This window comes from Streptomyces sp. NPDC002817 (genome assembly GCF_053592055.1).
In genome coordinates, this window is sequence record NZ_JBSFUY010000017.1 from 111,921 (window position 1) to 169,591 (window position 57,671).

General features: G+C 71.1%; 41 protein-coding genes and 1 pseudogene (2 of these 42 cut by a window edge). 30 read left to right on the forward strand and 12 right to left on the reverse strand.

Annotation, left to right across the window (positions count from 1 at the left end; all coding sequences use genetic code 11):
* Window positions 1-1,127 carry the 3' portion of an RNA polymerase sigma factor gene (locus ACWD3I_RS28530; protein ID WP_365405556.1) on the forward strand. 535 nt of this gene lie to the left of the window's left edge, so the window shows 1,127 of its 1,662 coding nt (coding positions 536-1,662); its start codon lies off the left edge, out of view; it ends in the stop codon at window positions 1,125-1,127.
* On the opposite strand, the gene ACWD3I_RS28535 is transcribed toward ACWD3I_RS28530, so the two are convergent.
* On the reverse strand, window positions 1,109-1,492 hold the full coding sequence (locus ACWD3I_RS28535; protein WP_365405559.1) for a winged helix-turn-helix transcriptional regulator: 384 nt from the start codon (window positions 1,490-1,492) through the stop codon (window positions 1,109-1,111). The two genes, ACWD3I_RS28530 and ACWD3I_RS28535, sit on opposite strands and share 19 nt — an antisense overlap.
* Between ACWD3I_RS28535 and ACWD3I_RS28540 the strand changes: the two genes are divergently transcribed.
* A complete protein-coding gene (locus ACWD3I_RS28540) occupies window positions 1,491-2,084 on the forward strand; it encodes an NADPH-dependent F420 reductase (protein ID WP_365405562.1) in 594 nt (197 codons plus the stop codon). The two genes, ACWD3I_RS28535 and ACWD3I_RS28540, sit on opposite strands and share 2 nt — an antisense overlap.
* Here the strand turns inward: ACWD3I_RS28540 and ACWD3I_RS28545 are convergent.
* Complete coding sequence (locus ACWD3I_RS28545; RefSeq protein WP_365405565.1) at window positions 2,081-2,767, reverse strand: glycerophosphodiester phosphodiesterase; 687 nt, start codon at window positions 2,765-2,767, stop codon at window positions 2,081-2,083. The two genes, ACWD3I_RS28540 and ACWD3I_RS28545, sit on opposite strands and share 4 nt — an antisense overlap.
* 40 nt (window positions 2,768-2,807) lie before the next feature.
* On the reverse strand, window positions 2,808-3,869 hold the full coding sequence (locus tag ACWD3I_RS28550; RefSeq protein WP_365405568.1) for an adenosine deaminase: 1,062 nt from the start codon (window positions 3,867-3,869) through the stop codon (window positions 2,808-2,810).
* A gap of 1,275 nt (window positions 3,870-5,144) precedes the next feature.
* On the opposite strand from ACWD3I_RS28550, the gene ACWD3I_RS28555 reads away from it, so the two are divergent.
* Window positions 5,145-5,654: a DUF4190 domain-containing protein gene (locus ACWD3I_RS28555; RefSeq protein ID WP_365397958.1), complete on the forward strand. Its 510-nt coding sequence runs from the start codon at window positions 5,145-5,147 to the stop codon at window positions 5,652-5,654.
* A 43-nt stretch (window positions 5,655-5,697) separates the two neighbouring features.
* Here the strand turns inward: ACWD3I_RS28555 and ACWD3I_RS28560 are convergent.
* Together ACWD3I_RS28560 and ACWD3I_RS28565 are read right to left on the reverse strand one after the other, a co-directional pair.
* Window positions 5,698-5,830 (reverse strand): annotated as a pseudogene (locus ACWD3I_RS28560) (DUF1768 domain-containing protein); the annotation flags it as partial.
* Window positions 5,831-6,681: 851 nt separating this feature from the next.
* Window positions 6,682-7,248: an NADAR family protein gene (locus tag ACWD3I_RS28565; RefSeq protein WP_365397961.1), complete on the reverse strand. Its 567-nt coding sequence runs from the start codon at window positions 7,246-7,248 to the stop codon at window positions 6,682-6,684.
* 208 nt (window positions 7,249-7,456) lie between these two features.
* Here ACWD3I_RS28565 and ACWD3I_RS28570 point away from each other — a divergent pair, with 208 nt between their 5' ends.
* The 6 genes from ACWD3I_RS28570 to ACWD3I_RS28595 are packed head-to-tail and all read left to right on the forward strand — an operon-like array spanning window position 7,457 to window position 14,647.
* Window positions 7,457-8,992 (forward strand): gamma-aminobutyraldehyde dehydrogenase, encoded by a 1,536-nt coding sequence (locus tag ACWD3I_RS28570; RefSeq protein ID WP_365397964.1) that lies wholly within the window; start codon window positions 7,457-7,459, stop codon window positions 8,990-8,992.
* A 54-nt stretch (window positions 8,993-9,046) separates the two neighbouring features.
* Entirely contained in the window at window positions 9,047-10,294 is a 1,248-nt protein-coding gene (locus tag ACWD3I_RS28575; protein ID WP_365397967.1) for a polyamine ABC transporter substrate-binding protein, read from the forward strand.
* Window positions 10,291-11,454 (forward strand): ABC transporter ATP-binding protein, encoded by a 1,164-nt coding sequence (locus ACWD3I_RS28580; protein WP_365397970.1) that lies wholly within the window; start codon window positions 10,291-10,293, stop codon window positions 11,452-11,454. Before ACWD3I_RS28575 ends, ACWD3I_RS28580 begins: the two co-directional genes overlap by 4 nt.
* Window positions 11,454-12,383: an ABC transporter permease gene (locus tag ACWD3I_RS28585; protein ID WP_365397973.1), complete on the forward strand. Its 930-nt coding sequence runs from the start codon at window positions 11,454-11,456 to the stop codon at window positions 12,381-12,383. Before ACWD3I_RS28580 ends, ACWD3I_RS28585 begins: the two co-directional genes overlap by 1 nt.
* Complete coding sequence (locus tag ACWD3I_RS28590; RefSeq protein ID WP_365397975.1) at window positions 12,384-13,184, forward strand: ABC transporter permease; 801 nt, start codon at window positions 12,384-12,386, stop codon at window positions 13,182-13,184.
* A 35-nt stretch (window positions 13,185-13,219) separates the two neighbouring features.
* Window positions 13,220-14,647 (forward strand): NAD(P)/FAD-dependent oxidoreductase, encoded by a 1,428-nt coding sequence (locus ACWD3I_RS28595; RefSeq protein ID WP_365397978.1) that lies wholly within the window; start codon window positions 13,220-13,222, stop codon window positions 14,645-14,647.
* Here ACWD3I_RS28595 and ACWD3I_RS28600 read toward each other — a convergent pair whose 3' ends face one another.
* Complete coding sequence (locus ACWD3I_RS28600) at window positions 14,648-14,872, reverse strand: hypothetical protein (protein WP_365397980.1); 225 nt, start codon at window positions 14,870-14,872, stop codon at window positions 14,648-14,650.
* A 144-nt stretch (window positions 14,873-15,016) separates the two neighbouring features.
* Between ACWD3I_RS28600 and dnaA the strand changes: the two genes are divergently transcribed.
* The 3 genes from dnaA (at window position 15,017) to ACWD3I_RS28615 (ending at window position 19,271) form a co-directional block, all read left to right on the forward strand.
* On the forward strand, window positions 15,017-16,828 hold the full coding sequence (dnaA, locus tag ACWD3I_RS28605) for a chromosomal replication initiator protein DnaA (RefSeq protein WP_365397983.1): 1,812 nt from the start codon (window positions 15,017-15,019) through the stop codon (window positions 16,826-16,828).
* A 107-nt stretch (window positions 16,829-16,935) separates the two neighbouring features.
* Window positions 16,936-17,388, forward strand: coding sequence for a hypothetical protein (locus tag ACWD3I_RS28610; protein ID WP_266887404.1), 453 nt, complete (start codon window positions 16,936-16,938; stop codon window positions 17,386-17,388).
* Between the two features lie 89 nt (window positions 17,389-17,477).
* The gene (locus ACWD3I_RS28615) at window positions 17,478-19,271 is read left to right on the forward strand and encodes a chitinase (protein ID WP_365397986.1); all 1,794 of its coding nucleotides are present in this window, start codon (window positions 17,478-17,480) and stop codon (window positions 19,269-19,271) included.
* On the opposite strand, the gene ACWD3I_RS28620 is transcribed toward ACWD3I_RS28615, so the two are convergent.
* Window positions 19,210-20,079: a phosphatase PAP2 family protein gene (locus ACWD3I_RS28620; protein WP_365397989.1), complete on the reverse strand. Its 870-nt coding sequence runs from the start codon at window positions 20,077-20,079 to the stop codon at window positions 19,210-19,212. The two genes, ACWD3I_RS28615 and ACWD3I_RS28620, sit on opposite strands and share 62 nt — an antisense overlap.
* Before the next feature lie 191 nt (window positions 20,080-20,270).
* Window positions 20,271-21,605 carry a 4-aminobutyrate--2-oxoglutarate transaminase gene (gene gabT / locus ACWD3I_RS28625; RefSeq protein WP_365397992.1) on the reverse strand — a complete coding sequence of 445 codons (1,335 nt, stop codon included), beginning with the start codon at window positions 21,603-21,605 and terminating at the stop codon, window positions 20,271-20,273.
* A gap of 298 nt (window positions 21,606-21,903) precedes the next feature.
* On the opposite strand from gabT, the gene ACWD3I_RS28630 reads away from it, so the two are divergent.
* From ACWD3I_RS28630 to ACWD3I_RS28640, 3 genes are all read left to right on the forward strand, one after another.
* The gene (locus ACWD3I_RS28630; protein WP_365397995.1) at window positions 21,904-24,318 is read left to right on the forward strand and encodes a type IV secretory system conjugative DNA transfer family protein; all 2,415 of its coding nucleotides are present in this window, start codon (window positions 21,904-21,906) and stop codon (window positions 24,316-24,318) included.
* Window positions 24,319-24,450: 132 nt separating this feature from the next.
* Entirely contained in the window at window positions 24,451-26,037 is a 1,587-nt protein-coding gene (locus ACWD3I_RS28635; RefSeq protein WP_365397998.1) for a PucR family transcriptional regulator, read from the forward strand.
* 321 nt (window positions 26,038-26,358) lie between these two features.
* The gene (locus ACWD3I_RS28640; RefSeq protein ID WP_365398001.1) at window positions 26,359-27,804 is read left to right on the forward strand and encodes an aldehyde dehydrogenase family protein; all 1,446 of its coding nucleotides are present in this window, start codon (window positions 26,359-26,361) and stop codon (window positions 27,802-27,804) included.
* A gap of 200 nt (window positions 27,805-28,004) precedes the next feature.
* On the opposite strand, the gene ACWD3I_RS28645 is transcribed toward ACWD3I_RS28640, so the two are convergent.
* Window positions 28,005-30,857, reverse strand: coding sequence for a glycoside hydrolase family 3 C-terminal domain-containing protein (locus tag ACWD3I_RS28645; protein WP_365398004.1), 2,853 nt, complete (start codon window positions 30,855-30,857; stop codon window positions 28,005-28,007).
* Window positions 30,858-31,183: 326 nt separating this feature from the next.
* On the opposite strand from ACWD3I_RS28645, the gene ACWD3I_RS28650 reads away from it, so the two are divergent.
* From ACWD3I_RS28650 to ACWD3I_RS28685, 8 genes are all read left to right on the forward strand, one after another.
* Entirely contained in the window at window positions 31,184-32,884 is a 1,701-nt protein-coding gene (locus tag ACWD3I_RS28650) for an extracellular solute-binding protein (RefSeq protein ID WP_365398007.1), read from the forward strand.
* 27 nt (window positions 32,885-32,911) lie between these two features.
* The gene (locus tag ACWD3I_RS28655; protein ID WP_365398010.1) at window positions 32,912-33,952 is read left to right on the forward strand and encodes an ABC transporter permease; all 1,041 of its coding nucleotides are present in this window, start codon (window positions 32,912-32,914) and stop codon (window positions 33,950-33,952) included.
* The gene (locus tag ACWD3I_RS28660) at window positions 33,949-34,884 is read left to right on the forward strand and encodes a carbohydrate ABC transporter permease (RefSeq protein ID WP_365398013.1); all 936 of its coding nucleotides are present in this window, start codon (window positions 33,949-33,951) and stop codon (window positions 34,882-34,884) included. The genes ACWD3I_RS28655 and ACWD3I_RS28660 overlap by 4 nt, the downstream gene beginning before the upstream one ends.
* 127 nt (window positions 34,885-35,011) lie before the next feature.
* Complete coding sequence (locus ACWD3I_RS28665) at window positions 35,012-37,222, forward strand: 1,4-beta-glucanase (protein WP_365398015.1); 2,211 nt, start codon at window positions 35,012-35,014, stop codon at window positions 37,220-37,222.
* Window positions 37,222-39,189, forward strand: coding sequence for a beta-galactosidase (locus ACWD3I_RS28670; RefSeq protein WP_365398018.1), 1,968 nt, complete (start codon window positions 37,222-37,224; stop codon window positions 39,187-39,189). The genes ACWD3I_RS28665 and ACWD3I_RS28670 overlap by 1 nt, the downstream gene beginning before the upstream one ends.
* Entirely contained in the window at window positions 39,186-41,390 is a 2,205-nt protein-coding gene (locus ACWD3I_RS28675; protein ID WP_365398020.1) for a glycosyl hydrolase family 95 catalytic domain-containing protein, read from the forward strand. Before ACWD3I_RS28670 ends, ACWD3I_RS28675 begins: the two co-directional genes overlap by 4 nt.
* A 39-nt stretch (window positions 41,391-41,429) precedes the next feature.
* On the forward strand, window positions 41,430-42,143 hold the full coding sequence (locus ACWD3I_RS28680) for a glycoside hydrolase family 12 protein (RefSeq protein ID WP_365398023.1): 714 nt from the start codon (window positions 41,430-41,432) through the stop codon (window positions 42,141-42,143).
* Window positions 42,144-42,171: 28 nt separating this feature from the next.
* Window positions 42,172-42,315 carry a hypothetical protein gene (locus tag ACWD3I_RS28685; RefSeq protein ID WP_365398029.1) on the forward strand — a complete coding sequence of 48 codons (144 nt, stop codon included), beginning with the start codon at window positions 42,172-42,174 and terminating at the stop codon, window positions 42,313-42,315.
* Here ACWD3I_RS28685 and ACWD3I_RS28690 read toward each other — a convergent pair.
* The 3 genes from ACWD3I_RS28690 to ACWD3I_RS28700 all read right to left on the reverse strand — a co-directional run bounded on the left by ACWD3I_RS28690 (window position 42,312) and on the right by ACWD3I_RS28700 (window position 45,754).
* Complete coding sequence (locus tag ACWD3I_RS28690) at window positions 42,312-42,554, reverse strand: hypothetical protein (RefSeq protein WP_365398032.1); 243 nt, start codon at window positions 42,552-42,554, stop codon at window positions 42,312-42,314. The genes ACWD3I_RS28685 and ACWD3I_RS28690 overlap by 4 nt on opposite strands.
* A gap of 49 nt (window positions 42,555-42,603) precedes the next feature.
* Window positions 42,604-44,652 (reverse strand): glycoside hydrolase family 31 protein, encoded by a 2,049-nt coding sequence (locus ACWD3I_RS28695; RefSeq protein ID WP_365398036.1) that lies wholly within the window; start codon window positions 44,650-44,652, stop codon window positions 42,604-42,606.
* A gap of 88 nt (window positions 44,653-44,740) precedes the next feature.
* Window positions 44,741-45,754 (reverse strand): LacI family DNA-binding transcriptional regulator, encoded by a 1,014-nt coding sequence (locus tag ACWD3I_RS28700; RefSeq protein ID WP_365398039.1) that lies wholly within the window; start codon window positions 45,752-45,754, stop codon window positions 44,741-44,743.
* 199 nt (window positions 45,755-45,953) lie between these two features.
* On the opposite strand from ACWD3I_RS28700, the gene ACWD3I_RS28705 reads away from it, so the two are divergent.
* The 7 genes from ACWD3I_RS28705 to ACWD3I_RS28735 all read left to right on the forward strand — a co-directional run.
* Complete coding sequence (locus ACWD3I_RS28705; protein WP_365398042.1) at window positions 45,954-48,488, forward strand: serine/threonine-protein kinase; 2,535 nt, start codon at window positions 45,954-45,956, stop codon at window positions 48,486-48,488.
* Window positions 48,489-48,590: 102 nt separating this feature from the next.
* On the forward strand, window positions 48,591-50,741 hold the full coding sequence (locus tag ACWD3I_RS28710; RefSeq protein ID WP_365398045.1) for an outer membrane protein assembly factor BamB family protein: 2,151 nt from the start codon (window positions 48,591-48,593) through the stop codon (window positions 50,739-50,741).
* Window positions 50,742-50,746: 5 nt separating this feature from the next.
* On the forward strand, window positions 50,747-52,918 hold the full coding sequence (locus tag ACWD3I_RS28715) for a protein kinase domain-containing protein (protein WP_365398048.1): 2,172 nt from the start codon (window positions 50,747-50,749) through the stop codon (window positions 52,916-52,918).
* Between the two features lie 74 nt (window positions 52,919-52,992).
* Entirely contained in the window at window positions 52,993-53,802 is an 810-nt protein-coding gene (locus ACWD3I_RS28720) for a GH12 family glycosyl hydrolase domain-containing protein (RefSeq protein WP_365398050.1), read from the forward strand.
* A gap of 103 nt (window positions 53,803-53,905) precedes the next feature.
* A complete protein-coding gene (locus ACWD3I_RS28725; RefSeq protein WP_365398052.1) occupies window positions 53,906-55,837 on the forward strand; it encodes an acyl-CoA dehydrogenase family protein in 1,932 nt (643 codons plus the stop codon).
* Window positions 55,838-55,923: 86 nt separating this feature from the next.
* A complete protein-coding gene (gene dxr / locus ACWD3I_RS28730; protein WP_365398054.1) occupies window positions 55,924-57,180 on the forward strand; it encodes a 1-deoxy-D-xylulose-5-phosphate reductoisomerase in 1,257 nt (418 codons plus the stop codon).
* Window positions 57,181-57,188: 8 nt separating this feature from the next.
* Window positions 57,189-57,671: the beginning of a M50 family metallopeptidase gene (locus ACWD3I_RS28735; RefSeq protein WP_365398128.1), read on the forward strand. The gene runs 810 nt beyond the window's last position; only the first 483 of its 1,293 coding nucleotides appear in the window; its start codon is at window positions 57,189-57,191; its stop codon lies beyond the right edge, outside the window.

Here is a 57,671-nt window from a genome sequence, read left to right on the forward strand (position 1 = left end):
CGCGCGGCATCGTGCGGGCCCTCGACGGCGCCTGCCCGGACCTGCGCGAACTGACCGGCCGCTGGAACGGGCGGCCCGACTCCGTCTGGCGCAAGCGGCTGGCCCGGCACATCCGGGGCTGCGGCTACTGCGGGGACACTCACGAGGCCGTCGTACCGGCGGAACGCCTTCTCGTCGGTATCGCCCTCGTCCCGCTCCCCGTCGGCTTCACCCTCTCCCTGGCCCTCGGCGGCAAGACGGCGGCCGCCGCCACCGCCGCGGCCACGTCCGTCGGCTGGTCCGCCAAGGCGATGGCCGCCCTCACCCAGCCCGTCGTCGCGGTGACGGCGGGGGCGACGCTCGTGGCGGGCGGCGCGTACGTCGTCACGCAGCCCTCGGACAGTCCGCCGCCGCGCGTCATCGCCGGCCCCACGGCGGCGAGCACGGCCCGCCCACCGGTGACGATCTCCCCGTCGGCGACCCCGTCTCTCTCACCGTCGCCGTCCCCCACACCGAAGAAGGTCGATCTCTACGGCACGGTCGTCGACGCCGTCGACCAGGCCCCCGACCCCGACGCCCGGCCCGCCGCCCTGCCGCACCGCCCCGAGTCCGGCATCACCAGCACCTGGGGCGCCAAGGCCGTCATGCAGCACCGCGGCGAGAAGGTGACGCTCAGCGGGCAGGGCTATGTCCTGGTCCGCTGGCAGATCGCCCCGCAGTCACGCGCCGGCGGGCTGGTCATGCCGACCTGGACAGGCCTGAAGGGCGAGCTCTTCCACGTCGCGTCCGGCGGCGGCCGCCGTATGGACGACGTCTACACCGGCACCGACACGACGGGCATGGGCAGTCCTTCCATCGGCTGGACGGTGCTGCCCGACGGCACCCAGCAGATGTGGCAGAACGAGTACTTCTACCTCGACGGCACCGTCACCCTCAACCAGAACGAACGCGGCGCCGACTACGGCCTCATCGTCTTCCCCTCCACCTGGCAGGCGGCCCAAGAGGACGTCCGGTACGGCCCACCGCAGGGCGCGGTCCGCTACGGTCTGGTCCGCGACAACGGCAAGGACACGGCGCCGGTACCGCAGTACGTCACCCGCGAGAGCCCCGCCGATCCGGCGACGGTGTCTCAGCGCTCCCGCGTGTAGCGGTCCTGCGCCTCCATCACCGCGTCACCGTGCTCGAAGGCCCAGGCGCCGAAAGCGTCGATCGGGGCGAGCAAGGTCCTTCCCAGGCCGGTGAGTTCGTACGCGAAACGGCTTCCCTCGGACGCGCGGCGGTGGACCAGCCCGTTGAACTCCAGCCGCCGCAGCGTCTCGGTGAGCACCTTCTGGCTGATGCCGCCGATGCGGTCCTTCAGCTCCCCGTGGCGCACGGGACCGTCCCGCAGCGCCCAGAGCACCACGGCGTTCCAGGTGTTGGAGAGGAGGTCGAAGGCGAGGCGGGCGCGGCAGTCGGCGAGGTGCGTCACGTACCGAATGGTGCCCGAGCGGCTCTCTACAGTCCTGCCCATGCGAATAGGGATTCTCGGTACGGGCGCGATGGCGGACGCGCTGGGCACGCAGTGGCGGCGCGCGGGACACGAGGTGGTGGCCGGGAGCCGGTCACAGGGAGGGGTGCGGGACGCGGCCGCGTCCGGGACGGACGCGGTGCTGCTCGCGGTGCCCTACGAGGCGGTGGTGGAGGTGGTCGCGGGACTCGAAGAGGTGCTGCGCGGACGGGTGTTGATCGACTGCACCAACCCGGTGGGCCATCCCGGCTTCCGGCTGCTCACAGCGGGCGGCCCGTCGGCCGCCGAACGGATCGCGGCCACCGCACCGGCCTCTCGGGTGGTCAAGGCCTTCAACCTCTGCCACGAGGACGTCTGGCGCCTGACCCCGCCGGTCTTCGACGGCCGCCCGCTGGCCGTGCCGCTGTGCGGGGACGACGAGGAGGCCCTGGATGTCGTACGACGACTCGTGCGCGACCTCGGTTGTGAGCCGCTGAACGCCGGCGGGCTGGAACGGGCCGGGCTGGTGGAGGCGACGGCGGCGCTGCTGATCGGGCTGTGGGTGGGGGAGAGGGCGGACGCGCAGGCCATCGCGCCCCCGCTCCAGTGGGCCTAGTCCTCGTCGCGCAGGGCGCAGAGGGCATCGACGCGGTTCGTGGTGATCGAGTCGACGCCCGCCGCGATGAGACGGCGCATCGAGCGGACCGTGTCGGGGGTCCAGACGGAGACGAGGCAGCCGTCGCGGTGGACGCGTTCGGCGAGGGCCTTGTCGACCAGCCCGAACCGGTAGTTGAGCCAGCGCGGGCGGACCGCCTCCAGCAGGGCGGGGCGCGGCGGGGCCAGTGACGTCCAGGTCAGGGCGATCTCGGCGGCGGGGTCGGCGGCGCGTACGGCCAGCATGGCGGCGGCGCCCGCGCAGTAGTACACGCGGTCCTCGGCCCCGTGCTCCCGTACGACGTCGACGACCCGGCGGGCCGCCTGCACGTCCGGAGTACCCGGCAGGTCGAGCATCAGCCGGGCCCCTTCGGCCACGGCGAGGGCCTCGGCGAGCGTCGGCACCCCGCCGTCCGTCAGTCCCCGCACCTCGTCCGACGACAGGGACTTGAGCGGCCGGTCGTGCTTCCACAGCCGCTTCAGCGTGTGGTCGTGCAGCAGCACGGGGACGCCGTCCCGGGTGAGGCGTACGTCGATCTCGACGGCGTCCGCGCCCAGTTCGAGCGCGGAACGCAGGGAGTCGAGCGTGTTCTCACGGACGCGGTAGGGGTCGCCGCGATGGGCCACTACGGTCAGCTTCTGCATGGGCCCATTGTGCTGGTGGTCGGGGCCGGTTGTGGCGGGGTCAGGGCGCGAGCCACGCGGTGGTGTACGCGTCGATCTCGTCCTTGACACGGGCCTTGCCGGGCTCGTCGAGGAAGGACGCCTCGACCGCGTTCCCGGCGAGGTCGGCCAGGCCGCGCTCGTCGAGGTCGAGGAGGCGGGCGGCGACGGCGTACTCGTTGTTCAGGTCGGTGCCGAACATGGGCGGGTCGTCGGAGTTGATGGTGACGAGGACGCCGGCCTTCGCGAACTCCTTGATCGGGTGCTCGTCGAGGTGGCGCACCGCGCGCGTGGCGATGTTGGAGGTCGGGCACACCTCCAGGGCGATCCGCTCCTGGGCGAGGTGCGCGAGCAGCTTCTCGTCCTGCGCCGAGCTGGTGCCGTGTCCGATGCGCTCGGCGCGCAGGTGGGTCAGCGCGTCCCAGACCGTCTCCGGGCCGGTCGTCTCACCGGCGTGCGGCACCGAGTGCAGGCCGGCCGCGATCGCGCGGTCGAAGTACGGCTTGAACTGCGGCCGCGGTACGCCGATCTCGGGCCCGCCGAGCCCGAAGGAGACGAGGCCCTCGGGGCGCAGACGGTCGTCGGTGGCGAGCCGTACAGTCTCCTCGGCGGCCTCCAGGCCCGCCTCGCCGGGGATGTCGAAGCACCAGCGCAGCACGGTCCCGAACTCGGCCTCCGCCGCCTTGCGGGCGTCCTCGATCGCGTCCATGAAGGCGCGTTCGTCGATACCGCGACGGGTCGAGGAGAACGGGGTGATGGTCAGCTCGGCGTAGCGCACCTGCTGCCGGGCCAGGTCGCGGGCCACCTCGTACGTCAGCAGACGTACGTCCTCCGGCGTGCGGATCAGGTCGACGACGGACAGGTACACGTCGACGAAGTGGGCGAAGTCCGTGAAGGTGAAGTAGTCGGCCAGCGCCTCGGGGTCGGTGGGGACCTTGGAGTCGGCGTGGCGGGCGGCCAGTTCGGAGACGATCCGGGGGGAGGCGGATCCTACGTGGTGGACGTGCAGTTCGGCCTTGGGCAGCGAGGCGATGAAGGCGTGCAGGTCGCGCGGGACGCTGGGGTCGATGAGGTGCTCGGTCAAGGTTCCTCCCCGGAACGGCGCCCTCGGCCGGCGTGCGGCGGGCGCGGGTGATCGGCTGATCGATGACTCGGGGATCATCGTAGGCCGACCGGGCGGGGGGAGGGGCGCTGGTCGTAGCATGACGGGCATACGACGGAGGGGGTCCCGAGCATGTCCGACGAGGCGCGGCAGCCGGCAGGCGAGGCGCACGGGTCGACTCCGTCGGCTTCCGGGGGGCAGCGGGGTGAGGCGGTCGCTTCCGGGGGGCAGCGGGGTGAGGCGGTCGCTTCCGGGGGGCAGCGGGGTGAGGCGGTCGCTTCCGAGGGGGAGCGGGATGGGCTGACGGCTCCGTGGGTGGGGTTGGACAAGGGGATGTCTTCCGGGGCGGGGGCGGGCAGCTCGGACGAGGCGGGGGAGCGGGATGGGCTGACGGCTCCCCGGGTGGGGTTGGACAAGGTGTCGTCTTCCGGGGCGGGGGCGGGCAGTACGGACGAGGCGGCGGAGCGGGTCGCGGAGGGCCGTGGTGAGCGGGGAGCTTGGGCGCCGCCTGCGGGTGACGGGGTGACTGGGCAGACGGTTTCGGCGGAGGACGTGCCGTTCGCGCCGACGGCGTCGGAAGGGGACAGGGCTGCGGGGTCCCGCGCGGCGTTCGGTGACTCATGGTCCGGGCCGGCTGCCTCCGAGGACGCGGCGCCTGTGGTCGGGACTCCGTCCTCCGCGTCGGCCGGCGACGCCTCTGCGACGCCGTCCCACGACGCGTCTTCCTCGCCCGCCGGTCAGGGTGCCGCCGGTGATGCGCCTTCCGGGCCGCCGATCGCACCCGTGGATTCCGTCGGCCCGGGCACCACCCTCGCCTCGAACGATCCGCTGTCCTGGCCACCCCCGTCCGTCCACGACCGGCGACCGACCACGTCGACGCCGGGCGCTGACGCTTCGGCCCCGGGACAGCAGGGCACGCCGCTGTCGCAGCCGTGGGCAAACCCGTTCGCACCGCCGGGCCCGGCAACACCGACCAGCGGTCCGGCGAACCCCTTCGCACCACCGGGAGCGTTGGCGAGCGGCCCGTTCGGCCCGCCGTCCGGTGCGGCGGGCGGTTCCGCCGAGGCTTCGGCTTCGCCGGGTGCTCCGGTCGGTGGCCCTGTCACTCCGTTCGGCCCGCCGTCCGGTGCGGCGGGCGGTTCCGCCGACCCTTCGGCTTCGCCGGGAGCTCCGGCCGACGGCCCGGCCAACCCGTTCGCCCCGCCGTCCGGCCCGGCAAGCGGCGCGACCGACCCGTTCGGCCCGCCGGAGACGTTGGTGAGCGGTTCCGCCGCCCCCTTCGTGCCGCCGGGCGCACCGGCGGTCGGCTCGGCAACCCCCTTCGCCCCGCCGTATCCCGGGCCTCCGGCAAACCCCTTCGCAGCCCCGGCCGGCCCCGCCCCCTACGCCCAGGACAGTCATGTCCCTCCGCCGCCCATCGCCCCCGACGGCCCGGGCCAGGTGCCCTACGGCTATCCGGGCGGCGGGTACGGCTACCCGGGTGCCGCACCGCAGGGCTACTACGGCTGGCCCGGCATGCAGCCCCTGCCCAGCAACGGCATGGGCACCGCCGGACTCGTGCTCGGCATTCTCTCGGCCCTCGTGTTCTGCCTCTGGCCGCTGGCGATCGTCCTCGGCATCCTCGGTGTGATCTTCGGCGCGATCGGTCGCGGCAAGGCGCGCAAGGGCGTGGCCACCAACCCCGGGCAGGCCCTGGCCGGGATCATCTGCGGAGCCGCGGGCATCGCACTGGGCATCGGCATGGTCGTACTGCTGGTCGTGGCATAGGCAGAAGCGCGACCTGAAGGGACACGGGGCCGGAGTCGTGCCGTTATACGGCGCCGCAGCGTGCGCGCGACCGGCCCGTAGTGGCCCGAGCCTCCATCAATGCGAAGCCCAGCAGGTCCGGTCCCCGCCACGGCTCCGGGTCCAGCGCCCCTCGCCGCAGTCGCGAGTCCGATCCCCCGTGGGTCCTCACCACCCCTTGCCGATCTCCTCGGCCGCAGGTGCCCAGCCCGGTCCGCTCAAGCGTCGCCGGTCCTCACCCGCAACCGATCCCGTGCCTTCATCAAAGCGACCGCCCCCACGGATTCGCCCTCGTCGCAGCCGCGAGTCCGATCCCCCGTGGGTCCTCACCACCCCTTGTCGATCTCCTCGGCCGCAGGTGCCCGACCTGGTCCGCTCAAGCGTCGCCGGTCCTCACCCGCAACCGTTCCCGTGCCTTCAGCAAAGCGACCGCCCCCACGGATTCGCCCTCGTCGCAGCCGCGAGTCCGATCCCCCGTGGGTCCTCACCACCCCTTGCCGATCTCCTCGGCCGCAGGTGCCCAGCCCGGTCCGCTCAAGCGTCGCCGGTCCTCACCCGCAACCGATCCCGTGCCTTCAGCAAAGCGACCGCCCCCACGGATTCGCCCTCGTCGCAGCCGCGAGTCCGATCCCCCGTGGGTCCTCACCACCCCTTGCCGATCTCCTCGGCCGCAGGTGCCCGACCCGGTCCGCTCAAGCGTCGCCGGTCCTCACCCGCAACCGTTCCCGTGCCTTCAGCAAAGCGACCGCCCCCACGGATTCGCCCTCGCCGCAGTCGCGAGCCCGATCCCCCGCGGGTCCTCACCACCCCTTGCCGATCTCCTCGGCCGCAGGTGCCCGACCCGGTCCGCTCAAGCGTCGCCGGTCCTCACCCGCAACCGTTCCCGTGCCTTCATCAAAGCGACCGCCCCCACGGATTCGCCCTCGCCGCAGCCGCGAGCCCGATCCCCCGCGGGTCCTCACCACCCCCCTGCCGATCTCCTCGGCCGCACACACCCGACCCGGTCCGCCTAAGCGCCACCGGCCCCCCGCAACCGATCCCTCGCCTCCATCAACGCGAACCCCAGCAGATTCGGCCCCCGCCACCGCTCCGGGTCCAGCGCCCCCTCGTCCGTGGCCGTGAGACCGATTCCCCATACCCGGTCCACCGGGCTCGCCTCCACCAGCACCCGCTCTCCGGTGCCCAGGAGGAACGAGCGCAGCCCGGCGTCCGCGCCGAACTTGTGCACGCTGCCCTCGACGACGATCCCGAAGCGCTCGCGCTCCCAGGTGGCCTCGTCGAAGCCCCGGACCAGTCGCCCTTCCTTCTTCGCGACCGAAGGATGTCCGGCGGCCAGCACCCGCCGTTCCGCCTCCGTGTCGTCGAACAGCCGCGCCTTGCCCGCCATCATCCAGTGCTCGGCGGTCGCATAAGTGACTCCGTCCACCACGAACGGTGACGGCCACCACTGGCTCAGACAGCTCGCCCCGATCCGGCCGTCCGGCAGCGGGCGGTGTCCCCAGAAGTGGAGGTACTTGACCCTCGCCCCCGTCCGGACCGCCCTGACCAGGGTGTCCCGAGAATCGATCTTCATCATGCATGCGAGTCTGGCAGGCACCACTGACACTCCGTCCTGGCTTTTCCATGCTGGCTCGACACCTGGTCGACAGATTTCGTCGCGTAACTAAAAGGCAACAACGGAATCCCTTGTCGGACGCCACTTGCTCTGTCAGGATCGGCACTCAAATCGAGCTGGAGCTACGCCCCGCCTGCGGGAACGTGAGCCGGCGGCGGAGGAGAGCGACATGCACAACCCGGGCAACGCCACCCCGGACCGATTCCCCGCGCAGGAGCGCTTCGCGGACGGTGCGCAGTACATCGCGGGCCGCCTCACGAAGGGCACCTCAGGACGGACGCACGCGGTCGTCGACCCCGCGACCGGCGAGGAGGTCTACACGTACGAGCTGGCGAGCACCGCCGACGTGGACGCGGCCGTCGCCGCCGCGCGCGACGCCTTTCCGGCCTGGGCCGCCACGACGCCTGGCGAACGCTCGGACGCGCTGCACCGCTTCGCCGCCGTGCTCGCCGACCGCGCCGAGGACTTCGCCCGCGCCGAGTCCCTCCAGTGCGGCAAGCCGCTGAAGCTGACGCGTGAGTTCGACGTGCCGGGGACCATCGACAACACCGCCTTCTTCGCGGGCGCGGCCCGGCATCTGCAGGGGCAGTCGGCCGGTGAGTACTCCGGCGACCACACCTCGTACGTCCGCCGTGAGCCCATCGGCGTCGTCGGCTCCATCGCGCCCTGGAACTACCCGCTCCAGATGGCCGCCTGGAAGGTCCTCCCGGCGATCGCCGCGGGCAACACGATCGTGCTCAAGCCCGCCGAGCTCACCCCCCTGACCTCGCTGCTCTTCGCGCAGGCCGCCACCGACGCCGGGATCCCCGACGGTGTCATCAACATCGTCAGCGGGACCGGGAAGGAAGCGGGCGAGCATCTCGTCGGGCATCCCGACGTCGCCATGACCTCCTTCACCGGGTCCACCGCCGTCGGCAAGCGGGTCGCCGAGATCGCCACCGCCACCGTCAAGCGCATCCACCTGGAGCTCGGCGGCAAGGCGCCCTTCGTGGTCTTCGACGACGCCGACCTGGACGCGGCCGTCAACGGCGCCGTCGCGGGCTCGCTCATCAACACGGGCCAGGACTGCACGGCCGCCACGCGCGCGTATGTGCAACGTCCGCTCTACGAGGCGTTCGTGGAGCGGACGGCCGAGCTCATGGCCCAAGTCCGGCTCGGCGACCCCTTCGCCCCCGGTACCGATCTCGGCCCGCTCATCTCGCACGTCCAGCGGGACCGGGTCGCCGCCTTCGTCGACCGTGCGCGTGGCTACGCACGCGTGGTGACCGGCGGGGAGGCTCCTCAGGGAGATCTCAAGAACGGCGCGTACTATCGCCCCACCCTGGTCGCGGACGCAGCCCAGGACAGCGAGATCGTCCAGTCCGAGCTCTTCGGTCCCGTTCTCGTGGTCCTGCCCTTCGACAGCGACGACGAGGGGATCCGGCTCGCCAACGACACCCCGTACGGGCTCGCCGCCTCCGCCTGGAGCCGCGACGTCTACCGGGCGAACCGCGCCACCCGTGAGATCAAGGCGGGCTGTGTGTGGGTCAACGACCACATCCCGATCATCAGCGAGATGCCCCATGGCGGGTACAAGGCGTCCGGCTTCGGCAAGGACATGTCCTCGTACTCGTTCGAGGAGTACACCCAGATCAAGCACGTCATGTTCGACAATACGGCGGTCGTCAGGAAGGACTGGCACCGCACGATCTTCGGGGACCGATAGCCGTATACAGGCCGCCCGACCCGCGGCCGATCCTCCCGAAAGGGCACCACGCGCATGGAGCAGTACGAGCCCGACCGCCTGAGCCCGGCCCAAGTGGCCGCCATGCGGCGCAGCTTCCAGGGCGGCCGGGCCGCCATGACCCGGCGGTCCCTGTTGCGCGCCTCCGCGGGCGGCGCGCTCGCGGTCGGCGGCCTCGGGGCCCTGACCGGCTGCGGTATCCCCGCGGCGGGCAACACCAAGGGCGGAGTCTCCGCGGAGGACCACTCGGCGAAGGAGAAGGTCGTCAACTTCTCCAACTGGACCGAGTACATCGACGTGGACGAGAGCGAGAAGCACCACCCCACGCTCGACCAGTTCAAGCAGCGGACCGGCATCACGGTCAAGTACACCGAGGACATCAACGACAACGTCGAGTTCTTCGGCAAGATCAAGCCGCAGCTCGCCGCCGGCCAGGACACCGGCCGCGACATCATCGTCCTCACCGACTGGCTCGCGGCCCGGCTGATCCGCCTCGGGTGGGTCCAGAAACTGGACCCGTCGAACCTGCCCCATGCGTACACCAACCTGTCGGCGCAGTTCCGCAACCCCGACTGGGACCCCGGCCGTGCCTACTCGTACGTCTGGCAGGGCATCTCGACCGTCATCGCGTACAACAAGAAGGCCCTCGACGGCGTCGAGGTGAAGTCCCTCTCCGACCTGCTCGACAACCCCAAGCTCAAGGGCAAGGTCGGCTTCCTGTCGGAGATGCGCGACAGCATCGGCATGACCCTGCTCGACATGGGCAAGGACCCGGCGAACTTCACCGCCGACGACTACGACGCGGCCGTGGCCCGCATCCAGAAGGCCGTCGACAACGGCCAGATCCGCCGCTTCACCGGCAACGACTACACCTCCGACCTGAGCAGCGGCGACTTCGCCGCCTGTATCGCCTGGGCCGGTGACGTCGTCCAGCTGAAGGCGGACAGCCCGGACATCGACTTCCTGATCCCGGACAGCGGGTACATCACGTCGACCGACAACTTCCTGATCCCCAACAAGGCCCGTCACAAGACGAACGCCGAGCGGCTCATCGACTACTACTACGAGCCGAAGCCGGCCGCCGAGCTCGCCGCGTACATCAACTACGTGACGCCGGTCGACGGGGTGAAGGCCGAGCTGGAGAAGCTCGACCCGGATGCGGCGAACAACCCGCTGATCATCCCGGACAAGGCCATGGCCGCGAAGTCCCACGCCTTCCGCTCGCTGAGCTCGAAGGAAGAGACCGAGTTCGAAGAGAAGTTCGCGAAGCTGACTGGGGCGTGACCACCGTGACGAACAAGACAGACAACACCGGCGACGTCCGCCTTTCGGGCATCAGCAAGACGTACGACAACGGCTTCACCGCCGTGAAGCCGCTGGACCTGACCGTGCCGCAGGGCTCCTTCTTCGCCCTGCTCGGTGCCTCCGGCTGCGGAAAGACCACCACCCTGCGGATGATCGCGGGGCTGGAGGAGCCCACCACGGGTACCGTCTCGCTCGGCGAGCAGGACGTGACCAACCTGCCGCCCTACAAGCGGCCGGTGAACACCGTCTTCCAGTCCTACGCCCTCTTCCCGCACCTCGACATCTTCGAGAACGTCGCCTTCGGCCTGCGCCGGCGTGGCATCAAGTCGGTGAAGAAGCAGGTCGAGGACATGCTGGAGCTCGTCCAGCTCGGCGAGCAGGCCCGCAAGAAGCCGCACCAGCTCTCCGGCGGCCAGCAGCAGCGGGTCGCCGTGGCCCGTGCGCTGATCAACACCCCCAAGGTGCTCCTCCTCGACGAGCCCCTCGGCGCCCTCGACCTCAAGCTGCGCCGCCAGATGCAGCTGGAGCTCAAGCGCATCCAGACCGAGGTCGGCATCACCTTCATCCACGTCACGCACGACCAGGAGGAGGCCATGACCATGGCCGACACGGTCGCCGTGATGAACGCGGGCCGCGTCGAGCAGCTCGGCTCGCCGACCGACCTGTACGAGAACCCCAACACCACCTTCGTCGCCAACTTCCTCGGCACGTCGAACCTGATCGAGGCCGAGGTCGACTCCAAGAGCGGCGACGACATCGTCCTGAAGGCCGGCGGCGGCAAGCTCGTCCTGCCCGAGTCGCGATGCTCGGCGCCCACCCAGACCGGCGGCAAGGTGCTGGTCGGCGTCCGCCCGGAGAAGATCTCCCTCACCCACGCCGACGACGCGGGCGAGATCCCCGAGGGCCGCAACCGCATCACCGGCAAGATCGCCAACGGCAGCTTCATCGGTGTCTCCACGCAGTACGTCATCGACAGCGCGGTCTGCCCCGAGTTCGAGGTCTACGTCCAGAACATCGAGCGGGACTCCCGGCTCGTGCCCGGCGCCGACGTCGTCCTGCACTGGAGCCCGGCGCACACCTTCGGCCTCGACGCCGCCCAGGACATCGACGCGGGCCTCGACGAAGCGGTGGCGGTCTGATGACGACCCTCACCGAGGCGCCGCCGCCTCTCTCCCCGACCGCGCCCGAGCAGAAGGCCCCGCGCAAGCGCGGCCGTCTCGTGCCGTACTGGCTGCTGCTGCCCGGCATCCTGTGGCTGCTGGTCTTCTTCGCGCTGCCGATGATCTACCAGGCCTCCACGTCCGTGCAGACGGGCTCCCTGGAGGAGGGCTACAAGGTCACCTGGCACTTCGCCACCTACTGGGACGCGCTGTCCGAGTACTGGCCGCAGTATCTGCGCTCGATCCTGTACGCGGGTTCGGCGACGATCCTGTGTCTGGTCCTCGGCTATCCGCTGGCGTATCTGATCGCGTTCCGCGCGGGCCGCTGGCGGAACCTGATCATGATCCTGGTGATCGCGCCGTTCTTCACCAGCTTCCTGATCCGCACCCTCGCCTGGAAGACGATCCTCGCGGACAGCGGCCCGGTCGTCAGTGCCCTCAACACCCTGCACGTCCTCGACGTCACCAGCTGGCTCGGCTGGACCTCCGGCGACCGCGTGCTGGCCACGCCGCTGGCGGTGGTGTGCGGTCTGACGTACAACTTCCTGCCGTTCATGATCCTGCCGCTCTACACCTCGCTGGAGCGCATCGACACCCGCCTCCACGAGGCCGCGGGCGACCTGTACGCCAAGCCGGTCACGACCTTCCGGAAGGTCACCTTCCCGCTGTCGATGCCGGGTGTCGTCTCCGGCACGCTGCTGACCTTCATCCCGGCCGCCGGTGACTACGTCAACGCGGACCTGCTGGGCTCGACGGACACCCGCATGGTCGGAAACGTCATCCAGTCCCAGTTCCTGCGGATTCTGGACTACCCGACGGCCGCGGCACTCTCCTTCATCCTGATGGCCGCCATCCTCGTCATGGTCACGGTCTACATCCGCAGGTCCGGAACGGAGGATCTGGTTTAAATGGCCTTCGTCAACTGGCTCAAGCGCAAATTCGTCGTCATCGCGGGACTGCTGACGCTCGGATATCTCCTGCTGCCGAACGTCGTCGTGACGGTGTTCTCCTTCAACAACCCGAAGGGGCGCTTCAACTACGAATGGCAGCAGTTCTCCCTGGACGCCTGGAAGGACCCGTGCGGTGTCGCCGACATGTGCGGCTCGCTGTCGATCAGCCTCCAGATCGCGTTCTGGGCGACGATCGGCGCCACCGTCCTCGGCACGATGATCGCCTTCGCGCTGGTCCGCTACCGCTTCCGCGCCCGCGGGGCCGTGAACTCGCTGATCTTCCTGCCGATGGCGATGCCCGAGGTCGTCATGGCCGCCTCGCTGCTCACCCTGTTCCTCAACATGGGCGCCCAGCTGGGCTTCTGGACGATCCTGATCGCCCACATCATGTTCTGCCTCAGCTTCGTCGTCACCGCCGTCAAGGCGCGGGTGATGTCGATGGACCCGAGGCTGGAGGAGGCCGCGCGGGACCTCTACGCCGGCCCGTTCCAGACCTTCGTCCGGGTCACCCTGCCGATCGCGGCGCCGGGAATCGCGGCGGGCGCGCTACTGGCTTTCGCGCTCTCCTTCGACGATTTCATCATCACCAATTTCAACGCGGGCTCGACCGTCACCTTCCCCATGTTCGTCTGGGGCTCGGCACAGCGCGGCACACCCGTTCAGATCAACGTGATCGGTACGGCCATGTTCCTGGTCGCCGTACTGCTCGTCCTGACCTCTATGGTCATCAGTAATCGCCGTAACAAGCAAAAGGCATAAGCCTTTCAGAGAACCCTCTGTAGGGAGTTGAAATCATGGCCCCAAGCGCCATGAGCCGTGGCAGTAACTGGACGAAATCCCTTTCCGACGCCCAGCCGGTCCCGTACTGGCTGGACGACGCCGGCAAGCCCCACCCCGAACCCGCCCTCACCGGCGCCGAGACCTGCGACCTGCTGGTCGTCGGCGGTGGCTACAGCGGACTGTGGACCGCGCTCCTCGCCAAGGAGCGCGACCCGCAGCGGGACGTGGTCCTGCTGGAGGGCCGTGAGGTGGGCTGGGCCGCCTCGGGCCGCAACGGCGGCTTCTGCGCGGCCTCCCTCACGCACGGCCTGGGCAACGGGCTGAGCCGCTGGCCGAACGAGATCCACCGGCTGGAGGAGCTGGGCGCCCGCAATCTCGACGAGATCGAGAAGGCGGTCGCCCGCTACTCCCTGGACTGCGACTTCGAGCGCACCGGCGAGATCGATGTCGCGACCGAGACGTACCAGGCGCGGGAACTGCGCGACTGGTACGAGGACATGGAGCGCGCGGGCCTCGCCGAGGGCGTGGAGTTCCTGGACGCCGAGGCCGTGCGGGAGCAAGTCGACTCACCGACATTCCAGGCGGGCCTGTACGACCGCCGGGGCGTCGCCATGCTCAACCCGGCGAAGCTCGCCTGGGGGCTGAAGCGGGCCTGTGTGCAACTCGGCGTCCGCGTCCACGAGCACACCCCCGCCCTGACGCTCAAGCCGTACGGCGCCGGGATGGCCGTACGCACCCCCTACGGCTCGGTCCGGGCCCGCAAGGTCGCGCTCGGCACCAACATCTTCCCGAACCTGGTCAAGCGGGTCCGCTCGTACACCGTCCCGGTCTACGACTACGCGCTGATGACCGAGCCGCTGAGCGGCGAGCAGCTCGCGGCGATCGGCTGGAAGAACCGCCAGGGCCTCGGGGACAGCGCCAACCAGTTCCACTACTTCCGGCTGAGCGCCGACAACCGCATCCTGTGGGGCGGCTACGACGCGGTCCACCACTACGGCGGCCGGGTGCGCGCCGAGTACGACGACCGCCCGGAGACGTACGCCAAGCTCGCCGAGCACTTCTTCACCTGCTTCCCGCAGCTGGAGGACGTCCGCTTCACCCACGCGTGGGGCGGCGCGATCGACACCTGCTCGCGCTTCTCGGCGTTCTTCGGCACCGCGCACCACGGGAACGTGGCCTACGCGGCCGGCTACACGGGACTCGGAGTCGGCGCGACCCGCTTCGGCGCGGACGTGATGCTGGACCTGCTGGACGGCGAGACCACGGAGCGGACCTCGCTGGAGATGGTCCGCAAGAAGCCGCTGCCGTTCCCGCCCGAGCCGTTCGCGTGGACCGGTATCGCGCTGACCAAGTGGTCGCTGGCACGGGCGGACTCGCACGGCGGGCGGCGCAATCTGTGGCTGAGGACGATGGACAGGCTGGGACTCGGCTTCGACAGCTGATCACTCGGAGGTCCGGCCCCGCTCGCTCTCCGGCGGGGCCGGCGGCTCCGGCTCCCGCCGTCCCGGCGACGCGTCCTGACGCTGCCACGCGGCGTACAGCGTGGACAGCCCGATCGCCACGGTGGACACCGCCTCCGGCTCGATCCCGGACAGGACAAGGACCACTCCGGTCACCAGGACCGCGAGGAAGACCACCAGGTCGGTTCGTCGTCGTGGGGTGTGCATTGCCGCCCTCTCTGATCTGATCTCGTGCGAAGCTGCTCCCGTGGGGGAGGGGCAACAGGCTGCGCCGGACGCGAAGTGTTGCGCCACGCGTCACAGTTGCCAGTTGTCGCAACGCTCGGTACGAGGGAGATCAGGGGGATCGGCATGGGCAGTCTCGTGCCCTTGGGAGGCGATCTGCCGGACGGGGGGCGAGCGCTCGCGGAGGCGTTACGCGGCCTGTTCGGCGGACTGGGCCTCAGCGTCCGCAGATACGCCACCCGGCGGCACCGGGACGCCGGTTCGGTGTCCCGGTTCCTCAACGGCAGCCGCGTACCGCCCTGGGAGTTCGTCAACGACCTGATCGGCGACGTGACCGAGCAGCAGGGACAGCCGCCCACCCCCGAAGCCATGGAGCTGCTGCGCCGACTGCATCGCGAGGCCCTCGCCGAGAGCGGTTCCGCCTACGGCAGGGTCCAGCTCCTCGAGGACCAACTCGCCGACGCCGACCGCCAGTCCGTGGAGTCCACCGATCTGGTGCGAGCCCTGGAGAGGGCGTTGGCGAACGCGCAACACCGCGCCGCCGACCTGGAGTTGCAGCTCCGTCAGCTGCACGGCCGCCAGGACGACCGGATCGCCGAGAAGGACAAGTCCCTTCACCTGTACGAGGACCAGGTGACCGCGCTGCTCAGGGAGCGGCAGAACCTGCTGCGGGAGGTGGAGGCGCTCGGCGAGCAACTCCAGGACGCGCACGCCCGCCGGGCGCGGGCCGAGCGCCGCTGCGAGGAACTGGAGCGGCAGCTGGTCGTGGCCGAGGAGCTGTGGGAGGAGGAGAGCGGTGAGGCCGACGACGGCTCAGCCGCCCCCGGTTCCGGCACACCGGCGCAGGACGACGGCCCCGCCACCGGCAGTGGGCTCGACCCCCGGTACCGTCTCGAGGCCTTTGTCGCGGGCGAGGCCAACCGCTTCGCGCACTCGGCCGCCACCGCCGTGGCAGAGGCCCCCGCCAAGCTGTACAACCCGCTGTTCGTCTACGGCACTTCGGCCATCGGCAAGACGCATCTGCTGCACGCGATCGGGCAGCGCACGCACCGTCTGCACCCGGACAAGCGCGTGTGTTACGTGACCGCGGAGGAGTTCGGCGACGAGTTCGCCCGGGCCGGTAACGACCGCGGCCTCGACCGATTCCGCCGCCGTTACCGGGGCGTGGACGTCCTCCTGCTCGACGACATCCAGTTCCTGGCGGACCGACAGCCGTTGCGCGAGGAGTTCCTCCATACCTTCGACGCGCTGCACGCCGCGAACAAGCAGATCGTGCTGTCCTCGGACCGTCCGCCCAAGCAGCTCACCGAGCTCGGGGACCGGCTGCGAAACCGGCTGGAATCCGGGCTGATCACCCATGTCCAACCCCCCGACCAGGAGGCCCGGATCGCGCTGCTGCGACACAAGGCGGACCGGGACGGACTCGTCGCCGCGCCCGAGGTCCTGGAGTACATCGCCTCGCAGATCCAGCGCAACGTCCGCGAGCTCGAGGGCGCGTTGATCCGCGTGAGCGCCTTCGCTTCCCTGAACCGGCAGCCGATGGACGTGCCGTTGGCGGAGAAGGTCCTCAAGGACCTGGTCCCGGACCGCGTGCCGACGCGGGAGGAGGACGTCGTGCACCTGATCATCGACGAGACCGCCCACTACTTCGGTGTCACCTCCGACGACCTGCGCGGACGGAACCGCGGTCGCGCCATCGTGACGGCCCGCCAGATCGCCATGTACCTGTGTCGTGAGCTCACCGACGTGTCGACACCGAGGATCGCCACCGTCTTCGGCGGGCGTGACCCGGGGACGGTCGAACACGCGGATCGCAAGATCCGCAACCTGATGGCCCAGCGCCGGTCCGTCTACAACCAGATGACGGAACTCACCGCGCGTATCAAGGACGCCGGCGGCCTGAGCGTCGACCGGCCCGCCCTCCCCGCTCCCATGTGATCCGGTTCACTCCAACGGGGTTGTGAAACCCGCGTAATGCCTGCCCGGGACCCCCCTCTCCCTCGTGGACGCGATCCGCGTCCACGAAGGAACAGGGAGGTCTTCTCATGACTGGGGCGAAGACGGCGGTCGAGTGGCTGGCATCGGTGGCACCGGATCCCGACGCCTGCCGCTGGGAGTGGGAGCGCAATCCCCTCGGGGTCGCGCTGCTGCCCGCCGGCAAGGCCTGGGACGTACTCATCCTGCCGGGTGAGCTCGGATACCCCACGCTCGACGTCCTCACCCGCATCATCGACCAGCCCGGCCCGGTGCTGGTCGACTTCGGCGACGCCCGGATGGGCTTCCTCGTGCCGCCCGGTACCGCCGCACGCTGGGTCGGCACGGGCATCCGCACGGCCGGCGCCGGCACCTGGATCGTGGTGCCGTACCCGGGACGCTCCACCGGCGGCGTCCGCTGGCTGGTCCCCCCGGACGGTTCCGGCACGCTCACCGACCCGGCACTCCTCGAACTGGCGATGCACGAGGCGGCGGCGGGTCTGGCCACGGAGGGGGACGGGTAACCGACCGCGGGAGGTCTTGACAACTGAATTGGTCTGGACCAAATTGGGCGCGCTCCACCCCTCCAATTCCCCCAGTTCCGGAGGTATTCGTGGATCGCTCCAGACCTCTCGTCGCCGCTCTCACGGCCACACTGCTGGCAGCGGGCGGCATCACCGCGCTCTCGTCGGCCGCCCGTGCGGCCGACGCGGACCTCGCCCGCAACGGCGGATTCGAGGCAGGCCTCGACTCCTGGACCTGTTCGGCCGGTACGACGGTGAGCAGCCCGGTGCGCAGTGGTGTCTCCGCGCTCCAGGCGACCCCGGCCGGCAGCGACAACGCCCGGTGCGCCCAGACGGTGACCGTGAAGCCCGACTCCCCGTACACCCTCTCCGGATACGTCCGGGGCTCCTACGTCCACCTCGGCGCGAGCGGCACTGGCACCACCGACGTCTCCACCTGGACCCAGTCCGCCCCGAACTGGCAGCAGCTCACCACGACCTTCCGCACCGGACCGGCCACCACCAAGGTCACGATCTACACCCACGGTTGGTACGGCACCGGCGCGTACCACGCCGACGACATCTCGCTCACCGGACCCGGCGTCGACGCGGGCCTGCCCCCGGCCGCGCCCACCGGTCTGACCGTCGGCACCGTCACCTCCTCCAGCGTGGCCCTGTCCTGGCCGGCGACCGCGGGCGCCACGGGCTACGCCGTCCACCGCGACGGAGCGAGGGTCCAGACGGCGAGCGGAACCTCGGCCACGGTCGCCGGACTCTCCCCCTCGACCGCGTACAGCTTCCAGGTCAGCGCGCTCAACGACGCCGGCGAGTCCGCCAGATCCGCCGCCGTCACCGCGACCACCACCGCCGGCTCCGGCGGCTCGGCCGACCTCCCCGCCCACGCCCTGGTCGGCTACCTCCACGCCAGTTTCGCCAACGGCTCCGGCTACACGCGCCTGGCCGACGTCCCCGACAGCTGGGACGTCATCGACCTGGCCTTCGGCGAGCCGACCTCGGTCACCTCCGGGGACATCCGCTTCGACCGCTGCCCGGCCGCCGAGTGCCCGAACGTCGAGAGCGACGCCGAGTTCAAGGCGGCGATCAGAGCCAAGCAGACGGCCGGCAAGAAGGTGCTGATCTCCATCGGCGGCCAGAACGGCCAGGTCCAGTTGACGACCACGGCGGCCCGGGACGCCTTCGTCACCTCGGTGTCGAAGATCATCGACGAGTACGGACTGGACGGCCTGGACATCGACTTCGAGGGCCACTCGCTCTCCCTGAACGCCGACGACACCGACTTCAAGAACCCGAGGACGCCGGTGATCGTCAACCTGATCTCGGCCCTGAAGACGCTGAAGGCGAAGTACGGCTCCCGGTTCGTGCTGACGATGGCCCCCGAGACCTTCTTCGTCCAACTCGGCTACCAGTACTACGGCACCGGCAAGTGGGGCGGCCAGGACCCGAGAGCGGGCGCGTATCTCCCGGTGATCCACGCGCTGCGCGACGACCTGACCCTGCTGCACGTCCAGGACTACAACTCGGGCCCGATCATGGGCCTCGACGACCAGTACCACTCCATGGGCGGCGCCGACTTCCACATAGCCATGACCGACATGCTGCTCACCGGCTTCCCGGTCGCGGGCGACGCGAACAACGTCTTCCCACCCCTGCGCCCCGACCAGGTGGCGATCGGCATGCCGGCGTCCACGAACGCGGGCAACGGACACGTGGCGCCCGCCGAGGTCACCAGGACCCTCGACTGCCTGACGAAGAAGACGAACTGCGGCGCGTACCCCACCCACGGCACCTGGCCCACCCTGCGCGGCCTGATGACCTGGTCGGTCAACTGGGACCGGTACGGGAACTGGGAGTTCCAGCGGACGTTCGACGGCTACTTCGGCTGACGGCCAGGACGTAACCGGTGAGCAGGACCGTGGAGAGGCACCAACTGGCCACGACGTCCAGTGGCCAGTGGTAGCCGCGGCGGACCAGCCCGTAGGAGACGCCGAGGACGAGGACGCCGTACGAGAACACGATGGTGCGGCGAAGCCATCCGGCGCGCAGCCAGGGGAGGAGAAGCAGGGTCGCGGCGCCGTAGGCGACGGCTGCCGTGGCCGTGTGGCCGGACGGGTAGTAGCCGGTGGCCGGTGGTACGACCGGGGTGCCGGGGCGGTCGGTCAGTTCCTTGATCGGGACGATCAGGGCGGGGACCAGAGCCATCAGCAGTGCGGCAGCGGCGGACGGCTGCCACCAGCGATCTGTACCGATGCGGCGGGCCCGCCAGGCCGCGTATCCGAGCGCCACGGCCAGGACCGGGACCGCGACCTGGACATTGCCGAGGTCGGCGAGGAGTTCCGAGGCGCGGTCGGGGTGGACCAGGGCGCGGCTGACGCGTTCGTCCAGGCGCACCAAAGGGCCGTCCTCGACGATCTGCCAGGTGATCAGCGCGAAGAGGACGGCCGGAAGGCCGAGAAGAAGGAAGGGAAAGAAGGAGGTCGGCCACCCCGGAACAGGGGGGGTGGTTCCGGGGTGGCCGTCCGGACCGGATCGTCGCGCGCCCCGGGGGGTTTGGGGCGGGCGACCGTCCGATCGGTGAGGAGATCCGGAGCCGGAGGCTCCGGTTGTGTGCGCGAGGGCACGACCAGGTCGAAGCTGGGGAGGCCCCGGCCTGATGTCGCCCACAGTCCCCTGTGGGCGGGGTGTATCTCTCATCTGGGTAGAACCTACGGCAGCCGATGGGGCTACGACAGCCGGAATCGCGTCCTGACAGATACCCCGCACACCTTCTTCACACGCTCTGACGGCGGCCGCCCCAGACCCGGAATCCGCTGTGGATTCGGGGCTGGGGCGGGTGCGACGGGTGTGACCTGGGGCGGGGTACGCCCCGTGTTCCTCCTGGGGCGTCAGACGCGCGCGAAGGCCTGCTCGATGATGTCGAGGCCCTCGGTGAGGAGGTCCTCGCCGATGACCAGCGGCGGCAGGAAACGCAGCACATTGCCGTAGGTGCCACAGGTAAGGACCAGCAGGCCCTCCTGGTGGCAGGCCTTGGCGAGGGCGGCGGTCGCCTCCGGGTTGGGCTCCTTGGTGGCGCGGTCCTTGACGAGCTCGATGGCGATCATCGCGCCACGGCCGCGGACGTCGCCGATGATGTCGAACTTCTCGGCCATCGCGGTGAGACGGGCCTTCATCGTGGCCTCGATGTTCTTCGCCCTGGAGTTGAGGTCGAGCTCCTTCATCGTCTCGATCGAGCCGAGCGCACCGGCACACGCCACCGGGTTGCCGCCGTAGGTACCGCCCAGGCCACCGGAGTGCGCGGCGTCCATGATCTCGGCACGGCCGGTGACGGCGGCGAGCGGCAGACCGCCCGCGATGCCCTTGGCGGTGGTGATCAGGTCCGGGACGATGCCCTCGTCCTCGCAGGCGAACCACTGGCCGGTACGGCAGAAACCGGACTGGATCTCGTCGGCGACGAAGACGATGCCGTTGTCCTTCGCGAACTTGCTGAGCGCCGGCAGGAAGCCCTTGGCGGGCTCGATGAAGCCGCCCTCGCCGAGCACGGGCTCGATGATGATCGCGGCGACGTTGTCCGGGCCGACCTGCTTGGTGATCTGGTCGATGGCCTGCGCGGCCGCCTCGGGACCGGCGTTCTCCGGACCGGTCGGCCAGCGGTAGCCGTAGGCGACCGGGACGCGGTAGACCTCGGGCGCGAAGGGGCCGAAGCCGTGCTTGTACGGCATGTTCTTCGCGGTCAGCGCCATCGTGAGGTTCGTACGGCCGTGGTAGCCGTGGTCGAAGACGACGACGGCCTGGCGCTTGGTGTACGCACGGGCGATCTTGACGGCGTTCTCGACGGCCTCGGCACCGCTGTTGAACAGCGCGGACTTCTTGGCGTGGTCACCCGGCGTGAGCTCGGCGAGGGCCTCGGCGACCTCGACGTAGCCCTCGTACGGCGTGACCATGAAACAGGTGTGGGTGAAGTCGGCGAGCTGGGCGGAGGCCCGGCGTACGACGGCCTCGGCCGAGGCGCCGACGCTCGTCACGGCGATGCCGGAACCGAAGTCGATCAGGCGGTTGCCGTCGACGTCCTCGATGATGCCGCCGCCCGCCCGCGCGGTGAACACGGGCAGCACCGAGCCCACGCCCTGCGCGACCGCGGCGACGCGGCGGGCCTGCAGCTCCTGCGACTTCGGGCCGGGGATGGCGGTGACGATCCGGCGCTCCTGCGGAAGTGCGCTCATGAGGGGCTCCTGGGGGTGTTGCGAACGGGGTCTTTGCGGACGCTTCTCTTCTTTTCTCGCAGGCTAGGACGGAGGACGGGGGGTGGGCATGCTCCATGTGGGCGTTGTCGGGGGGGTCGGGTTGTCCGTGGTGGACATAGCGGCGTGGATCGACCCGGTGGCGCCGGGGGACCGAGACGATCCGGTCGGCGACCGTCCGCTCCATGGACGTCGGCCGCGTAAGCGGTGAACTCCCCTTGCGGGGGCGTTAGATTGACGACTGGTGATGGACGGAACGGCTGGTCAGGGAACGAGGGCGATGGACAGGGACGGGACGCAGGACGCGCGGGGTACGCATGCGAATCCTGTGCCGCGTCCGGCGGGGCCGCCGGACGTGCCGCACGCGCCGCCGAGGCCGGCGCACACTCCGGGCGCGTCCGTGGTCGACTGGCTCGACGAGGCCCGGCCCGAGACCGAGCCCGGCATCTGGCGCTTCGGATACCGGATGCCGAAGGCCGCCTCGAAGGCGGAGCGGCTCAATCCGCTGACCGTCGCCGGCATGCTCATCCCGTTCGTCGTGGCGCTGGTGGTGTGGTCCTTCTGGCGGCGCGGCGGGCTCCCGTACCAGTTCACGCTGCTGCGGCTCTTCACCCCGGACGACTGGTGGTGGGGCGGCACGATGGCGTCACCGAAGCGGCTGGAGGGGCAGTCGCTGGAGTACCCGGGCGTGGAGGCACTCGAGGTCTACAGCGGTCTCTTCTTCGCCGTGCTCGTCTACACGGTGGGCCGGCTGGGCAGCTGGCCGGCCGTCGTGCGGCACCTCGTGACCCGCAAGCCCCAGCCCGCCCGCGCCCTGCTGGCCGCCCTGGGCGCCCTGATCACCCTCAGCTTCGTCTTCCCGGACGCCTTCCCCGGCGTCGGCTGGGACGCCCTGCCCGTCGTGAACCCGCTGTTCTCCCTCATCGCCCTCATCAGCGGCGGATACGGCGTCTACACCTCGCCCTGGGCCACGGACGCGCTGTACGCGCTCGTCACCGCCCTCGTCCTGTGGCCCTTCGCCCGGATCGGCGGCTGGTGGTCCCTGGCCCGTACCTGGCTCGCCGCCCGGCGCCGGGCCCGACAGGGGCAGGACCCCGCACCCGTCGCCGCGCAGCCCCGCGCCCGCTGGCCCGAGCTGCGGGAGGCCGGGCAGCACCAGGCCGCCGATCTGCTCACCGCCGAGGTGCTGGCCGGGCGGATGAACGACGTGGACTGCGCCCGTGTCGAGCGCGGCTGGAAGCGGGCCCGGAGCCAGGGCGGGCTCACCGCCTTCACGGACACCGTGCTGCGCCAGGGCGCCGCCGCGCTCACCCACCCCTCCGGTGCCCGCGACGTGTCCGGCCGCACCGCCCGGCACGACCTGCTCACCGGACAGGTCCGCATCGGACAGTGGGCCACCGCCGAGCGCACCCCGCGGGCCTACGGCGGCGTGGGCGCGGCTCTCGGGCCGGAGACCCTCGCCACCTCGCTGCTGGTCGTCGGGCCCTCGGGCGCGGGCAAGACCCGGCATGTGATCGCTCCGGTGGTCGAGTCCCTCACCCTGCAGGCTCTCACCGGCGGCTGTGCCGTCGTCGCGGTGTGCGGTGCGGGTACGCCGATCGGGGCGGACTCGTCGTACGACGTCGTGGTGCGCGTCGGCGACCCCGGCTCCGTGCACGACCTGGACCCGTACGCGGAGACCGACGATCCCGACGAGGCGGCCGCGCTCCTCGCCGAGGCGCTGGCCGGGGACCTCGACACGGTGAGCCCCGAGCGTGCGGCACGGGCCCTCGCCCAGCTCCTCGGTCCCTACCGGACCGCGTACGGGCACTTCCCGCCCCTGCCCGTTCTGCGTGAACTGCTCGAAGGGGACCCCGCTGTCCTCGCCGGGCTGCGCGAGCGGCTGGCGGACGAGCGGTTCGCGGTGATGCGTCGCGAGCTGGACGCCCGGGCGCGGCAGAGCGGCAACGCCGGTGACCCCGGTCCCGTCCTCGCCGACCGGCTGGCCTTGCTGGACCGGCCCGTGTTCGCCGGCTTCTTCGGTTCGGGCGGGCCGGAGGGCTCCGGTGGGGACGGGCCCCGTCCGTTCTCCCTGCGGGCCCTCGTCCACCACCCCCTGCGGGTCCGTGTCGACCTGCCCGAGCACGGCCACGCGGAGGCGTCCCGGCTGATCGCCCGGCTGGTGCTGGCCCAGTTCACCACCGTTGTACGGGAAGGGGCCCGCGATCACTTCGCCGGTCTGGTCCTCGACGACGCCACCGGCACCGTCACCCCCGAGTCCGTACGGCGGATCCAGCGGCTGCGCTCGCAGAACGCGGGTGTCGTGCTCGCGCTGCGCACGGTCTCCGACGTTCCGGAGGCGCTGCACGGGCCGCTGTTCGGGGCGGTCGGCTGCCGGATGGCGCTGTCCGGGGTGACGACCTGGGACGGCAGCCGCTTCGCCGACGCCTGGGGCACCGAGTGGGTGGAGACCAAGGACGTCGCCCAGCACACGGTCTTCGCCGATCAGCCGATGACCCGGGCCATGCACGCCCTGCGCAAGCTGGTGACCGGCAAGGCGGTGACGACCGAGGCCGTCACCGTCCGCCAGGTCGAGCGGGAGCGGTGGTCCGCCTCCGAGCTGGCGCACGCCGTGCCGCCGGGGCACGCGGTGCTGTCGCTGACCGGTGCGAAGGGGGAGCACGCGCCGCCGTTGCTGGTCGATCTACGGGGTTAGGGCGGGGGCTCCGGCGCAAGGGCTCGCGGTGACCGGGTGACCGTACGGTGAGGCAGAATCGGCACAGGCCGTTCATACACGACGGCCAAGTGATCACAGGGCACGCCCGATCCCCGTAGACCTGAAGGCCTCATGCCACCCACGCTCGCCTCTCTCGTCCATCACTCCACGCTCAAGCTGACCGTGCGGGCGGGCGAGGACCGGCTCGACGTCCCCGTGCGCTGGGCGCATGTCAGCGAGCTCGCCGATCCCGTGCCGTACATGGAGGGCGGGGAGCTGCTGCTGATCACCGCGCTGAAGCTGGACGCGGAGGATCCGCAGGCGATGCGGCGGTATGTGAAGCGGCTGGTCGGGGCCGGGGTCGTGGGGCTCGGGTTCGCGGTCGGGGTCAACTACGAGGACATTCCCGAGGCGCTCGTCGACGCGGCCGCGGGTGAGGGGCTCCCGCTGCTCGAAGTGCCTCGGCGCACGCCCTTCCTCGCCATCAGCAAGGCCGTCTCCGCGGCCATCGCCGCCGATCAGTACCGGGCGGTGACGGCCGGGTTCGCCGCGCAGCGGGAGCTGACCAAGCAGGCGTTGACGGACGGTCCCGAGGGGCTGTTGTCCGCGCTCGCCTCGCAGGTGGACGGGTGGGCCGCGCTGTACGACGCGTCCGGTGCCGTCGTCGCCACCGCGCCGGAGTGGGCGGGGCGGCGGGCCGCACGGCTCACGGCGGACGTGGAGCGACTGCGGGAGCGGCCCGCGCCGGCCTCCTCCGTGGTCGGCGGCCCCGACAACGAGGACCGCGTCGAGCTGCACTCCCTGGGCACCGGGCGGCGGCCGCGAGCCGCGCTCGCGGTGGGGACGGCGGCGGCGCCGGGGACGGCGGAGCGGTACGCCGTCCACTCGGCGATCGCCCTGCTGACCCTGACCACCGAGCGGTCCCGGTCCCTGCGCGCCGCCGAGCAGCGGCTCGGCGCGGCGGTGCTGCGGATGCTGCTGGCGGGGGAGCCGGACCATGCGCGGGCGGTCGCCGGGGATCTGTACGGGTCGCTGCTGGACGCGCCGTTCCGGATGGTCGTCGCCGAGGAGGGGCGTGCCCCGGCGGAGGGCGACCTTCTGGGTGCCCTCGCCGAGGTCGTGGAGTCCGCGGCCGCGCGGGCCGGGGAGGCCGTGCTGGTCGTTCCGGAGGGGGAGCGGCTGGTGGTGCTGGCCGTGGACGGGGGTGCGGCGGTCGGGGCGTGCGGGGAGTACACCGCCGGGCTGGAGGCCGGGCGGGCGGTGGGGGAGCAGGGCGGCGCGGGGGACGGGGACGAGCTGGTCGTGGGGGTGTCGGCGCCGGTCGGGCCGGTCGCGGCGGCGGCCGCCTACAAGCAGGCCGAGCAGGCGTTGTCCGTCGCGCGGCGGCGGGGGCGGGTGTGTGTGGAGCATGAGCAGCTGGCGGCGGGGTCGGTGGTGCCGTTGCTGGCCGACGACGCGGTGAGGGCTTTCGCGGGAGGGTTGCTGCGGCCGCTGTACGAGCATGACGCGACCGGGCGGGGGGATCTGGTGGCCTCGCTGCGGGCGTGGCTGTCGCGGCACGGGCAGTGGGACGCGGCGGCCGCGGACCTCGGTGTGCACCGGCACACGTTGCGGTACCGGATGCGGCGCGTGGAGGAGATCCTCGGGCGGTCGCTGGACGATCCGGACGTACGGATGGAGCTCTGGCTGGCACTGAAGGCGACGTCGACGGAGCAGTGACCGCGGGGTTCTACTCGCCCCCGCCGCCCCTACCCGTTCCCGTCCCCGGGGGCTGCCGCCCCCAGACCCCCGCTTCGGCTCTGAAGGGGCCTCGTCCTCAAACGCCGGACGGTCTGAGTTGTACGGACCGGCGTCAGTGAATTCAGCCCCTCCGGCGTAAGGGCGGCGGGGGTGAAAGCAGCTCGGTGCCCACCCCCACTCCGCCAAACCGGCGCACCCCCACCCCCCACCACTCCGCCCCGGACAAACGCCGCTTCGGGCCCCCGCCCCTACCGTGGAGCCGAAAGCCAACGCACACCCCCAACGCGGAAGGGCCGGGACATGACTGCCACCCACGCCTTCTGGCTCGCCGGGCGCCAGGTCGCCGGCGAGGTCAGCTTCGATGTCAGCTCGCCGTGGGACGGGCGGATCGTCGGCAAGGTCAGCGTGCCGAGCGACGCCCAGACCGAGGAGGCCGTCGCCGCCGCGTACGCCGTACGGGACGAGTTCGCCGCCACGCCCGCCCACACCCGCGCCGCCGCCCTCGACCACGTCAGCCGGCGCCTCGTCGAGCGCACCGAGGAGATCGCCCAGCTGATCTCCGCCGAGAACGGCAAGCCGGTCAAGTGGGCCCGGGGCGAGGTCGGCCGTGCCGTCTCCGTGTTCCGGTTCGCCGCCGAAGAGGCCCGCCGCTTCAACGGCGGCGAGGCCCAGCGTCTCGACACCGACCTGGGCGGTCAGGGCCGGCTCGCGCTCACCCGCCGCTTCCCGAAGGGCGTCGTCCTCGGCATCGCGCCCTTCAACTTCCCGCTCAACCTGTGCGCCCACAAGATCGCCCCGGCGATCGCGGCCGGCGTGCCGATCATCCTGAAGCCCGCCCCGGCCACCCCGCTCTCCGGGCTCGTCATCGGTGAACTCCTCGCCGAGACCGAGCTGCCGGCCGGTTCCTGGAGCATCCTTCCCGTCCCGAACGACCGGATGCCCGCCCTGGTGCAGGACGAGCGGCTGCCCGTCATCTCCTTCACCGGTTCCGAGAAGGTCGGCTACGCGATCATGGACTCGGTGCCGCGCAAGCACTGCACCCTGGAGCTGGGCGGCAACGGCGCGGCGGTCGTGCTCGGCGACTACGCCTCCGACGCCGACCTCGACTGGGCCGCGACCCGTATCGCCACCTTCTCCAACTACCAGGGCGGCCAGTCCTGCATCTCCGTGCAGCGGGTCATCGCCGACGCGTCGGTGTACGACCGACTGCTTCCCCGGATCGTCGCCGCCGTCGAGGCCCAGGTCACCGGCGACCCGTCCGACGACAAGACCGACGTCGGCCCGCTGGTCAGCGAGGACGCCGCCAAGCGTGTCGAGACGTGGGTGGACGAGGCCGTCGCCGCCGGCGCCCAACTCCTCACCGGCGGCAAGCGCGACGGCGCCTCCTACGCGCCGACCGTCCTCACCGACGTACCGGACGACACCACGATCTCCTGCGAGGAGGTCTTCGGACCCGTCCTGACCGTGCAGAAGGTGGACGGTCAGGACGAGGCCTTCGCGGCCGCCAACGACTCCAAGTACGGCCTCCAGGCGGGCGTGTTCACCCACGACCTCCAGGTCGCCTTCCGTGCCCACCGGGCGCTCGAGGTCGGCGGCGTCGTCATCGGCGACGTGCCCTCCTACCGAGCCGACCAGATGCCGTACGGCGGTGCCAAGCAGTCCGGTGTGGGCCGCGAGGGCGTGAAGTTCGCGATGGACGACTACACCTACGAGCGGGTGCTCGTCCTCACCGGGCTCGCTCTCTGACCTGCGGGGAAAGACCGACGGCCGGAGCCCGCTGTGCGGGGGCTCCGGCCGTCGGCACATCCGTGCGCGACACCTCTAGCTAATGGGAACCATTTTCAGCTAAGGTTCTCGCAGCGACGGAGGCTCACCGTCCCGAAGAGGCCCGGCACCGATGCCTTCCGGTGCCGGGCCTCTTCTTTGTGCCGCTCTCCTCCGGACCCTCAGCCGGAGAAGCCGACACGCGCGAGCCGCAACGGGCCGCGCAGCCTGAGGTGGACGTCGTGCACACCGGAGGCCGTGAGCGCGGTGCGGAGCGTGACATGGTCGTACGGCCCTGACGTGGGCGTCTTCGGTGACAGCGTCGCGAGCGCCGGGCCGCCGTCGAGCGAGATCTCCACCGCGCCCTCGCCCGCCACGGTCACCGTCACCTCCGTGACACCCGCCCCGAAGTCGCAGGCGCGGTAGACCAGTTCGGCCGCCCTGCCGTTCGCCGGCGTCACCGCGTCGCCGGCCGCCTTCGTCCGGTCGACGATCGCGACACCGCTCTGCTCGTCGAAGTCGGCCCCGTCCAGGCCCCGTTCGACGACCGGGCGCGGTCCGCCCGGCTCCCCGTCCAGGAGAACCGTCGTACGCAGCCGCACGTCCTCGCTGGAGGCGGCCGCCATCAGGTCGTACGGCCCCGGCTCCAGGCGCCAGCGGCCGTGTGCCACGTCCCAGAACTCGAGTGCCGACAGCGGGACTTCGAAGGACAGCTCCGCCTTCTCGCCGGGGGCGAGCGTGACCCTGCGGTGCGCCACCAGCTCGCGGCGCGGGCGCGGGACCGAGGGGTCCGCGGCGCGGGTGTAGAGCTGGGCGACCTCGTCGGCCGTCACGTCCCCCGTGTTCATGACCGTGAAGGACACGTGCAAAGCCCCTTCCTCCGTACGGGACTTGAGATCCCCGTAGGAGAAGGACGCGTACGACAGGCCGTGTCCGAAGGGGAACAGCGGGGTGCCCTCGTAGTAGAGGTACGTCTGGCGGCCGCCGAGCACGTCGTAATCCAACAGGTCGGGCAGGTCGGCGTCGTCGGTGTACCAGGTCTGCGGGAGGCGGCCCGCGGGGGAGACGTCGCCGGCCAGGACCCGGGCCAGTGCGGTGCCCGCGGCCTGGCCGCCGTGGGACATCCAGAGCGCGGCCCGCAGCGGACCCGGCTGAAACGCGTACGGGTAGGCGGAGACCAGGGCCAGCACCGTGTTCGGGTTGGCGGCGCGGGCCGCCCGCAGCAGGCGGTCCTGGTGGGCGGGGAGGGCGAGGGTCCTGCGGTCCTCGGTCTCGCGGCCGTCGATGTGCGGGTCGTTGCCCGCGACCACGAGGACCACGTCGGCCTCGGCGGCGGCCCTGGCGACCGCGTCCTTTCCGTGCTCGGTGATGATCAGCGTGAAGATTTCGGGCTGATCGACGAGTTCCGCGTTTTCATCGGCAACCTTTACTCCGTCGGCGCCGACAGAGACGTGGCGACCCGTGCCGACATGCCTGAGGAGGTGTCCGTTCTCATGGGGTTCCAGCCGGAATGTCTCCTGGACGACCCAGCCTCCGGGCTGGTCGGCGGAGGCGCGCACATAGCCGTCCTCGGCGACCGAGAGATAGCGGCCGTCGGGAGCGCGCAGGGTCAGGACGCCCTCGCCCCAGTCGACCAGGGCGAGCTCGGTGCCGACCGCGTGGGTGGTGAGCGGCGGGAGGTCCGTACGGCCCGCGAGCAGTGCCGGGTCGAGGGCACCCTCGGCGCCGCGCACCGTGTCGTCGACGTGCGCTTCGGGCACATGGAGGAAGGTTTCGTCCGACGCCTTCAGCAGGACCCGGTCCACGCCCTCCGCGAACTGGATCCGGTCGGCGCCGAACCGCTCGTACAGGCCCTCCAGCGGGGTGGAGCGATGGATCAGCGTGCCGCTGTACCAGTCGAGCTTGCACTCGTCGGCGAGCAGGCCGACCACGGCGAGCCGGGTGTCCGCAGCGAGCGGCAGCACACCGTCGTTGCGCAGCAGGACGACCGACTGCTCGGCCGCCTCCTGCGCGAGGTCGCGGTGGGCCGGGGTGTCGAAGTCCCTGGTCAGGGCGTGCGGGTCGTACTGCGGGTCGAACTCGCCGAGACGGAAGCGGACCGAGAGCTGACGGCGGACCGCAGTGTCGATGTCGGCCTCGGTCAACAGACCTTGTTCGTACGCCTTCCTGACCCGTCCGGTGATCTGCGAGCTGTCCGTGCCGTGGTCGGTGAAGCTGTCGACGCCGGCCAGCAGCGAGGCCGCGGTGGCCTCCTCGTGGGTGTCGTAGTAGTGCTCGTGGTCGACCAGGTTGGAGGGCGCGCCCGCGTCCGAGCAGACCAGCAGGTCCTCGTCCGTCCAGGTGCGCAGGTGCTCGCGCAGATACGGACTCACGTGGTTCGGGCGGCCGTTGACCAGGTTGTACGCGGGCATCACCCCGGCCACCGCGCCCGCCTCGACGGTCTCGCGGAAGGCGCGCAGGTCGTACTCGTGCAGCACGCGCGGACGGACCGAGCTGGACGAAGTGGCCCGGTCCGTCTCGTTGTTGTGGGCCAGCCAGTGCTTGAGGACGGGGGCGGTGCGCCAGTACGTCGGATGGTCGCCGCGCAGCCCGCGGGTGTACGCGACGGCGATCGCCGAGGTGAGCTTCGGGTCCTCCGAGTAGCCCTCCTCGTTGCGGCCCCACAGGGGGTGGCGCAGGAGGTTCACCGTCGGGGACCAGACGTTGAGGCCGATGCGGTCGTCACGGGCCCGCATCGCGCGGACCTCCTTGGAGACGGCCTCGCCGACCCGTCGTACGAGATCCGTGTTCCAGGTCGCGCCCAGGCCCACCGCCTGCGGGAACACCGTCGCCGGGCCCATCCAGGCGACCCCGTGCAGGGCCTCCTGGCCGGTACGGAAGGCGTCGACGCCGAGTCTCTCGACCGCCGGGGCGAACTGGTGCAGAAACCCGATCTTCTCGTCGAGGGCGAGCCGCGACAGCAGATCGTCGATGCGCTTCGCGAACGGCAGATGCGGATCGCGGAAAGGCGGCGTGGGCGGCGGCTGTGCGGTCACGTGGGGTTCCCCTTGGAGTGGAGCGGTCGAGCCCTTTCGAAGCGCTTCGATGCTCATTCGACACCGGGGTGGGTGTCAAGGGAGCAACGCCATCACTTCAAGCGGTGCATAAGAAAAGGTCGCCTCCCGTACCGCGGAGGAATATTGCGAGCGACTCTTGTGCACCCACAGGGCTTCACTTAACCTCACAGCAACATCGAAGCGCTTCGACTACACGGTGACCGTCGAAGTCGAAGGAGCGCTTCAGCTCAGCCAGTTCCACTCAAGACACCGCAGCCGACGGCTCCTCCGCCGGGTGTCCTGGTGCGCCATGAAGGGTTGACGCAATGACGCCGAACGCCGCTGCCCCCTCCTCTGGTCCTTCCGGTCCCAGCCGGAGAAGCTTCCTCGCCTCCACCGCGGTGGCCACCGCAGCGGTGGCGGGCGGGGTGCCGCTGCTCTCCGCCTGCGGCGGTTCGGACAGTGACTCGCGTGACGGCACCACGTCGGGCAAGGACGCGAAGAAGATCCTGCCGGCGTATGTGGCCAGCAACGTGGTGACGCCTGACATCCCTGCCAAGAACGGCTCGGCGATCGGGTTCACCAGCAAGCTGGACCTCGCCACCCTGAAGACGTCGGTGACCAAGAAGCTCGGCAAGGGCGGCAAGGTCACCATCATGTCGCCGTTCTGGGGCTCCCCGCCGAAGAGCGGCAACGCCTACTACAAGGCGATGAACGAGCTGATCGGCGTCGACGTCGCCTGGCAGAACCAGGACGGCAACACCTACGACCAGAAGCTCGGCGCCATCCTCGCCTCCAGCGACATCCCGGACGTCGTGGTCGTCCCCGGCTGGAACATGAGCGGCAAGATACCCACCGCCATCATCAGCAAGTTCGCCGACCTCGGCCCCTACCTGTCCGGCGACGCGGTCAAGGACTACCCGAACCTCGCGGCCATCCCCACTGCCTCCTGGCAGCGCTCCATCTTCGGCGGCAAGCTGCGCGGCCTGCCGATGCCCGCGCCGTGGTCGCCCAGCATCGTGCCCCTCTACCGCAAGGACATCTTCGACAAGGAAGGGTACGAAATACCCAAGTCCTGCGACGAGTTCATGGCGCTGGCCAAGGAGATCACCAACGCCAAGGCCAAGCGCTGGGCGTGTCTGGACATGAAGTGGACCGCTTTCCAGGCCTTCGGTGTCCTCTCCGGCAGCGAGAAGCCGCTCGGCTGGAACCTCGTCGACGGCAAGCTGATCTACCGCGTCGAGACCGACGAGTACCTCGAAGCGCTGGAGTGGTCCCGCAAGCTGTTCGAGGCGGGGGTCGTCCACCCCGACTCCAAGATGGGCAAGAACGCCCCGGACCCGGGCCCCAAGTTCGCGGCCGGCGAGTTCCTGATCTACCCCAACAACATCTCCCAGTGGTGGGGCCGCACCGCCGAACAGGCCACCCAGAACCCGGACTTCAAGATCTGGGGCATGGACGTCTGGGGGCACGACGGCGGCAACCCCACCATGTGGGCCGAACAGCCCGCCGGCATCTTCGCCTTCGTCAACAAGAAGGCTTCCGAGTCGGTCATCCGTGACGTACTGGCCGTCGCGAACGTCACCGCGGCGCCGTACGGCACCAAGGAGTACATGATGACCAACTACGGCGTGGAGGGCACCCACTACACCGTCAAGGACGGCGTCCCCGCCAAGACCGACCAGGGCAACCTCGAGGTCATGAACGCCTACGTCATGGTCGCCAGCCCCGCCGCGACCCTCGCCCACCCCGACTTCCCCGAGGTCGCCAAGGGCCAGGTCGAGTGGGAGCAGCGGATGGGCGCCTTCACCAAGAAGTCCACCTTCTGGGGCATGCAGATCACCGAGCCCAACCGCTACACCAACCTCTCCAACGACTTCGAGCAGCTGGAGGACGACATCGTCCGCGGCCGCAAGAAGATCAGCGACATGCAGCAGGCCGTCTCCGACTGGAAGAGCAAGGGCGGCGACAAGCTGCGCGACTGGTACAAGCAGATCCTGGACGAGAACGGCTCTGCGGCCAGCTGACCCGGTACCGAGGCAAGGAGAACGGCCGTGTCCCACAGCACGGTGCCTCGGAGCAGGGCCGAGGCCGACACGACGGACAAGACCCCGGTGGCGTCCGGCGACGCCACCGGTCCCCGCTCGGGGAGGAAACGATCCCCCGGGAAGCTGAGTCTGCGGCTCAGGCTCAGACGCGACCGCGTCCTGCTTCTGATGACGCTGCCGGCCGTCGCCCTGGTCCTGCTCTTCAACTACGTGCCGATCCTCGGCAACGTGGTCGCCTTCCAGGACTACGACCCCTACATCAGCGACAACGGCGTCGTGTCCATGCTGCACAGCCCGTGGGTGGGGCTGGAGAACTTCCAGCGGATCTTCGAGGACTCCTCGTTCTGGCAGGCGGTCCAGAACACGCTCGTGCTGTTCTTCCTCCAGCTCGTGCTGTTCTTCCCGATCCCGGTCCTGCTCGCACTGCTCATCAACAGCGTGGTCAGGCCCCGGGTGCGGGCGATCGCGCAGGCCGTGCTGTATCTGCCGCACTTCTTCTCGTGGGTGCTGGTCATCGCGGTCTTCCAGCAGCTGCTCGGCGGCGCCGGACTGCTCTCGACACTGCTGCGTGACCACGGGTACGACGGCCTCGACATCATGACCGACCCGAACACCTTCAAGTTCCTGGTCACCGCGCAGGCGGTCTGGAAGGACGCCGGCTGGGGGATCATCGTCTTCCTCGCCGCCCTGGCCGCGGTCAGCCCCGACCTGTACGAGGCCGCCGCGATGGACGGCGCCAACCGCTGGCGCCGGATGTGGCACGTCACCCTGCCGGCGCTCCGGCCGGTGATCGCGCTGCTGCTGGTACTGCGCGTCGGCGACGCCCTGACCGTCGGCTTCGAGCAGATCCTGCTGCAACGAGATGCCGTGGGACCGGGCGCCTCGGAAGTGCTCGACACCTTCGTGTGGTGGAACGGCGTCCGCAACCAGGACTTCGGCTACGCGGCCGCCGCCGGACTCGTCAAGGGTGTCATCAGCATCGGTCTCGTCCTGGCCGCGAACAAGGTGGCCCATCTGATGGGCGAGCAGGGGGTGTACAAGAAGTGACCGTCGTGATCGACAAGCCTGTACAGAAGCCCGGCCGGTGGGCCGCGCCGCCCCGGCCGGTGTGGGAGGAGCAGCCCTCGCAGGTGGGGCTGGCCGGCAAGGGCCTGGTGCTGGGGATCGCCTGCCTCGCGATTCTCTTCCCGCTGTGGATCGTCGTCGTCACCAGTCTCTCCTCGCGCAAGACCATCGACGAGGCCGGCGGTCTGGTGATGGTGCCGAAGGACATCACCTTCATCGCCTACCAGGAGCTGCTCAGCGGCGGCCAGGTGACCCGGGCCGCGATCATCAGCGTCCTGGTCACTCTCGTCGGTACGGCGTTCTCCATGACCGTGTCCGTGCTGTGCGCGTACGGGCTGTCGCGGACGGAGTCGGTCGGGCACCGGTGGATCCTCATGACGCTGCTGGCCACGATGTTCTTCAGCGCCGGGCTCATCCCCACCTATCTCCTGGTGCAGACCCTCGGGCTGACCGACAGTTACCTCGCGCTGATCCTGCCGAGCGCGATCAGCGTCTTCAACATCCTGGTCCTGCGTGGGTTCTTCATGGGGATCTCGCCGGAGCTGACCGACAGCGCGCGGATCGACGGGGCCGGGGACTTCCGGATTCTGTGGCAGATCATCATGCCGCTGTCGCGGGCCGTCATCGCGGTGATCACGTTGTTCTACGCCGTCGGGTACTGGAGCGCCTGGTTCAACGCGTCCCTGTACCTGAACGACCAGGACATGATGCCGTTGCAGAACGTCATGATCCAGCTCGTGCAGAAGCAGGAGGCTCCGGTCGGGCTGGGGCAGGCGATCAAGACGGGGCAGCTGTCGGGGCTGGCCGTGCAGATGGCGGTCATGGTGATGGCGTTGCTGCCGGTGGCTGTGCTGTCGCCGTTCGTCCAGCGGCATTTCAAGAAGGGCATGCTGACCGGTGCGGTGAAGGGTTGAGCCGCGCCTATTGAGTGGGGTGCTTCGGATCGTCGGCGGCTGCGGGTTCGTCGTGGCTGGTCGCGCAGTTCCCCGCGCCCCTGAGTGAATCCACTCCCCCCTTCCTTTCCTCAGAGCGAGGCTTGTCATGCGTACGTTCAACCTGAGCCGTCGTGCCGTTCTTGCCGGGACCGCTGCCGCGGCCGCGCTACCCGCTCTTCCCGTCGGGCAGGCGCAAGCACACGCTGCTGAGGCCGCGGGCTCCTCGTACCGGTGGCGCAACGTGGTCATCGGTGGCACCGGCTTCGTCACCGGGGTCCTCTTCCATCCCTCCGTTCGCGGGCTCGCCTACGCCCGTACGGACATCGGTGGGGCCTATAGATGGGACGACCGCGCCGCCGCCTGGGTCCCGCTCACCGACCACCTCGGGTGGGACGACTGGAACCTCCTCGGGGTGGAGGCCATGGCCGTCGACCCCGCCCACCCGAACCGGGTCTATCTCGCGCTCGGCACCTACGCCCAGTCGTGGGCCGGCAATGGTGCCGTTCTGCGGTCCGACGACCGTGGCGCCACCTGGGCCCGTACCGACCTCACCGTGAAGCTCGGGGCCAACGAGGACGGGCGGGGGGCCGGCGAGCGGCTGCTCGTCGATCCGCGCGACAGCGACACCCTGTGGCTGGGGACCCGGCACGACGGGCTGCTCAAGTCCACCGACCGGGGCGCCACGTGGGCCGCCGCCACCGGCTTTCCCGGCACCCCGAGCGCCTCCGGGCAGGGGGTCACCCTGCTCGTCGCCGCCGGGCGCACCCTCTACGCCGGCTGGGGGGACTCCGACGGGAGTGCCGCCAACCTGTTCCGTACCGCCGACGGGACCAAGTGGGAGGCCGTTCCCTCGCAGCCCTCCGGGACCGCCGCCAAGGTGCCGATCCGGGCCGCGTACGACAAGAACACCCGTGAGCTGTACGTGACGTACGCCAACGCCCCAGGTCCCAACGGGCAGTCCGACGGCAGTGTGCACAAGCTGTGCACCGCCAACGGGAAGTGGACCGAGGTGACCCCGGTGAAGCCCGGCGGGACCACGAGCGACGGGTCCGCCGACACCTTCGGCTACGGCGGGGTCGCCGTGGACGCCCGACGGCCCGGCACCCTGGTCGTCTCCACCAACAACCGGTGGGCCGCCGTCGACACCGTGTTCCGGTCCACCGACGGTGGCCGCCACTGGACGTCCCTCAAGGACTCCGCCGTCCTCGACGTATCGGAGACCCCCTATCTCAAGTGGGGTGCGGACGCCCCCAAGTTCGGCTGGTGGATCCAGGCGCTCGCCCTCGACCCGTACGACTCCAGGCACGTCGTCTACGGCACCGGCGCCACCCTCTACGGCACCCGGGACCTGAAGCACTGGGCGCCGCAGATCCGGGGCATGGAGGAGACGTCCGTGCGGCAGCTGATCTCGCCTCCGGCCGGGAAGGCGCATCTGATCAGCGGGCTCGGGGACATCGGCGTGATGTACCACGAGCGGCTCACCGCCTCGCCCTCGCGCGGCATGGCCACGAACCCCGTGTTCGGGACGGCGACGGGACTCGCACAGGCCGCGCGGAAGCCGGCGTACGTCGTCCGCAGCGGGTGGGGCGACCATGGCAACGGCGCCTACTCGAACGACGGCGGCCAGACTTGGGCGCCCTTCCAGGCCCAGCCCTCTGTCGCCAAGGACGCACCGGGGCCGATCGCCACCAACGCCGACGGCAGCGTGCTGCTGTGGGTCTTCGTGCACTGGGACGGCACGAAGTACCCGGCCTACCGCTCCGCGGACAACGGGGCCACGTGGACCGAGATCTCCTCCTTCCCGAAGGGAGCCACGCCGGTCGCCGACCCGGCCGACCCGACGCGCTTCCACGCGTTCGACGCCGACACGGGAACGCTGTACGTCAGCACCGACGGTGGCCTCTCCTTCACTCAGGGTGCGACCGGCCTTCCCTCCGGGGACAGCCAGTTCGAGCTGGTCGCCGCGCCCGGGCGCTCCGGGGACCTCTGGCTGAGCGTGAAGTGGAACGGGCTCTATCGGTCCACCGACGGGGGCCTGAGCTTCGACAAGGTCGCCAGCTGCTGGGCCTCGTACACCCTGGGTTTCGGCAAGGCCGCCGACGGGGCCGACTACCCGGCGATCTACATGGTGGGCTCCACCGAGAGCATCACCGCCGTCCACCGGTCCGACGACGAGGCGAAGACCTGGGTGCGGATCAACGACGACCGGCACCAGTGGGGGTGGACCGGCGAGGTCATCACCGGGGACCCGCGGGTGTACGGGCGCGTCTACCTCGCCACCAACGGGCGCGGCATCCAGTACGGGGAGCCGGTCTGATGCCCGACCTCGGTGATGTGACGCGCGGTCGCGTCCTCTTCGGCGGCGACTACAACCCCGAGCAGTGGCCCGAGGAGACCTGGCACGAAGACGTCCGGCTCATGAAGGACGCCGGCGTCAACTCCGTCACCCTCGGCGTCTTCTCCTGGGCCAGGCTCGAACCCCGTCCGGGGGAGCGCGACTTCGGCTGGCTCGACCGGCTGATGGAGCTGATGCACGAGAACGGCATCGGCGTCGTCCTCGCCACCCCCACCTCCTCGCCCCCGCCCTGGCTGGGACATCTGCACCCCGACACCCTGCCCGTCGACCAGGACGGCCGCACCGAGTGGTGGGGCGGCCGACAGCACTTCTCGCACTCCAGCGCGGTCTACCGCCGGTACGCCGCAGCCATCACCGAGGACCTCGCCGCCCGCTACGGCGGCCACCCGGCCCTCACCATGTGGCACATCAACAACGAGTACTGCACCCACGACTGGGGCCCCGAGGCCGCCGTCCGCTTCCGCCGCTGGCTCCAGGACAGATACGGCACGCTCGCGGAACTCAACGACGCCTGGGGCACCGCCTTCTGGAGCCAGGGCTACGGCGACTGGGCCGAGGTGCACACGCCCCGGCACGCCCACTACCTCAAGAACCCCGCGCAGGTGCTGGACTTCAAGCGGTTCACCTCCGACATGCTCCTGGAGTGCTACGTCGCGGAGCGCGACATCGTGCGCCGGCACACCCCGCACGTCCCGGTCACCTCCAACTTCATGCCGCTCTGGTCCGGGCAGGACGCCTGGCGGTGGGCCGAGGAGGAGGACGTCGTCTCCGTCGACCTCTACCCCGATCCGCGCGACCCCTTCGGCGCCCAGGCCGGTGCTCTCGTACAGGACATGACCCGTTCGCAGGCCCGCGGACCCTGGATGCTGATGGAGCAGGCCGCCGGGCCGGTCAACTGGCGGGGCGTCAACCACCCCAAGCCGCGTGGCCTCAACCGTCTCTGGTCCCTCCAGGCAGTCGCCCGTGGTGCCGACGCCGTCTGCTACTTCCAGTGGCGGCAGTCCCGGCAGGGCGCGGAGAAGTTCCACTCCGGGATGGTCAGCCACGCGGGGGAGCGGGGGCGGACGTACCAGGAGGTCAAACAGCTCGGCGCGGAACTCGCGCGGATCTCCGGCGAGGTGACGGGCAGTCACACCGCCAACGACATCGCCGTCCTGCACGACTGGCACTCCTGGTGGGCCGGCGCCCACGAGGGCCGTCTCTCCACCCAGGTCGACTACACCCAGGTCCTCACCGCCTGGCACCGAGCCCTGTGGGAGGCCCACCTCGCCACCGACTTCGCCCACCCTGAGCACGACCTGAGCGCGTACAAGCTCGTCGTCGTCCCTCAGCTGTACTCCCTGAGCGACGCGGCGATCGACAACCTCATCGCGTACACGCAGCAGGGCGGCACCCTCGTCTCCGGCTTCCTCACCGGCATCGCCGACGAGGACGACCGGGTGCGGCCCGGCGGGATGGACGGACGGCTGCGTGAGCTGTTCGGCATCCGCACCCTGCACGAGTGGTGGCCGCTGGACGCGGGGGAGGACGTCGAGTGCGACGGGTTCCGCGGGACGCTGTGGTCGGAGGAGATCGAGAAGGACGCGGACGCTGTCGCCGAGGCCGTGTTCAAGGGCGGCGAGCTCGACGGGCTGCCGGCGGTGCTCCGCAAGGGGCGGGCGCGGTACCTCGCGACGCTTCCCGAAGCGGACCGACTACGGGCTCTCCTCGCGCAGTTCGCCTCCGACGCGGGCGTCCGCCCGGTGCTCGACCGGCTCCCCGCGGGCGTCGAGGCCGTACGCCGCGGTGACCTGCTCTTCCTGCTCAACCACTCCCGCGAATCCGTGACCGTCGAGGTCCCCGGCACCCACCACGACCTGCTCACGGGGACGACCGTCACGGACGAGTTGACCTTGGACCGGTACGGCGTGGTGGTGTTGCGCCCATGAACGCGAACGCGGACACCGGCATCGTGCACGGCACCTGGGAACCCCGCCCCGCCACCCGCTGGGAGGACGGCTTCCTGAGCGGCAACGGCCGTCACGGCGCTCTCGCGTTCGGCGAACCGAACGACGAGCGGGTCGTCGTCACCCATCACACCCTCGTCCGCCCCAACGGCGCCGAACAGGCCCGACCGCCCGAGCTCGCCGCCGAACTGCCCGCACTCCAGGACCGGTTGCTCGCCGGAGAGCCGGACGCCGCGGAGAGCTTCACGGACGGACGGGACCTCCAGTGGGTGCAGCCCTTCCACCCGGCCTTCCAGGTACGGCTGCGCCGAGCGAACGGCGGCGCGCGGAGGCACAGACGTTCCGTCGACTTCACCACCGGTGTCGTCCACAGCACGAGCGAGGGCTGGGACAGCCAGGTCTTCGTCTCGCGCGCCGACGACGTCATCGTCCAGCAGGTCGTGGCGACCGAGCTCGACATCTCCTTGGACCACCGGCTCCCCGGCGCCCCGAAGGACCTCGGCGTCGGCCACGGCGCCGTCCTCACCCCCGACGGCGCCCTGCTCACCCTGCGCGCCCGTTACCCCGGCAGCGACCGTGCCTACACCGGCGTCACCCTCGTCCTCGTCACCGGCGGCACCACCACCCTCACCCCGCCCGGACTGCGGATCGCCGGAGCCGAGTCGGTGCTGCTGCTGAACCGCGTACTGCGGCACACCGGCGAGCTGGACGCGTTGGAGCACGCCCGCGCCCTGCGCGAACTCGCACCCGAGCAAGAAGACGCGTTCACCTTCCTTCTCGACCGTCACACCGCCCTGCACCGCACCGCCTACGAGCGGGTCACCCTCGACCTCCACGCCGACCCCGCCGAACGCCTCCTGCCCGGCTCGGAGTTGCTCGCCCGCCCCGAGAGCCCCGCCCTCCTGGAGCGCCTGTTCGCGGCCGGCCGCTACCACCTGCTCTCCGCCAGCGGCCTGTTCCCGCCCCGGCTCACCGGCCTGTGGACCGGTGACTGGGGCACCGCCTGGGCGGGGGCGTTCACCAACGACGCCAACGTCAACCTCCAGACCGCGTCAGCGGCGGCGGCCGCCCTGCCCGAAGTCACCGAGGCTCACGCCTCCTTGATCCACGGGCAGTTGGAGGACTGGCGGGAGAACGCCCGCGTCATCTTCGGTGCCCGCGGCGTGGTCGCACCGCCGCACAGCGACGGCGAGTCCGGGCTGACGTACCACTTCAGCCGCGAGTACCCGCTGCACCTGTGGACGGCCGGCGCCGACTGGCTGCTCAAGCCGCTCGTCGACCACGACGAGACCCGCGGCGAACACGACCCGCGCACCGCCGCCGCGCTCGCCGAAGTCGCCCTGTTCTACGAGGACTTCCTCACCCGGACCGACACCGACGGGAATCTCGTCGTCGTCCCCTCCTACTCACCCGAGAACCGGCCCGCCAACGCCAGTTGGGGTGCGATCAACGCGGCCATGGACCTCTCGGCCGCCCGCCACGCCCTGCACACGGCGGCGGACTACCACCCCGAGTCGGCGGCACGCTGGCGAGCCCTCGCCGACCGGCTCCCGCCCCACCGGATCAACGACGACGGCGCCCTCGCAGAATGGGCCTGGCCCGGCCTCGCCGACACCTACGACCACCGTCACCTCAGCCACCTCTACGGCGTCTGGCCGCTCGACGAGATCACCCCCTACGACACCCCGGACCTCGCCGCGGCCGCGTACCGCGCCCTCGAACTCCGGGGCGCCGAGAACGACTCGGCCCACGGCCACCTCCACCACGCCCTCGTCGCCGCCCGGCTGCGCGACGGCGAACGGGTCGCGCACGCCCTCGGACAGGTCCTCAAGGGCGACTTCTTCCACGCCTCCCTGATGAGCGCGCACTACCCGAACCGCGACGTCTACAACGCGGACGCCGCACACACCCTCCCTGCCGTGCTCGTCGAGATGCTCGTGCAGTCCACGCCGGACCGGCTGGTCCTGCTGCCGGCCCTCCCGGCGGCGTACCCGTCAGGCCGGCTCAAAGGGGTCCGCACCCGGTTCGGGGCGGAGCTCGACCTCGACTGGACCCCGCAAGAAGCGATCGCGGTGCTACGCCCCACCCGTACCCACCGCATCGAGATCCGGACTTCCGCCGGCGCGCGGCCGCTCGACCTCGTCGCCGGAGAAGACCACGTCCTCCCGCTTGGGGCGTGGTAACCACCCCCGCATTTCCCCCCACCCATGGAAAGGGACACCATGGCAAAGAGCACACTGCGCAAGATCACCATGGCGATTCTGGCCCCGGCGATGGCCCTCGGCGCCACCGTCGGCCTCGCCTCCGCCCCCGCCTCCGCCGCCGTCTGGAACTCCTGCGACCAGTGGGGCAACACCAGCCTGAACGGCTACACGCTCTACAACAACATCTGGGGCTCCGGCGCCGGCAGCCAGTGCATCTGGGCCAACTCCGGTACCAACTGGGGAGTCTGGGCCAACCACCCCAACACCGGCGGCATCAAGTCCTACCCCAACTCCAAGAAGGTGATCAACAAGACGATCACCTCCCTCGGCTCGCTCTCCAGCAGCTACAACGTCACTGTCCCGTCGTCCGGCGCGTACAACACGTCGTACGACATCTGGGACACGGACTACGACTACGAGATCATGCTCTGGGTCAACTACAACGGAGCCGTCGGCCCGCTGGGCACCTCGCAGGGCAACGTCACCCTCGGCGGCCACACCTGGACCGTCTACAAGGGCAACAACGGTGCCAACGAGGTCTTCTCGTTCCTGCGCACCTCCGACTCCACCTCCGGCACGGTGAACGTCCTGCCGATCCTGAAGTGGATCAAGGACACCAAGGGCTGGTTCGGCAACGAGACCATCGGCGACGTGCAGTTCGGCTACGAGATCACGTCCTCGTCCGGCGGGCTGGACTTCCAGACCAACAACCTGACGGTCAGCAGCAGCTGACCGGGAGGGGTGGGGTCACATGGACCTCATGCGTATCTCCCCCCTCACCAGTACTCTGATCGCCGCCGCCGCGCTGCTCGCCTCGCCGGGCCCCGCGGCGGCGGCTCCCGCCCCCACCGGTCTGCGGCCCGTGGCCGCCCTCTCCGCGTGGGGGTACCTCCCACGCCCTTAAGGCAGTGGGGGAGCCTCGCCACCGCCGACCAAGCCGGACCTGGGCGTCGTACGGCAGAAGATCAACCGCATCAACACCGGCCTCGTCACCGCGTTCGCCGACTGACGCCGCTGCGCACCCGGCCCAGGTGCGAGCCCGAACTCGCGCCGGCCGTCGTCGAGGTCCACCACGAACGGCATCCGGACCTGCTGCACACCGGCGCCCTCGTTCGTTCCCTGGCCTCCGTCTGCCGCTGACACGCGTGTGCGGCCGGTCCCTCCCCTATGGGGACCGGCCGCACCGGCGCGTCTACTCCGCCACGGGCAGGCGCGCTCCGTCCCGCAGGAACAGCGGGATGCGGTCCAGCGGGGCGTCGACCGTCACGGTCGTGCCGCCCTCGTACGTCTCACCGGTCCACGCGTCCGTCCAGGTCGCGCCCGCCGGGAGATAGGTCGTGCGGGCCGTCGCGCCCGCCGTCAGCACCGGGGCCACCAGCAGGTCGCCGCCGAAGAGATAGGCGTCGTCGACGGACCAGGTCGCGTGGTCCTCGGGGAACTCCAGGAACAGCGGCCGCATGGGCGGCAGGCCTTCCTCATGGGCCTCCCGCATGACCTGGAGGACGTACGGCTTCAGGCGCTCGCGCAGCCGCAGATACCGCTCCAGGATGGCGCCGGCCTCCTCGCCGTACGACCACACCTCGTTCGGACCGCCGGTCATCTCCGGGCCGAGCGGCATGCCCGGGTCACGGAAGCCGTGCAGGCGCATCAGCGGTGACAGGGCACCGAACTGGAACCAGCGGACCATGACCTCGCGGTACGCCTCGTCGTCCGGGTCGCCGCCGTGGAAGCCGCCGATGTCGGTGTTCCACCAGGGGATGCCGGAGAGCGCGGTGTTGAGGCCGGCCGCGATCTGGCGGCGCAGGGTCGGGAAGTCCGTGCCGATGTCACCGGACCACAGGGCGGCCCCGTAGCGCTGACTGCCCGCCCACGCCGAGCGGTTGAGGGTGATGACCTCCTCGCCCTCGGCCGTCAGGCCCTCGTGGAAGGTGCGGGCGTTCTCCGCCGGGTAGCTGTTGCCGACCTCCAGGCCCGGGCCCGCCCAGTAGCGCAGGTTCTCCGAGAAGCCCGGCTTCAGCTCCGGCTCGCAGGCGTCCAGCCAGAACGCCGTGATGCCGTACGGGGTCAGGTAGTTGTCGCGGACCCGCGACCACATGAACTCGCGGGCCTCGGGGTTCGTGGCGTCGTAGAAGGCGATCTGGACGGTGGAGGCGACCTCCTTGTCCGGCCAGTCGGCGTGCGCCATCGGGCCGTACTGGGTGCCGATGAAGTAGCCGCGCTGCTCCATGAGTTGATGGTTCTCGCTCAGCGGGGAGACCGACGGCCAGACGGAGACGACGAGTTTGATGCCGAGCTCCTCCAACTCCCGCACCATGGCGCCCGGGTCGGGCCACTCGTTCAGGTCGAACTTCCAGTCGCCCAGGTGCGTCCAGTGGAAGAAGTCGCAGACGATCGCGGAGATGGGCAGGCCACGGCGCTTGTACTCCCGTGCCACGGCGAGGAGTTCGTCCTGGGTGCGGTAGCGCAGCTTGCACTGCCAGAAGCCCGCCGCCCACTCCGGCATCATCGGGGTGCGGCCGGTCACCGCGGAGTAGCGGCGCTGACCGTCGGCCGGGGCGCCCGCGGTGATCCAGTAGTCGATCTGACGGGCCGAGTCGGCGACCCAGCGGGTGCCGTTGTGCGCGAGCTCGACCCGGCCGATCGCCGGGTTGTTCCACAGCAGGGTGTAGCCGCGGCTGGAGCTCAGCACCGGGATACCGACCTCGGCGTTGCGCTGCACCAGGTCGAGGACCAGGCCCTTCTGGTCGAGCCTGCCGTGCTGATGCTGGCCGAGGCCGTACAGCTTCTCGTCGTCGTACGCGGCGAAGCGCTGTTCCAGACGGTGGTGGCCGTTGCCGACGGCGGTGTAGAGGCGGGAGCCGGGCCACCAGAAGTGGGCGCGGGCCTCGGCGAGGAGCTCGGCGGAGTCCTCGGTGCGAAGGAAGCGGATCAGGCCCTCGGCGTCGACCTCGACGGTGAGAGTGCCCACCGTCAACTGGCCCCGGCCGTCCTCGATCTTGATCGTGGACGAGGTGGCGGGCGGGCTCTCCAGCAACGCACCCGGCAGTCCCTCCAGGATCGGGCCACCGAGCCTCGCCCGGACCCGGACCGCGTCCGGTCCCCACGGCTCGATGCGGAGCGTCTCCTGGCGGCCGCTCCACTCCAGGCCGCCGTCCCGCTCACGGAACGTGCCGATGGTGGGAGACGACTGCGCGAGGCTGACAGCGCCCTGCTGGGGCTGATTTTCGGCAGGCTGAGTCACGAGGGGTGCTCCTGGAGGCGAGTGGAGACAGGTGGTGCCCCGGCGGGGCTGCTCGGGCTGCTCGGTGCGGAAGGAACAGAGCGGTTCGTCAGTGCGCCGACGGCGCGGGTCCCGTGCTCGTGCGGACCGTCAACTCGGGTGCGATGAGGACGACTTCGTCCTTGCCGCGGCCCTCCAGCTTGGCCACCAGGCGTTCCACGGCGTGCCGGCCCATGTCCTGTGCGGGGATGGCGACCGAGGTCAGCCGTACCGAGGCCTGGGTGGCGACCTGGTCGGGGCAGACCGCGACGACGGAGACGTCCTCGGGCACGGCGCGGCCCTGCTGGCGCAGCAGGGCGAGCAGCGGCTCGACGGCCGACTCGTTCTGCACGACGAAGCCGGTGGTGCCCGGGCGCTCGTCGAGGATGCGGGCGAGGGTGACGGCCATCGCGTCGTAGCCGCCCTCGCAGGGCCGGTGCAGCAGGCGTACGCCCAGTTCCTGGGCCCGCGTGCGGAGTCCGTCCAGGGTGCGCTCGGCGAAGCCGGTGTGCCGTTCGTACACCGCGGGGGCCTCGCCGATGACAGCGATGTCGCGATGGCCGAGCATCGCGAGGTGCTCGACGCACAGGGCGCCGGTGGCCCGGAAGTCGAGGTCGACGCAGGTCAGTCCGGAGGTGTCGGCGGGCAGGCCGATGAGCACGGACGGCTGGTCGGTGCCGCGCAGCAACGGCAGCCGCTCGTCGTCGAGTTCGACGTCCATCAGGATCATCGCGTCGGCGAGCCCGCTGCCGGTGACACGGCGCACCGCGTCGGGGCCCTCCTCGCCGGTGAGCAACAGGACGTCGTAGCCGTGGAGACGGGCCGTGGTGGCCACCGCGATGGCGATCTCCATCATCACCGGCACGTACATGTCGGTGCGCAACGGGACCATCAGCGCGATGATGTTGGACCTGCTGCTGGCCAGGGCGCGGGCGCCCGCGTTCGGGTGGTAGCCCAACTCGCGGATGCTCTGCTCCACCCGCTCCCGGGTGGCCCCGGAGATGGACCGCTTGCCGCTGAGGACATAGCTCACCGTGCTCGCCGAGACTCCGGCGTGCTGGGCGACCTCGGCGAGGGTGACCATCCAGCTCTCCAAGCTTGTGAAGCGCTTCGACAGTGCGCAGTGCGAATAAGGGCGGGTGAGGGTGGTTCGACAGTAGCTCCACCGGAGGTGGGTGTCCATAGGCCGTCGAAGCGCTTCGACATCGAGTTGGTCCGGGTTCCCCTTCGGGCCTCCCGGCGGCTCTTCCGGGGTGTGGGGTTCCTCCCTACCATGGCCGATCGTGGGGGGCCACGGAACGGAATCGGGGGAGCCCGGCCGGTGGATCGGCCCGTACCGGGTCGTCGCGCTGCTCGGCGAGGGCGGGATGGGCGCCGTGTACCTGGGCCGGGACGCGCACGGGCAGGTCGCGGCGGTGAAGGTGCTGCGGCCGGAAACCGCGCGCGACGAGGCGATGGTGCGGCGCTTCCGGCGCGAGGCGGACGCGGCGTCGGCGGTGCGCGGGACCGGGGTGGCGCCGGTTCTGGGGTACGACCTCGACGGTCCCGTGCCGTGGATCGCCGCCGCGTATCTGGCCGGGCCGACGCTGCACGAGGCGATCGCGGAGCACGGGGTGCTCGGCGAGGCCGGAGCGCGGGCGCTGCTGGGGGAGCTGGCGCGGGCTGTGGCGGTCATCCACGAGGCCGGGCTGGTGCACCGGGATCTGAAGCCGTCCAACATCGTCCTGACGCGCGAGGGCGCCCGGATCATCGACTTCGGCATCGCCCGACCCGAGTACGGACTGACGCTGACCCAGCCGGGAGCGGCGCCGGCCACACCGGGCTACGCACCGCCGGAGCAGATCACGGGACGGCGGGCGGGCCCTCCCGCGGACGTCTTCGCGCTGGGGGCGGTGCTGGTCTTCGCCTGCACGGGCCGGGCGCCCTTCGGAACAGGGCATCCGGCCGCGGTCGGGTACCGGGTGGTGCACGAGGAGCCGGAGCTGGAGGGGGTGCCGCAGGGGCTGGGGGCGGTGGCGCGGGCGTGTCTGGCCAAGGAGGCGGGGAGTCGGCCTACGCCGGGGGAGTTGGCGGGGTGGGCCGAGCGTGGCTCGGGGGTGAGGGGGCGGCGCGGGCGCGTCGGGGGCCCGATGCCGGGGCCGGGTCGGTCCGGCGGGGGCCCGGAACCGGGGCCGGGGCCGGGAGAGCGGTTGCCCGGGGAGCCGGGCGCGGGTGTCCCGGGTGAAACCGGCGCCGGTCCCACGGCGGGGCGGGACGCGAGGTTTCCGGAGGAGTCCGGCAGCCGACCGCCGCCGGGCCCGCAGGCGGGGTCGCTGGACAGGCTCGGTGCGGAGTCGCCCGCGAGCCAGGACGCGTCGCCACTCCCACACCTGCCGTCACCCCCGCACGCGCCGCCCCCCTCCTACGCACCGCCCGCCGATCACCACCCGAGGCCAGGCGACCCGCTGTCCGCCCGCGCCCCCCGCCGCCCCGGAGGGGGTGAGCACCCGTTCTCCCGCACCTACGGCGGCCCTGGATCCGCCACTCCCGCCCCCGCATGGCTCACCCCCCGACTCGCCGCCGACATCGACCATCGCCACGCCCGAGCCGACCACCTGCTCCGGACGGCCGCCCCCGTCCCGCCCCCCACCCGGCGGCGCCTGCTCACCGCGGCCGCCGCACTGGCCGTACCCGGTGTGGGGGCCGGGGTCTGGTGGCTGACCCGGGACCGGTCCGGGCCGCCCGACGAACGTACCGAGAACGGCGTCCCCGTCGCCGAGCCGCTCGCCGCCCCGACCGCCGACACCGTGCCCGCCGCGCTCTGGCGGACCGAGGGGCTGCACCCGGACGGGCCCGGCCCGGTCACCGTGGGCCGGGTGGTCGCCGCCGGCACCTCCGGCGGCGTGGCCGCGTGGGTGCAGCACACCGGGCGGCGGACGTGGAGCTGGCACGGGACCCAGGCTCCCGACCGGCTCGGCGATCTGCTCGTCGCCGGTCAGTCGATCCTCGTCGTGACCGGCGACGGTCGCCTGACCGGCCTCGACTCCCGTACAGGGAAGCCGCGTTGGCGGACCGGGGACATCGGTGCCGCCCAGCTGCTCGCGGTGGACGCCGTGGCGGCGTACGTCCTCGACGGTGAACGCCGGGTCCGGGCCGTGGGGTTGACGGACCGTCGGGTGCGGTGGACCTCCGCCCGCGCGGTGACCGGCGTCGCCGCCGCACGTGCCGTCGTGACCCGGCAGCGGCTGCTGGTGTGCACCGACGACGGCATCGCCCAGGTCTTCGACACGGCGAACGGCTCGGCGACCTGGCGGTGGACGGTCGGCACCCCCGCGCTGATCGGCGGCGGCCGTATCGGTGCCGTCGCCCCGACCGTGTGGGACGGTGCCTTCTGCGTGGGCGGCCGCCCGCTCGCCCTGCTCGACGCCCACACCGGCAAGGCCCGCTGGACGCTGGCACCGGACCCGGCGTACGGCTTCTACGGCGCGCCCACCGTCGCCGACGGCCGGGTGTACACCGCCGCCACCCGCACCGCGCTCTGGTGCCTGGACGCCCGCTCCGGTGTGCCGCGTTGGACGGTACCCATGGACTACAGCGGCGTACCGCGCCGGGCCGATGTCGTGGTCGGCCACGCGCTGTACGGGCTGCTGGGCAACCCGACCGATTCCCCGGTCCAGCCGGGCGCCGACAGGGGCGTCTACACGGTCGACATCCGCACAGGGCGCCTCATGTGGACCTTCGCCGACCAGGCAGATCCCCCGGGATGGCGGCTCGCCGGCGCCGCCGGACGGGTCTTCGTCGCCCGCCGCGACACCCTGCGCGCGATGCCCACCCTGTGAAACGGGCCGCGAGCCGTGGACGTCGTTACCCCTGCTTGAGGAATGCGCTTGCTGGGGAGCCCGGCGCGCACGGGGGAGCGACGGGGAGCGATGGGGGATCGCATGGAAGAGCTGAGCCTGGACGACGCGCGCCTGCTCGGGCCGTACGTCCTGCTGGCCCGGCTGACACCCGCGGGCGGCGAACCGCGCCTGCTGGCCCGCAGGCCGGCCGAGATCACGCTCGTGCGGGACGGCGTGGGCGGCGGCAAGGGCCGAGGAGGGCTGACCGGGCGCGGCAGGGGCAACGGGCGCGGGAACGGCAACGGCAGGAGCAACGGGCGGGGCAACGGCAGCGGCCCCCGTGCCGGAACGGCCACCGACGTCGACCACGACACCGCCACCCCGAGCGCCACCCTCACCCGCCGCTCCGCCACCGCCCTCCGCGCAGCCACCGGCCCCGGCTTCCCCGAGCTCCTGGAAGACGGCACCGCCGCCCAACCACCCTGGATCGCCTGGCGGTTCATCCCCTCCCTGACCCTCGCCGAGGCCGGTGCCCTCATGTACGGCGGCCTCCCCGCCGGCACCGTGCGCTCCCTCGCCGCGTGTCTCGCCGAGCCCCTGGCCCGGCTGCACGCGGCGGGGTACGCGCACGGTGCCCTCTCACCGGACGCCGTCCTCGTCGGCCCCGACGGCCCCCGCCTGGTCCGGCCCCGCCTCACCGGCAGCCCGCAGGACGACATCGCCGCCCTCGGCGACGTCCTCACCCATGCCGCCGCGGGCCGCGCCCCGGACGATGCGCTGCTGCGCCGCTGCTCCCACGAGGACCCCGAAGAGCGGCCCACCGCGCAGGAGTTGGCGGACGAACTGGGTGACGAGCCGTTCCAGCCGCCCGCCCGGCTGCTCGCCGCGCTGGCCCGGCAGGCCGACCGCGCGCTGGCCCTGGAGTCCGCCGCCGACTCCCCGGCGCCCGCGCCCCCGGCGAGGCCCTCCCGTCGCACCCTGCTCACCGCCGCCGGCGCCGGACTGCTGGTGGGCGGCGGCGCGGTCGCCGGATGGGTGGCAGGGCGCGGCGGCACCGAGGCGCTGACCGCACCGGCCGCCGCGAGCCGCCGTACGACGGCGAAACCGGCCACCGTGCCGCGCGGCACCCCGCCCGCCGCGCTGTGGCGCTACGAGGCCAAGTACCAGTTCCTCAAGAACGCCAACACCGGCCTGTGGCACGACACCCACCCGGACGGCACCCACGTCGTCTACCTCGCCGAGTTCCCGGCGCTCACCGCGCTGGACATGACCGACGGCCGACCCGTCTGGCAGCGCGGCGGCATCGACTCCAACGAGCCGATGGTGCCCGGGGAGCCGGGCACGCTGATCCTCCAGTGCTACGGCGAGCTGGTCACGGTCGCCACCGACGACGGCAAGCAGCGGTGGGGCAAGCGCCCGTACGGCGTCGGCGAGCTCGTGCTGAGCGAGCTGCTCGCCTGCGACAAGCGGCGCGGGATCCTCTATTACAAGGCCAACGGCCCCGACAACTTCAAGAAGGGGGCCACCCCGCGCAGTTACCTCGTCTCCTTCGACCTCGTCGGCCGCAAGGAGCGCTGGCGGCTCCAGGTACCGGTGGCCAAGTCCGGCGCGTTCATCTTCCTGCCGGGCAAGGACGAACTGCACGTCCTCTACAAGGAGGACGGCGCCGTCAAGCTCGCCGAGGTCGACATCGCCTCCGGCACCATGGGCCCGCCCTTCCGCCACACCTGGACGACCGAGGGCGCCACGATCTCGGTGGACACGGTCTCCGGACAGGTCTACCAGGTCCACCAGGGCCGGGTGACGGCCGCGCCGCTGCGCTCGGACAGGCCGGTGTGGGAGATCAACCTCAACGACGACGACGGGGACGGTACCGGCACCGGCGTGTACGTCGACGTGCCCAACGTCCTGCGCGTCCCGGGCCTGGGCACCGTCGTGTACGTCACCGACGCGAACCGCACGGTGTACGCCGTCGACCCGGCCGACGGCCGCGAGATCTGGCGCCGCGCCCTGCTGCCCGACCCGCCGTACGCCACCCGCAAGGCCCCGGGACTCAGCCTCACCAAGTCGGCGCGCACCCTGCTGACGTGGGGCGGAGGAGCCGGAGTGGTGGCCCTCGACCCGCGCTCCGGGGCGTACAGGTGGTCCTTCCAGAGCAGCCAGGCGGCCTCCTCGCTCTACACCGCCTTCGTCGTGGACGACACCGCGCTGGTCGTCAACGGCTCCACCGTCATCGCGCTCCCGGCGGGGTGAGACCGATGCGCCCCTTCCCGCTCACCGACGACGACCCCTGCACCATCGGCGGCCACCGGCTGCTGGCCCGCCTCGGCTCCGGCGGCATGGGCACCGTCTATCTCGCCCGCACGCCGACGGGCCGCACCGTCGCCCTCAAGGCCGTGCACGCCGCGCTCGCCGCGAACCCCGACTTCACCGCCCGCTTCCAGCGGGAGACCGACACCGTGCGGGCCCTCGGCGACCTGGAGCACGTGCCGTCCTTCGTCGGCGCGGGCACGGACCGTGGGCGGCCGTGGCTGGCCACCGCGTATGTCGTGGGCCCCTCGCTGGCGCAGGCCGTCACGGCCCACGGGCTGTGGACCGAGCAGTCCGTACGGGCTCTGGGCGCCCAACTCGTCGGTGGGCTCGCCGCGTTGCACGCGTCCGGGGTGGTCCACCGCGACCTCAAGCCGTCCAACATCCTGCTCACCCCGTCCGGCCCCCGCCTCGTCGACTTCGGCATCGCCCGGACGGCGGACGCCGACCACCGCACCGGCGAGGCGCCCGGCACCCCCGCCTACATGGCCCCCGAGCAACTCGCCGCCGACGGCCGCGACGGCCCGCCCTGCGACGTGTACGCGCTCGCCTCGGTCCTGACGTACACCGCCTGCGGCCGCCCGCCCTTCGGGGACGGCGAACCGGGCGAGGTGCTCTACCGCATCACCCACGAGGAACCCGAACTCACCCTCGTACCGGACGAGTTACGGCCGCTGCTCGCCGACTGCCTCCGCAGGGACCCGGACGCGCGCCCGGCCCTCGCGTCCGTCGCCGAACGGATCGGCGGCGCGGGCTGGTTCGGCGACCGGCTGCCCGCCGCGGTGCTCGGCGACCTCGCCGCCTACACCGCCCGCACCGGCGAGGCCCCGCCGGCCCGGGTGACCGGCGCCCCGCCGGACGCGCCCCGGCTGACCCGGCGCGGGCTCCTGACGGGTGTCGCCGCCGTGGCCCTCGCGGGTGCGGGAGGCACCGTATGGGCGGTCTCCCGCACGGACGGCGAGGACGGGACCGCGACCGCACACCGGCCGACGCCCGCCACGTCCCGCTCCCGCGACCCGGACGAGGCACCGAGCGCGCGCTGGGAGTACACCGCGGACTTCAAACGGTCCGGCATCGGCGCGAGCGCGGTCCTCGTCGACGGCACGCTGATCATCCCCGCGTACGACGACCGGCAGGTGTTCGGCATCGACGCGCGCACCGGCACACCGCGCTGGATCGGCGAGATCGTCAACGCCGGCTATCTGACGGTCTGCGGCAGCGCGGCCGTGATGAAGACCGGCGGTGTGACAGGACGGCTGGCCGGGATCGAGGCGTCCGACGGGCGGGTCTGGCACTCCGCCCCCCTCGGCGTCAGCTTCGACCTGCTGCTGGAGCCGGTCTTCGCCGCCGACCCGCACACCGTCTACGCCGTCGGACACGCCCCCGGCGCCCACTACGGCGACAAACCGGCGCAGCGGGACCGGTATCTCCTGGCCTACGACGTCACCGACCGCCGGCTGCGCTGGCGCCGACGCGTGCGGCGCAGCGCCGCCGAGGGGGCCGCCGGGGCGGTCGCCGACGGGGTGCTGGTGTTCCTGGAGAACGACGAGGTGACGGCGTACCGCGCCACCACCGGCGCCCCCCTGTGGAGCCGCACCCTGTCCACCACCGCGCTCGACGTCCAGTACAACGGACTGACCCAGCGCACCGCCGCCGACGGCACCGCGGTCGTCGCCGGCCGCGGCGTCCTCTGCCTCGACCTGCGCACCGGCCGCACCCTGTGGAGCCTCGACCCCGAGGACACCGGCACCGGTTCGAAGGGCCGTGTGCTGCACGGCGGTACGACCATCGACGGCACGACGATCTATCTGACGGCCCTGGGCAAGGACCTGGCCGTCCTCCGACGCGAGGACCGCCACCGGGGCTGGACCTGGAAGAGCAACCGCGCCCTCATCGACAAACCGGCCCCACCCCCGCTGCTCGCGGCCGGCTACGTCTTCCCCCAGACGGGTGGAGTCCTCCAGGAGGACGCCGTCGCGGTGGACCTGCACACGCACAAGACGGCCTGGACCCTGAAGACGGTCGACGCCCAGGCGGCCCACGTCACCCTCCTGACCGACAGCCGCTCCCTCTACGTCCTGCGCGGCACCCGCCTGCGGGCCTACCCGCTGACCGGCTAGCGACGGCAACCTTTGACGCCCCGGCGCCCACTGAAGGGACGTAATCGATCACCCCCTTCGTGAGGACCCGCCCCATGCAGCACCGCCGCCCCCGCTTCTCCAAGAAGGCGAAGACTCTCGTCTCCGGCACGGTCGCGCTCGCCGCGGCCGTCGGTGTGACCGTCGCGCAGGCGGACGAGTCGAGCAAGAAGTGCACGGACTTCGACACGATCACGCTCGGCAAGTACTACGTGAACAACAACGTCTGGAACCGGGAGAAGGCCACCGGCACACAGTGCGTCTGGGACAACTCCCGTTCGGGATCGACCATTTCGTGGGGTACGAACTACAGCCTGGCCAACAGCGGCACCGGCAAGGACTACGACGTGAAGTCCTACGCGTCCAGCGTCCTCGGCTGGCACTGGGGCTGGAAGGTCGACAAGTCGTCCACCGGTCTGCCGATCCGCGTCGGCGACCGCAAGCCGGTGAAGACCAGCTGGGAGTTCACGGTCAGCTCGAACCCCGGCGTCATGAACGTCGCCTACGACCTGTGGCTGCACAACAAGAACACCGCGGACTGGCAGGACCAGCCCACCGACGAGATCATGATCTGGCTCAACCGGCAGGGCGGCGCCGGACCCCTCGGCAGCAAGTACGGATCCGTCAGCCTCGGCGGCGCCATGTGGGACATCTACCAGGGCGACATCGGCTGGAAGGTGTACTCCTTCGTCCGCCGCGCCAACACCACCAAGGCCACGCTCGACCTGGACGACTTCACCCAGGCCCTCGTCCGGCGCAAGCTCCTCGGCAACGACAAGTACGTCTCCGGCATCGAGTCCGGCACCGAGGTCTTCAAGGGCACCGGACGCCTTGACACCAAGGCGTACTCCGTCAACATCGGCTGAACGGCCGCGTCCCAGGGGTGGTGGGCACGCTCGGTATCGGGTACATACGATCGAGTAGCACCGGTCGGTAACCATGATCCCGATTCGCGGTGAGGTGGCCCTCATGTCCGCACCACAACAGAAGCCTGTCGTCACCGAGCGTGAGGCCCGCCAGGTGGCCGAAGCGGCCCGGGAGCAGGACTGGCGCAAGCCCAGCTTCGCCAAGGAACTGTTCCTCGGCCGCTTCCGGCTCGACCTCATCCACCCCCACCCCATGCCGCCCGACGAGGACGCCCAGCGCGGCGAGGAGTTCCTCGCCAAGCTCCGCGACTTCTGCGACAGCAAGGTGGACGGCGCCCTCGTCGAGCGCGAGGCCCGGATCCCCGACGAGGTCATCGCCGGCCTCAAGGAGCTCGGCGCCTTCGGCATGAAGATCGACACCAAGTACGGCGGTCTCGGCCTCACCCAGGTGTACTACAACAAGGCCCTGGCCCTCGCGGGCTCCGCCTGTCCCGCGATCGGCGTACTCCTGTCCGCCCACCAGTCGATCGGCGTCCCCCAGCCGCTGAAGCTGTTCGGCACCCAGGAGCAGAAGGAGGCCTTCCTGCCCCGGTGCGCCCGCACCGACATCAGCGCCTTCCTCCTCACCGAGCCGGACGTCGGCTCCGACCCGGCCCGGCTCGCCACGAGCGCGGTGCCGGACGGTGACGAGTACGTCCTCGACGGGGTGAAGCTGTGGACCACCAACGGCGTGGTCGCCGACCTGCTGGTCGTGATGGCCCGAGTCCCCAGGAGCGAGGGCCACAAGGGCGGCATCACCGCCTTCGTCGTCGAGAGCAACTCACCCGGCGTCACCGTCGAGAACCGCAACGCCTTCATGGGCCTGCGCGGCATCGAGAACGGCGTCACCCGCTTCCACCAGGTCAGGGTCCCGGCGGCGAACCGCATCGGCCCGGAGGGCACCGGCCTCAAGATCGCGCTGACCACCCTCAACACCGGCCGCCTCTCCCTGCCCGCGTCCTGTGTCGCCGCCGGCAAGTGGTGCCTGAAGATCGCCCGTGAATGGTCGGCGGCCCGCGAACAGTGGGGCAAGCCGATCGCCGACCACGAGGCCGTCGGCGCGAAGATCAGCTTCATCGCGGCGACGACCTTCGCCCTGGAGGCCGTGCTGGACCTCTCCAGCCAGATGGCCGACGAGGACCGGAACGACATCCGCATCGAGGGCGCCCTGGCCAAGCTCTTCTCCTCCGAGATGGCCTGGCTCATGGCCGACGAACTGGTCCAGATCCGCGGCGGCCGCGGCTTCGAGACGGCGGCCTCCCTGGCGGCCCGCGGCGAACGCGCGGTCCCGGCCGAGCAGGTCCTGCGCGACCTCCGTATCAATCGCATCTTCGAGGGCTCGACGGAGATCATGCACCTCCTGATCGCCCGAGAAGCGGTCGACGCCCACCTCTCTGTCGCCGGAGACCTGATCGACCCGGAGAAGTCTCTGTCGGACAAGGCGAAGGCAGGCGCCCAGGCAGGTGCCTTCTACGCCAAGTGGCTGCCGAAACTGGTGGCGGGCCAGGGCCAACTCCCTTATTCGTACAGCGAATTCAAACGCGAGGTCGACCTCTCGGTCCATCTCCGCTACGTCGAACGCACGGCCCGCAAGCTGGCCCGCTCCACCTTCTACGCCATGTCCCGCTGGCAGGGGCGCATGGAGACCAAGCAGGGCTTCCTCGGGCGGATCGTCGACATCGGCGCGGAACTCTTCGCGATGAGCGCGGTCTGCGTACGCGCCGAGCTCCTGCGCACCACCGAGGGCCACGGCCGCGAGGCCTACCAACTCGCCGACGTCTTCTGCCGGCAGTCCCGCATCCGCGTCGAGGAGCTCTTCGGCCGCCTGTGGACCAACACCGACGACCTGGACCGCAAGGTCGTCAAGGGCGTCATGTCCGGCACCTACGAGTGGCTGGAGGAGGGCATCGTCGACCCGTCGGGCGAGGGCCCGTGGATCGCCGACGCCACACCGGGCGCCTCGGAGAAGGAGAACGTCCACCGCCCGATCCGCTGACCGGCCCATGACAGCGCGTCCCCCGGGAAACCTCCTTCGAGGGATGCGCTGTCCTCACACACCGTCCTTACGGCAACAATGGGGGGATGAGCGACAGTCCAGCCCCTCTCGCCGACCCGCACCTCGTCTACGACCCCGTCGCGGGCGACGGGCCGAAGGACGTGGTGATCCTCGGCTCCACCGGGTCGATCGGGACCCAGGCCATCGACCTCGTCCTGCGCAACCCGGACCGCTTCCGCGTCACCGCGCTCTCCGCCAACGGCGGCCGGGTCGCCCTCCTCGCCGAGCAGGCGCACCGGCTCGGGGTGCGGACCGTCGCGGTCGCCCGCGAGGACGTCCTGCCGCAGCTGCGCGAAGCGCTGGCGAGCCTGTACGGCGTCGGCGAGCCGCTCCCCGAGATCCTCGCCGGACCGGACGCGGCCACCCAGGTCGCCGCCTCCGACAGCCACACCGTGCTGAACGGCATCACGGGCTCCATCGGCCTCGCCCCGACCCTCGCCGCCCTGGGGGCGGGCCGCACCCTCGCGCTCGCCAACAAGGAGTCGCTCATCGTCGGCGGCCCGCTGGTCAAGGCCCTCGCCAAGCCCGGACAGATCATCCCGGTCGACTCCGAGCACGCCGCGCTGTTCCAGTCGCTGGCGTCCGGGACGCGGGCCGACGTACGGAAGCTGGTCGTCACGGCCTCCGGCGGCCCCTTCCGCGGCCGTACGAAAGCCGACCTCGCGCAGGTGACCGTCGAGGACGCCCTCGCCCACCCCACCTGGGCCATGGGCCCGGTGATCACGATCAACTCCGCGACCCTCGTCAACAAGGGTCTGGAGGTCATCGAGGCACACCTCCTCTACGACATTCCCTTCGACCGCATTGAGGTGGTCGTGCATCCCCAGTCGTATGTCCACTCGATGGTTGAGTTCACGGACGGATCGACAATCGCCCAGGCGACGCCCCCCGACATGCGCGGGCCGATCGCCATCGGCCTCGGCTGGCCGGAACGCGTCCCCGACGCGGCCCCCGCGTTCGACTGGAGCAAGGCGTCGACGTGGGAGTTCTTCCCGCTCGACAACGACGCGTTTCCTTCGGTCAACCTTGCGAGGCACGTGGGGGAGCTCGCGGGCACGGCGCCGGCGGTGTTCAATGCCGCCAACGAGGAGTGCGTGGAGGCCTTCCTGGCCGGCGCGCTGCCGTTCAACGGGATCGTGGAGACCGTGACGCGCGTGGTGGACGAACACGGCACGCCGGTCACGGGAACCTCACTCACCGTGTCGGACGTCCTCGAAGCGGAGACCTGGGCGCGCACCCGGGCCCGGGAACTGGCAGCACAGACGGCGGAGGCCCGTGCATGACGACCCTGATGTTCATCCTCGGCATAGTGGTCTTCGCCTTCGGCCTGCTGGCGTCGATCGCGTGGCACGAGCTGGGGCACCTGTCCACGGCCAAGCTCTTCGGCATCCGGGTGCCGCAGTACATGGTCGGCTTCGGCCCGACCATCTGGTCGAGGAACAAGGGCGAGACCGAGTACGGCGTCAAGGCCATCCCGTTCGGCGGCTACATCCGCATGATCGGCATGTTCCCGCCCGGCGCCGACGGCAAGCTGGAGGCCCGCTCCACCTCGCCCTGGCGCGGCATGATCGAGGACGCCCGCTCGGCGGCCTACGAGGAGCTCCAGCCGGGCGACGAGAACCGGATGTTCTACACCCGCAAGCCCTGGAAACGCGTCATCGTGATGTTCGCGGGCCCGTTCATGAACCTGATCCTCGCGGTCGCCCTGTTCCTGACGGTCCTGATGGGCTTCGGCATCCAGCAGCAGACCACCGACGTCGCCTCGGTCTCCCCG

Bases quoted from the DNA above. Each gene is read 5' to 3' on its own strand.
- dxr (WP_365398054.1), top strand. From the start codon at position 55,924: ATGAGCGACAGTCCAGCCCCTCTCGCCGACCCGCACCTCGTCTACGAC.
- ACWD3I_RS28725 (WP_365398052.1), top strand. From the start codon at position 53,906: ATGTCCGCACCACAACAGAAGCCTGTCGTCACCGAGCGTGAGGCCCGC.
- ACWD3I_RS28545 (WP_365405565.1), bottom strand. From the start codon at position 2,767: ATGCAGAAGCTGACCGTAGTGGCCCATCGCGGCGACCCCTACCGCGTC.
- ACWD3I_RS28610 (WP_266887404.1), top strand. From the start codon at position 16,936: ATGACTGGGGCGAAGACGGCGGTCGAGTGGCTGGCATCGGTGGCACCG.
- dnaA (WP_365397983.1), top strand. From the start codon at position 15,017: ATGGGCAGTCTCGTGCCCTTGGGAGGCGATCTGCCGGACGGGGGGCGA.
- ACWD3I_RS28710 (WP_365398045.1), top strand. From the start codon at position 48,591: ATGGAAGAGCTGAGCCTGGACGACGCGCGCCTGCTCGGGCCGTACGTC.
- ACWD3I_RS28670 (WP_365398018.1), top strand. From the start codon at position 37,222: ATGCCCGACCTCGGTGATGTGACGCGCGGTCGCGTCCTCTTCGGCGGC.
- ACWD3I_RS28630 (WP_365397995.1), top strand. From the start codon at position 21,904: ATGGACAGGGACGGGACGCAGGACGCGCGGGGTACGCATGCGAATCCT.
- ACWD3I_RS28715 (WP_365398048.1), top strand. From the start codon at position 50,747: ATGCGCCCCTTCCCGCTCACCGACGACGACCCCTGCACCATCGGCGGC.
- ACWD3I_RS28720 (WP_365398050.1), top strand. From the start codon at position 52,993: ATGCAGCACCGCCGCCCCCGCTTCTCCAAGAAGGCGAAGACTCTCGTC.
- ACWD3I_RS28680 (WP_365398023.1), top strand. From the start codon at position 41,430: ATGGCAAAGAGCACACTGCGCAAGATCACCATGGCGATTCTGGCCCCG.
- ACWD3I_RS28665 (WP_365398015.1), top strand. From the start codon at position 35,012: ATGCGTACGTTCAACCTGAGCCGTCGTGCCGTTCTTGCCGGGACCGCT.
- ACWD3I_RS28635 (WP_365397998.1), top strand. From the start codon at position 24,451: ATGCCACCCACGCTCGCCTCTCTCGTCCATCACTCCACGCTCAAGCTG.
- ACWD3I_RS28600 (WP_365397980.1), bottom strand. From the start codon at position 14,872: ATGCACACCCCACGACGACGAACCGACCTGGTGGTCTTCCTCGCGGTC.
- gabT (WP_365397992.1), bottom strand. From the start codon at position 21,605: ATGAGCGCACTTCCGCAGGAGCGCCGGATCGTCACCGCCATCCCCGGC.
- ACWD3I_RS28535 (WP_365405559.1), bottom strand. From the start codon at position 1,492: ATGGGCAGGACTGTAGAGAGCCGCTCGGGCACCATTCGGTACGTGACG.
- ACWD3I_RS28650 (WP_365398007.1), top strand. From the start codon at position 31,184: ATGACGCCGAACGCCGCTGCCCCCTCCTCTGGTCCTTCCGGTCCCAGC.
- ACWD3I_RS28595 (WP_365397978.1), top strand. From the start codon at position 13,220: ATGGCCCCAAGCGCCATGAGCCGTGGCAGTAACTGGACGAAATCCCTT.
- ACWD3I_RS28620 (WP_365397989.1), bottom strand. From the start codon at position 20,079: ATGAGAGATACACCCCGCCCACAGGGGACTGTGGGCGACATCAGGCCG.
- ACWD3I_RS28540 (WP_365405562.1), top strand. From the start codon at position 1,491: ATGCGAATAGGGATTCTCGGTACGGGCGCGATGGCGGACGCGCTGGGC.
- ACWD3I_RS28585 (WP_365397973.1), top strand. From the start codon at position 11,454: ATGACGACCCTCACCGAGGCGCCGCCGCCTCTCTCCCCGACCGCGCCC.
- ACWD3I_RS28570 (WP_365397964.1), top strand. From the start codon at position 7,457: ATGCACAACCCGGGCAACGCCACCCCGGACCGATTCCCCGCGCAGGAG.
- ACWD3I_RS28640 (WP_365398001.1), top strand. From the start codon at position 26,359: ATGACTGCCACCCACGCCTTCTGGCTCGCCGGGCGCCAGGTCGCCGGC.
- ACWD3I_RS28590 (WP_365397975.1), top strand. From the start codon at position 12,384: ATGGCCTTCGTCAACTGGCTCAAGCGCAAATTCGTCGTCATCGCGGGA.
- ACWD3I_RS28565 (WP_365397961.1), bottom strand. From the start codon at position 7,248: ATGATGAAGATCGATTCTCGGGACACCCTGGTCAGGGCGGTCCGGACG.
- ACWD3I_RS28700 (WP_365398039.1), bottom strand. From the start codon at position 45,754: ATGGTCACCCTCGCCGAGGTCGCCCAGCACGCCGGAGTCTCGGCGAGC.
- ACWD3I_RS28685 (WP_365398029.1), top strand. From the start codon at position 42,172: ATGCGTATCTCCCCCCTCACCAGTACTCTGATCGCCGCCGCCGCGCTG.
- ACWD3I_RS28575 (WP_365397967.1), top strand. From the start codon at position 9,047: ATGGAGCAGTACGAGCCCGACCGCCTGAGCCCGGCCCAAGTGGCCGCC.
- ACWD3I_RS28675 (WP_365398020.1), top strand. From the start codon at position 39,186: ATGAACGCGAACGCGGACACCGGCATCGTGCACGGCACCTGGGAACCC.